This window comes from Bacillus sp. AFS018417, from assembly GCF_002560985.1.
In the GTDB taxonomy this organism is placed as follows: Bacteria; Bacillota; Bacilli; order Bacillales; family Bacillaceae_G; genus Bacillus_A; species Bacillus_A rhizoplanae.
The window spans coordinates 57,672-115,342 of record NZ_NTTM01000025.1; the positions used below are offsets into that span (position 1 = coordinate 57,672).

At 37.1% G+C, this 57,671-nt stretch carries 51 protein-coding genes and 1 riboswitch (2 of these 52 cut by a window edge); of the genes, 14 read left to right on the forward strand and 37 right to left on the reverse strand.

The genetic code is table 11. The features are described from left to right. From mtnA to CN326_RS11440, 5 genes are all read right to left on the reverse strand, one after another. Window positions 1-466, reverse strand: partial view of an S-methyl-5-thioribose-1-phosphate isomerase gene (mtnA, locus tag CN326_RS11420; protein WP_141525033.1) — the start only. It extends 581 nt beyond the left edge of the window; the window shows 466 of its 1,047 coding nt (coding positions 1-466); it begins with the start codon at window positions 464-466; the stop codon falls past the left edge of the window. Window positions 467-478: 12 nt separating this feature from the next. After that, window positions 479-1,711: an S-methyl-5-thioribose kinase gene (gene mtnK / locus CN326_RS11425; protein ID WP_098309151.1), complete on the reverse strand. Its 1,233-nt coding sequence runs from the start codon at window positions 1,709-1,711 to the stop codon at window positions 479-481. A gap of 367 nt (window positions 1,712-2,078) precedes the next feature. Continuing rightward, the gene (locus CN326_RS11430) at window positions 2,079-2,687 is read right to left on the reverse strand and encodes a class I SAM-dependent methyltransferase (RefSeq protein ID WP_098309152.1); all 609 of its coding nucleotides are present in this window, start codon (window positions 2,685-2,687) and stop codon (window positions 2,079-2,081) included. 336 nt (window positions 2,688-3,023) lie between these two features. Further along, the gene (locus tag CN326_RS11435) at window positions 3,024-4,130 is read right to left on the reverse strand and encodes a M20 peptidase aminoacylase family protein (RefSeq protein ID WP_098309153.1); all 1,107 of its coding nucleotides are present in this window, start codon (window positions 4,128-4,130) and stop codon (window positions 3,024-3,026) included. Window positions 4,131-4,407: 277 nt separating this feature from the next. After that, the gene (locus tag CN326_RS11440; RefSeq protein ID WP_098309154.1) at window positions 4,408-5,694 is read right to left on the reverse strand and encodes a transcriptional regulator; all 1,287 of its coding nucleotides are present in this window, start codon (window positions 5,692-5,694) and stop codon (window positions 4,408-4,410) included. A 91-nt stretch (window positions 5,695-5,785) separates the two neighbouring features. On the opposite strand from CN326_RS11440, the gene CN326_RS11445 reads away from it, so the two are divergent. Next, window positions 5,786-6,895: a mandelate racemase/muconate lactonizing enzyme family protein gene (locus CN326_RS11445; RefSeq protein WP_098309155.1), complete on the forward strand. Its 1,110-nt coding sequence runs from the start codon at window positions 5,786-5,788 to the stop codon at window positions 6,893-6,895. Window positions 6,896-6,908: 13 nt separating this feature from the next. Then, a complete protein-coding gene (locus CN326_RS11450) occupies window positions 6,909-7,604 on the forward strand; it encodes a GNAT family N-acetyltransferase (protein ID WP_098309156.1) in 696 nt (231 codons plus the stop codon). A 173-nt stretch (window positions 7,605-7,777) separates the two neighbouring features. Here CN326_RS11450 and CN326_RS11455 read toward each other — a convergent pair whose 3' ends face one another. The 7 genes from CN326_RS11455 to rlmD form a co-directional block, all read right to left on the reverse strand. Then, window positions 7,778-8,647, reverse strand: coding sequence for an HD domain-containing protein (locus tag CN326_RS11455; RefSeq protein ID WP_098309157.1), 870 nt, complete (start codon window positions 8,645-8,647; stop codon window positions 7,778-7,780). Window positions 8,648-8,899: 252 nt separating this feature from the next. Beyond that, window positions 8,900-10,444 (reverse strand): DHA2 family efflux MFS transporter permease subunit, encoded by a 1,545-nt coding sequence (locus tag CN326_RS11460; protein WP_098309158.1) that lies wholly within the window; start codon window positions 10,442-10,444, stop codon window positions 8,900-8,902. Window positions 10,445-11,083: 639 nt separating this feature from the next. Then, the gene (locus CN326_RS11465; RefSeq protein ID WP_098309159.1) at window positions 11,084-12,184 is read right to left on the reverse strand and encodes a glycerophosphodiester phosphodiesterase; all 1,101 of its coding nucleotides are present in this window, start codon (window positions 12,182-12,184) and stop codon (window positions 11,084-11,086) included. Between the two features lie 394 nt (window positions 12,185-12,578). Then, window positions 12,579-13,286 carry a M48 family metallopeptidase gene (locus tag CN326_RS11470; RefSeq protein WP_098309160.1) on the reverse strand — a complete coding sequence of 236 codons (708 nt, stop codon included), beginning with the start codon at window positions 13,284-13,286 and terminating at the stop codon, window positions 12,579-12,581. A 121-nt stretch (window positions 13,287-13,407) separates the two neighbouring features. Next, window positions 13,408-13,938 (reverse strand): YehS family protein, encoded by a 531-nt coding sequence (locus CN326_RS11475; protein ID WP_098309161.1) that lies wholly within the window; start codon window positions 13,936-13,938, stop codon window positions 13,408-13,410. A 504-nt stretch (window positions 13,939-14,442) separates the two neighbouring features. Further along, window positions 14,443-15,432 (reverse strand): tRNA dihydrouridine synthase, encoded by a 990-nt coding sequence (locus tag CN326_RS11480; RefSeq protein WP_098309162.1) that lies wholly within the window; start codon window positions 15,430-15,432, stop codon window positions 14,443-14,445. A gap of 413 nt (window positions 15,433-15,845) precedes the next feature. Beyond that, complete coding sequence (rlmD, locus tag CN326_RS11485; protein WP_098309163.1) at window positions 15,846-17,222, reverse strand: 23S rRNA (uracil(1939)-C(5))-methyltransferase RlmD; 1,377 nt, start codon at window positions 17,220-17,222, stop codon at window positions 15,846-15,848. 122 nt (window positions 17,223-17,344) lie between these two features. Further along, a riboswitch (purine riboswitch) is annotated at window positions 17,345-17,446 on the forward strand. A 181-nt stretch (window positions 17,447-17,627) separates the two neighbouring features. Here rlmD and CN326_RS11490 point away from each other — a divergent pair. The 4 genes from CN326_RS11490 to CN326_RS11505 all read left to right on the forward strand — a co-directional run bounded on the left by CN326_RS11490 (window position 17,628) and on the right by CN326_RS11505 (window position 22,745). Then, window positions 17,628-18,824, forward strand: a complete 1,197-nt coding sequence (locus tag CN326_RS11490; RefSeq protein WP_098309164.1) for a NupC/NupG family nucleoside CNT transporter — start codon at window positions 17,628-17,630, stop codon at window positions 18,822-18,824. A gap of 188 nt (window positions 18,825-19,012) precedes the next feature. Continuing rightward, complete coding sequence (locus tag CN326_RS11495; protein ID WP_098309165.1) at window positions 19,013-20,131, forward strand: polysaccharide deacetylase family protein; 1,119 nt, start codon at window positions 19,013-19,015, stop codon at window positions 20,129-20,131. Window positions 20,132-20,328: 197 nt separating this feature from the next. Beyond that, complete coding sequence (locus CN326_RS11500) at window positions 20,329-21,420, forward strand: polysaccharide deacetylase family protein (RefSeq protein ID WP_098309166.1); 1,092 nt, start codon at window positions 20,329-20,331, stop codon at window positions 21,418-21,420. A 95-nt stretch (window positions 21,421-21,515) separates the two neighbouring features. Further along, window positions 21,516-22,745 (forward strand): aminopeptidase, encoded by a 1,230-nt coding sequence (locus CN326_RS11505; RefSeq protein ID WP_098309167.1) that lies wholly within the window; start codon window positions 21,516-21,518, stop codon window positions 22,743-22,745. 52 nt (window positions 22,746-22,797) lie between these two features. Here CN326_RS11505 and CN326_RS11510 read toward each other — a convergent pair whose 3' ends face one another. The 8 genes from CN326_RS11510 to CN326_RS11545 form a co-directional block, all read right to left on the reverse strand. Beyond that, a complete protein-coding gene (locus CN326_RS11510; protein WP_483295645.1) occupies window positions 22,798-24,207 on the reverse strand; it encodes an NAD-dependent succinate-semialdehyde dehydrogenase in 1,410 nt (469 codons plus the stop codon). A 91-nt stretch (window positions 24,208-24,298) separates the two neighbouring features. Further along, window positions 24,299-25,681, reverse strand: coding sequence for a sigma-54 interaction domain-containing protein (locus CN326_RS11515; protein ID WP_098309169.1), 1,383 nt, complete (start codon window positions 25,679-25,681; stop codon window positions 24,299-24,301). A 229-nt stretch (window positions 25,682-25,910) separates the two neighbouring features. After that, a complete protein-coding gene (gene gabT, locus CN326_RS11520) occupies window positions 25,911-27,272 on the reverse strand; it encodes a 4-aminobutyrate--2-oxoglutarate transaminase (RefSeq protein WP_098309170.1) in 1,362 nt (453 codons plus the stop codon). A gap of 277 nt (window positions 27,273-27,549) precedes the next feature. Beyond that, the gene (locus tag CN326_RS11525) at window positions 27,550-28,452 is read right to left on the reverse strand and encodes a diacylglycerol kinase (protein WP_098309171.1); all 903 of its coding nucleotides are present in this window, start codon (window positions 28,450-28,452) and stop codon (window positions 27,550-27,552) included. Window positions 28,453-28,879: 427 nt separating this feature from the next. Then, complete coding sequence (gene gatB, locus CN326_RS11530) at window positions 28,880-30,310, reverse strand: Asp-tRNA(Asn)/Glu-tRNA(Gln) amidotransferase subunit GatB (RefSeq protein ID WP_098309172.1); 1,431 nt, start codon at window positions 30,308-30,310, stop codon at window positions 28,880-28,882. 14 nt (window positions 30,311-30,324) lie between these two features. Next, complete coding sequence (gene gatA / locus CN326_RS11535; RefSeq protein WP_098309173.1) at window positions 30,325-31,782, reverse strand: Asp-tRNA(Asn)/Glu-tRNA(Gln) amidotransferase subunit GatA; 1,458 nt, start codon at window positions 31,780-31,782, stop codon at window positions 30,325-30,327. 15 nt (window positions 31,783-31,797) lie between these two features. After that, a complete protein-coding gene (gene gatC, locus CN326_RS11540) occupies window positions 31,798-32,088 on the reverse strand; it encodes an Asp-tRNA(Asn)/Glu-tRNA(Gln) amidotransferase subunit GatC (protein WP_020062440.1) in 291 nt (96 codons plus the stop codon). Between the two features lie 296 nt (window positions 32,089-32,384). Continuing rightward, window positions 32,385-32,618 (reverse strand): YiaA/YiaB family inner membrane protein, encoded by a 234-nt coding sequence (locus tag CN326_RS11545; protein WP_098309174.1) that lies wholly within the window; start codon window positions 32,616-32,618, stop codon window positions 32,385-32,387. A gap of 241 nt (window positions 32,619-32,859) precedes the next feature. On the opposite strand from CN326_RS11545, the gene CN326_RS11550 reads away from it, so the two are divergent. The 4 genes from CN326_RS11550 (at window position 32,860) to CN326_RS11565 (ending at window position 35,514) form a co-directional block, all read left to right on the forward strand. Continuing rightward, a complete protein-coding gene (locus CN326_RS11550) occupies window positions 32,860-33,342 on the forward strand; it encodes a MarR family winged helix-turn-helix transcriptional regulator (RefSeq protein ID WP_098309175.1) in 483 nt (160 codons plus the stop codon). 76 nt (window positions 33,343-33,418) lie between these two features. Next, window positions 33,419-34,600 (forward strand): ArsA family ATPase, encoded by a 1,182-nt coding sequence (locus CN326_RS11555; protein ID WP_098309176.1) that lies wholly within the window; start codon window positions 33,419-33,421, stop codon window positions 34,598-34,600. After that, window positions 34,593-34,787, forward strand: coding sequence for a DUF3926 domain-containing protein (locus CN326_RS11560; RefSeq protein WP_098309177.1), 195 nt, complete (start codon window positions 34,593-34,595; stop codon window positions 34,785-34,787). The genes CN326_RS11555 and CN326_RS11560 overlap by 8 nt, the downstream gene beginning before the upstream one ends. 163 nt (window positions 34,788-34,950) lie before the next feature. Beyond that, window positions 34,951-35,514 (forward strand): cysteine hydrolase family protein, encoded by a 564-nt coding sequence (locus CN326_RS11565; RefSeq protein ID WP_098309178.1) that lies wholly within the window; start codon window positions 34,951-34,953, stop codon window positions 35,512-35,514. A gap of 522 nt (window positions 35,515-36,036) precedes the next feature. Here the strand turns inward: CN326_RS11565 and CN326_RS11570 are convergent. From CN326_RS11570 to CN326_RS11600, 7 genes are read right to left on the reverse strand one after another with little or no spacing between them, the layout of a single operon-like run. Continuing rightward, complete coding sequence (locus tag CN326_RS11570; protein ID WP_098309179.1) at window positions 36,037-37,035, reverse strand: histidinol phosphate phosphatase domain-containing protein; 999 nt, start codon at window positions 37,033-37,035, stop codon at window positions 36,037-36,039. Further along, complete coding sequence (locus CN326_RS11575) at window positions 37,025-37,828, reverse strand: DeoR/GlpR family DNA-binding transcription regulator (RefSeq protein ID WP_098309180.1); 804 nt, start codon at window positions 37,826-37,828, stop codon at window positions 37,025-37,027. The genes CN326_RS11570 and CN326_RS11575 overlap by 11 nt, the downstream gene beginning before the upstream one ends. After that, window positions 37,825-38,829: an ABC transporter ATP-binding protein gene (locus CN326_RS11580; protein ID WP_098309181.1), complete on the reverse strand. Its 1,005-nt coding sequence runs from the start codon at window positions 38,827-38,829 to the stop codon at window positions 37,825-37,827. Before CN326_RS11580 ends, CN326_RS11575 begins: the two co-directional genes overlap by 4 nt. A 1-nt stretch (window position 38,830) precedes the next feature. Then, window positions 38,831-39,610, reverse strand: a complete 780-nt coding sequence (locus CN326_RS11585; protein WP_098309182.1) for an ABC transporter permease — start codon at window positions 39,608-39,610, stop codon at window positions 38,831-38,833. Further along, a complete protein-coding gene (locus CN326_RS11590; protein ID WP_483295644.1) occupies window positions 39,607-40,452 on the reverse strand; it encodes an ABC transporter permease in 846 nt (281 codons plus the stop codon). Before CN326_RS11590 ends, CN326_RS11585 begins: the two co-directional genes overlap by 4 nt. Before the next feature lie 36 nt (window positions 40,453-40,488). Then, on the reverse strand, window positions 40,489-41,322 hold the full coding sequence (locus CN326_RS11595; RefSeq protein WP_098309183.1) for an alkaline phosphatase family protein: 834 nt from the start codon (window positions 41,320-41,322) through the stop codon (window positions 40,489-40,491). After that, entirely contained in the window at window positions 41,312-42,409 is a 1,098-nt protein-coding gene (locus CN326_RS11600) for an ABC transporter substrate-binding protein (RefSeq protein ID WP_098309184.1), read from the reverse strand. Before CN326_RS11600 ends, CN326_RS11595 begins: the two co-directional genes overlap by 11 nt. A 360-nt stretch (window positions 42,410-42,769) precedes the next feature. Here CN326_RS11600 and CN326_RS11605 point away from each other — a divergent pair, with 360 nt between their 5' ends. Further along, a complete protein-coding gene (locus CN326_RS11605) occupies window positions 42,770-43,186 on the forward strand; it encodes a PH domain-containing protein (RefSeq protein ID WP_098309185.1) in 417 nt (138 codons plus the stop codon). Window positions 43,187-43,328: 142 nt separating this feature from the next. Here the strand turns inward: CN326_RS11605 and pruA are convergent, their stop codons facing one another. The 6 genes from pruA to pcrB form a co-directional block, all read right to left on the reverse strand. Next, window positions 43,329-44,876 carry an L-glutamate gamma-semialdehyde dehydrogenase gene (gene pruA / locus CN326_RS11610; protein ID WP_098309186.1) on the reverse strand — a complete coding sequence of 516 codons (1,548 nt, stop codon included), beginning with the start codon at window positions 44,874-44,876 and terminating at the stop codon, window positions 43,329-43,331. A gap of 158 nt (window positions 44,877-45,034) precedes the next feature. Then, window positions 45,035-45,805: a TSUP family transporter gene (locus tag CN326_RS11615; RefSeq protein WP_098309187.1), complete on the reverse strand. Its 771-nt coding sequence runs from the start codon at window positions 45,803-45,805 to the stop codon at window positions 45,035-45,037. A gap of 275 nt (window positions 45,806-46,080) precedes the next feature. Then, complete coding sequence (locus CN326_RS11620) at window positions 46,081-47,262, reverse strand: CamS family sex pheromone protein (RefSeq protein WP_098309188.1); 1,182 nt, start codon at window positions 47,260-47,262, stop codon at window positions 46,081-46,083. 16 nt (window positions 47,263-47,278) lie between these two features. Continuing rightward, entirely contained in the window at window positions 47,279-49,288 is a 2,010-nt protein-coding gene (gene ligA, locus CN326_RS11625) for an NAD-dependent DNA ligase LigA (protein WP_098309189.1), read from the reverse strand. A gap of 15 nt (window positions 49,289-49,303) precedes the next feature. Then, a complete protein-coding gene (gene pcrA, locus CN326_RS11630) occupies window positions 49,304-51,544 on the reverse strand; it encodes a DNA helicase PcrA (protein WP_098309190.1) in 2,241 nt (746 codons plus the stop codon). Then, complete coding sequence (pcrB, locus tag CN326_RS11635) at window positions 51,545-52,234, reverse strand: heptaprenylglyceryl phosphate synthase (protein WP_098309191.1); 690 nt, start codon at window positions 52,232-52,234, stop codon at window positions 51,545-51,547. A 197-nt stretch (window positions 52,235-52,431) separates the two neighbouring features. On the opposite strand from pcrB, the gene CN326_RS11640 reads away from it, so the two are divergent. The 3 genes from CN326_RS11640 (at window position 52,432) to CN326_RS11650 (ending at window position 54,042) form a co-directional block, all read left to right on the forward strand. Next, window positions 52,432-52,815 carry a YgaP family membrane protein gene (locus CN326_RS11640; RefSeq protein ID WP_098309192.1) on the forward strand — a complete coding sequence of 128 codons (384 nt, stop codon included), beginning with the start codon at window positions 52,432-52,434 and terminating at the stop codon, window positions 52,813-52,815. Window positions 52,816-53,016: 201 nt separating this feature from the next. Then, the gene (locus CN326_RS11645) at window positions 53,017-53,862 is read left to right on the forward strand and encodes an SPFH domain-containing protein (RefSeq protein WP_098309193.1); all 846 of its coding nucleotides are present in this window, start codon (window positions 53,017-53,019) and stop codon (window positions 53,860-53,862) included. Window positions 53,863-53,877: 15 nt separating this feature from the next. Then, on the forward strand, window positions 53,878-54,042 hold the full coding sequence (locus CN326_RS11650; RefSeq protein WP_098309194.1) for a type II toxin-antitoxin system antitoxin: 165 nt from the start codon (window positions 53,878-53,880) through the stop codon (window positions 54,040-54,042). Between the two features lie 139 nt (window positions 54,043-54,181). Here CN326_RS11650 and CN326_RS11655 read toward each other — a convergent pair whose 3' ends face one another. From CN326_RS11655 to purH, 4 genes are all read right to left on the reverse strand, one after another. Next, entirely contained in the window at window positions 54,182-54,604 is a 423-nt protein-coding gene (locus tag CN326_RS11655; protein WP_098309195.1) for a DUF1801 domain-containing protein, read from the reverse strand. A 239-nt stretch (window positions 54,605-54,843) separates the two neighbouring features. Continuing rightward, window positions 54,844-55,449: an outer membrane protein assembly factor BamD gene (locus tag CN326_RS11660; protein WP_098309196.1), complete on the reverse strand. Its 606-nt coding sequence runs from the start codon at window positions 55,447-55,449 to the stop codon at window positions 54,844-54,846. A gap of 314 nt (window positions 55,450-55,763) precedes the next feature. Beyond that, complete coding sequence (purD, locus tag CN326_RS11665; protein WP_098309197.1) at window positions 55,764-57,029, reverse strand: phosphoribosylamine--glycine ligase; 1,266 nt, start codon at window positions 57,027-57,029, stop codon at window positions 55,764-55,766. 248 nt (window positions 57,030-57,277) lie between these two features. Beyond that, window positions 57,278-57,671: the final stretch of a bifunctional phosphoribosylaminoimidazolecarboxamide formyltransferase/IMP cyclohydrolase gene (gene purH / locus CN326_RS11670; protein WP_098309198.1), read on the reverse strand. 1,142 nt of this gene lie beyond the right edge of the window; only the last 394 of its 1,536 coding nucleotides appear in the window; its start codon lies off the right edge, out of view — the gene reads right to left on this strand; it ends in the stop codon at window positions 57,278-57,280.

Below are 57,671 nucleotides of genomic sequence, written 5' to 3' on the forward strand. Positions count from 1 at the left end.
ACACACCCATACCATCTTGAAATAACGTAAGCGCATGTTCACCAATTTGACGGTTAATTTCCTCGTCTTCCTTATGAATCATCTTTGCTTCTTCTAACAATCTATTTTTCAAATCTTTAATAGATAAATGAACATTTTCTTTTGCGACGTTCTCTATTCTCTCAAGCGCCCAAAATAAATTTACAGCTGTCGGTCTTGAAGTCGCTAAATAAGCACATACTTTTTCAACTTCATTTATAAACAGCTCTATTGAATTTTCCGGTACTTCTTTTACTCCTAAATACACACCGTAAGCTGCTGAAACCCCAATCGCTGGTGCACCGCGTACCTTCATCACTTGAATCGCATCCCATACGCTCTCTGCTGTTGTAAAAGATTCATAGACAACCTCATTTGGTAATAAAGTTTGGTCTAATAAAACTAAAGCTTCATCTTTCCATTGAATCGGTATTAATTGCTCAGACATAATCTTCTCTCCTTATTTTGTGTTAAGTGACAGTGCTTGTGTTTTTAACGTTTGTAAAAAATCATTGCCTGTTTTGTGCGTACTTGCCTGTAAAATAAACAACTTCGCAGCTTGCAAACAAATGCGTTCTGCTCTAGTACGAGCTTCTTCATCTGCAATAGATATGATATCCTTTACTTTTGCTAAACCAACAATGCGGCGAATTAATTCAAGACCAGTAATAGCCGCTGTATCTTCTAGCACAGACTGTAAATACCAACGACTAAATCCTTCTTCTTTTGCCATAATGTCTGTAACATGTGCATTCCAAGTTTCTAAGAATTTTACTGAAAACAGATCAATTACATCCGTAATCGTAGACTCCAACCAGTCCATATAAGCATCTTTTTCTATCCCAGAAACCATTGTCGCATCCGCATTTGCCCATGCAAATATTAAGTTTGCCACAACATTCCCGATGTCATATCCCATCGGTCCATAAAACGCGAATTCCGGATCAATCACCTTTGTAGAATCTTTTCTTACAAATACAGAACCAGTATGCAAATCTCCATGCAGCAAAGCTTGTGCATTTGTCATAAACGAAAACTTCAGCTTCGCCACTTCCATGCGAAGTGCGTCATCACTATATATATGCTCTCGAATCCAGCCTTCATTTAAAGAAAACAGCTCATTTCTTTTGTTATGATCTGTAAACGGCTCAGAGTACACAAGATCTTCTGTAATCTCACATAACTCCGGATTTATATAGTTCTTCACTAACTCCTTTTTCTCTTTATGATTCATTACCACATCTGATGTTAATAGCAATGTGTTGACCATAAAGGTCGTTAAATCATCTGCAAGCTTTGGAAAGATTTGATGATTCATAAGCGCAGTACGAAGAATCGTATGATCTGACAAATCTTCCATCACACAGCAATTCATTACATCATCATACAAATACACATTCGGCACGAGCTTTGGTGCCAGCTTCCCCTCTAGCTGGAGCACATCTGACTCAATGCGAATACGATTCGTAGATAATTTAAACTCATCAGAAATACGCGCCGTATCTCCTGCTTGCTTCACAATAACAGAAGTTCCCTTCTCTTCACCCCAAACACGGAACACATAATTTAAATTGCCATCCCCAATTTCCTTACACTGCAAACGCTGTGCGTCCTCGAACATCGATAACTTCTCCATCACATACGGTATTACATCACTAGATTCCATTAAAAAATACTTCGTGAACTTAGACATGGTTTCTCCCTCCACACTAAATGTAAGCGTTTTCTAAAAGCCGTAAAAATAATAGATTGATAGTATTTTATTCAACCTATGTTATAAATTGTTCTTTTTGGATCATATTTTGTTCGAAACGAACATCTATTTTTTATTATAGCTTGTTAAGGAGGGGAGTCAATAATTTCCTATATGAAACAAAAAGCTCTTTATGTATCCAAAAGCTTCTTGTTCATTTTTTTATAGAACCCCTGACGCTAACAGCATCATTTTACAGTGCTAAATACTTCCCCTAAATTCTTCAGGAATCTTGTTTTGTATAAAGTGAAACTTTCATCAGTGGGGACTGAAGAAAGTTTCACTTTATCGATTTAACATTGGCTTTCTAATACGCTAATCGATATATCAAAAACCTCTCATTAGAATTTCGTTCATACAATCCTGGCAATATAACTTCCTCTTTCAATTCAAAAGAAGTTTGATTATCTAAAAAATAAATATAATCTTCTGATGGATAATATAAAACTAGTTCTATTTCCCGTTCTACTTCTTCCACTGAAAGTAGTATGTTGTTTATCACATTCATAAACACTTGCACCGAAAACGGATTAAAAAAGTAAAACTTATTATCAAGTGGATCAATCTCGTACTCTTGTGCCAAGCAACAATGAAAATGAATTTTATCTTTACTTTTTTTAGCCTTCTTCAAATAACTATCTCTATTGTCCATTGCTTCTTGATAGAAAGTCTCGTTCATTTCTATCCCTATTACAGAGGCATGATAGAAATGGTGGATATAAAAATTTAATCGTCCTTTTCCGCATCCAAAGTCAACAATTTGGTCACTGCTTTTCAATTCATACTTACTAAATAATTGCTCTAGTGCATAATACGGCGTTGGTTCATAACGATGATAATGCAAAGACTCGTAGAACCCCTTTTGCTCTCCTACTGTTTTTATGTTTAATACTGCGTCATAATATTGTTCGTTCATGGATTCACTCCTAATTAACAGATTATAAATTCCATTATAAAAAGACCCCCGATAAAGTCAGCGGTCTACTCGTCACGCTTCGTCATCTCATCCACACATTCTAGTATGCAAAGATGTTAGTAAGAATTGAAGAACCTTCATAATTTGTTAGCATTTTTTATTTGCTTCAGAAAATTTTTCAATGACATATAATCCAATTTTATCATATACAAAAGTTTCGAACCTGTACCATATGAAAAAGCTACCCTAAAAGGACAATCATTTTTGACCTTTTCAGGGTAGCTTTCGTATCTGAATTTAAGGACGAAAAACCTCAAATTTCAAATAGAAATAATATTATTTCAACACTTCCAATACCGTTTGCTTCAATATTTGCACGCCATCTACTATACAAGCGTGATCAAACGTCATGTGAGGATGATGTAACCCTGGCTTTAGATTTGCACCTAATCCTAGCATAGCAGCTTTTAAGTGCGGCTTTTTGACCGTATAATAATGAAAATCATCACTTCCTGCTGTAGGAAGCGGTGCGGTGCAGCCACCTTCGCCATATGTTTGGAGAATTCCCTTACGAAGGAACTGCTCCGCCTCAGCTGATACTTGTGCTCCAGGTGCGAAATCAACCCATTCGTAAGAAATCTTTACACCCATCGATTCAGCTGATTGAATAACCTGTTCTATTTTTTTCTTTAACTCTTCTAACAGCGGATTGCTTTCTGCCCTTACATCTAAGGCAAAATGGCCGTTTCCTGGAATGATATTTAAACTTTCACCGCCCGCTTGGCATCTCGTCATTTTAACGGAATAAGAATGTTGTGGTGAAAGCCATATATTTTTTAATCCAATATTAATCATCGAGATCACATCAATTGCGTTCACACCTTGATGCGGCCGCGCGCCGTGAGCGTCAGTTCCATATATATGAGCTTCTAAAAAATCTGCCGCTCCATGCCGAATGGATGGTGCCGCTTGCTTCAATGGTAATTCCTCTATTGGTCGTAAGTGAATACCAAATAAGAAATCAACATCATCCACAACACCTTTCTCCACCATCTTCAAAGCCCCGCCTCCTTTTTCTTCTGCGGGCTGAAAAATAAAGCGAACCGTCCCCGTTTGCCACTCCTCATTTTTTAACTGTAAAATAAGCCCCATCACAATTGTCATATGACCATCATGGCCACATGAATGATTTGCTTTGAACTCCCCATCTACTTCTTGCCACAATGCATCCATATCAGCTCGAATGGCGACAACTGGTTTCCCGCTTCCCATTTCTGCTATCACTCCGGGACAATCATCAAATGTTTTATAAGAAATTCCTTCTGCCTCTAAAAATTTTGTAATATAGGTAGTCGTATTATGTTCATGCCAACTCACTTCAGGATGCTCATGTAAATATTGAAAAATTTTATTTAAACGATTCTGCAAATCTTCTCTTTTCAACTTGATGCTCTCCCTTCTATACGCAAAACAATTCTCTTAAGGCTGTTTTGAAATGACATTCATTCGATACAAAACAACTTTTTATTTTTCATTTATAACATTCATGTTTTTCAAAAACATATTGAATATTCATTCAAATGTCAAGTGATTGCTCTCTCGGTATGTTTTCACCATATGCTGGACTGAATTTTACTGTATCCATCCTCTCCATTCTTTATGCGATAACCAGTTTTAATATCACTAAACTTTCCAAGACAGAAAGAATGGCATTAAGAAACTACATCAGAGACGTAGTATGAATAGAATAAATAGGAAGCTTTAATTCATAAAGAGCACGAGGGCGTCCTTGTTGATAGGGCATCTCCTCACCACAAATATTTGCATATCCTTGATCGACCAATTTCTTCAAAATACGCTCTGTTGTGCGTCTTGTTACTTGTAAATACTCCGAAAGATCGGCTGCTGTAAATTGAAGTGATGAACGAGACTGACTAAATTGAATAATTTTCGATAAATTTGCTGGACTCAGTTTTGTTTCTTTCGCTATCTTTAGTAGTTCTTGACTATTATTTTTAAGGCTCTGCACTTTCTTTTCTTTTGGAAAAGGTCCAAACAGTTCTTTTTCATCCGTTAATATATAACAACAGCTTTCCATTTGATTGTTTGTCGCAAAGTTTTGAGCAATTTTAGCGTTTTGTTCCGCTTCTTTTACTGTTCCCCCGTAGCCAAATCCAAGTGCTACAAGATCTTTCGAATTGCTTAAAAAGTTTTGAAGAGAACTTGTTTTTATAAATGCCTCAATATCACCACGCGTCGTATACAGAATGTATGAGGTTTCATCTACTTGACGAAATGAACCATGAATTTCACGAGCAAACGTATCAAGATGCTCCATTGAAATATGGTTTGATGACGGAAATGCTATCACACATACTGCAACAGTCGCTGAATAACTTTTCGCTAATTGTGCTTTTGCTTTTGCATCTTTTAATCCTTGTATAAGAGCTTTTGTCGGATCAAGCATTCGCTGTGAAGGTACACCAAGTTCGATAAGTTGGTCATAAACAGCATGAACACTCGTTAGTGCTAAATCAACTAATCCTGATTGATACCGAGAATAATGAAAATCCACAATCTCTTTTATTTCAAACATATTCGGTAACATATCTTGATAATCCATAACTTTGGGAACCCCCGTAATCCCGATATCACTGAAAACATTTGTAACGAAAGAAGAATTCACTAAATCAATTGAAATTCGTTCCGGTTGAATGTTTTTATGATGTAAAATGAAAAGTAAAGAAGACGCAAGCGCCATTTCGTTTTGCTGCAAATAAATACTTGGAATTCGTAATTGTTCTCGCATTTCTTTTGAAATATAATAAGGTATAACACCGGAGAAGAAGATCACATCACACAGCTTTAAATGCCGGATAATTTCTGAAGATTCTTTCGGATGAGAATAAACATAAGGTTCAATCTCTATATCTTCGACTTGGTGGGCAACAGCCACAAGGTTCTGAATAGACTCTTGTGTACCAATAACCGCAATCTTTATCATCATTTGTTCAAACTCCTTATCACCATTTAACGACTATTTAACGACAACTATATCAAATAAAAAAGAACATTGTAAACAGAAAGGGGTCTTTTCAATGAAAATCACAGCAATTCATCTTTATGCAATTCGTTTACCGCTTCGCAATCCATTTATCGTAAGCTATGGTACTTATCCTGATATGCCTTCCATTATTGTAAAACTCGAAACTGATGAAGGCATTATTGGTTACGGAGAAGGCGTAGCTGACGAGCATGTTACATGTGAAACATGGGAGAGCACTTTTCATATTTTAAAACATACATTAGCTCCTGCCTTGCTAGGTAAAAATCCAATGAATATCGAGAAAACACATGACATCATGAATCAAACTATTTACGGGGTACCTACTGCTAAAGCTGCGATTGATATCGCTTGCTTTGATGTAACGGGGAAAAAACTCGGACAGCCTGTGTATCAATTAATTGGCGGACGCTATCATGAAGAATTTCCAATTACCCATGTTTTAAGCATCGACTCCCCAGAAAACATGGCGGAAGAAGCTGCTTCCATGATAAATAAAGGTTACCAATCTTTTAAAATGAAAGTCGGAACAGATGTTAAAAAAGATGTTGAAAGAATTGAAGCTGTACGTGAACGAGTCGGAAACGATGTCGCAATTCGCGTTGATGTGAACCAAGGCTGGAAAAACAGTGCGACGACGTTAACCGCATTACGTTCACTTAAGCATTTGGACATTGATTGGATTGAACAGCCTGTTATAGCCGATGATATCGACGCAATGGCTTATATTCGCTCAAAAACAGACCTTTCTCTTATGATTGACGAGGGATTAAAAGGCCCACGTGAAATGCGCCAAATTATTCAAAAGCAAGCTGCCGATAAAGTGAACATTAAATTAATGAAGTGCGGTGGAATCTATCCAGCCGTCAAACTAGCCCATCAAGCAGAAATGGCTGGAATCGAATGTCAAATTGGTTCAATGATCGAATCATCCGTTGCCTCTTCCGCAGGATTCCATGTCGCTTTTTCTAAAAAAATCATTACAAGTGTTGAACTGACCGGGCCATTAAAATTCACAAAAGATATCGGGAATCTCTCCTATGATGTCCCTTTTATTCGCCTAACAGAAAAGCCTGGATTAGGCGTTGATGTCAATGAAGATATACTCAATGAGTTAACTGTTTTTCAAGATATTATTTGCTAAAGGAGACCCAAGCATGAACATTCTGTATGAAGGAACGTTAAAACAAAACGAGCAATCATTCAAAGTTGCACCATTATCTTTGCATCACATCGAGCAAATTTTATCCGTACAAGATGATGTAATTGAAGCACTAGAAAACAAACAAAACTTGCAGCCTCTTACATTAGAAGAATTTCAAAATATATTAACAGGAAATGGCTTCATGATCGGTGCATTCATAGATGAACAACTCATTGCATTCCGTGCACTCTTAGTTCCACCGATTGATGAAGAACATTTAGGCTTTGATATTGGCTTACAAGGTGAAGAATTAGAACGTGTCATCTATCAAGAAGTCTCAAACGTTCATCCAACTTATCAGGGAAACGGACTGCAAAAAATATTAGCGAAAGTCATTATGGAGCAATTAAAACAGGTAAATAACAAATACGATTACGTTTGCTGCACCGTTGCGCCGTTTAACATTCCTAGCTTAAAAGACAAATTTGCTCAAGGGATGGAAGTTGCTGCGCTGAAAGAAAAATATAGCGACCGATTGCGATATGTATTTGTGAAAGAGTTACAGAGTGAGAGAACAAAAGAATGGACGAATATAGAAAAACTCCTAATGAGTGATATTGCTGGGCAGAAAAAGTTGTTAGCGGAAGGGTATCGTGGGTATGAGATGGAGTTTCGTGGTGGGGAGTATTGGGTGCGGTTTTGGAAGTAGGTAGGTAGCTATTACTTCCTGATATTATTGGATTTATTATGGAAAGAAAGAAAAAGGTGAGGTACTACTATCTGTAGTGTGTCACCTTTTTTCAATGAAACATCCTTCTTAGAAAATGGTAGGAAGAACTTGATAATTTTCTCCTTCCACTTTTAAGTGTATACTCGCCCTCTCTATAATTTCGAACAGTTCCTTAAGTAATACTGATAAAATAATTCATCAGACCACCCCATTCGATGTCTTAGCTCAGTTAAATACGCTAATAGAATAAAGGGACCATCTGAATTGAACTCAAAAGAAACCCCTCTTTCTTGCAGATTATTTGCTAACGGGGTGATCATTTCAATATTTCCACTATGATAAATCGCCTCACTAGAAGTAGAAACTTCCTTCGCAAATTTTAATACACCTCTTTCATACAATTTCGCTTTTTGTGACTCATAAATGCCATACGCACAACTGAATAATACATCGATGTCCTCCAACGTAAGTGTTTCTTTTCCAATAAATAAATTTTGTGTTTCTTTTTCGAACACCCGAATAATTGGAATGTCCCGCTTTTTTTCTTTCAAAGCATGCAAAATACTCATGTAATACCATGATTGGTCACGTTTTCCACGCTTAAAACGCGACCATACTTGATCGTCTTCTCTTTCTACGTCCTCTTGAATGGACCGTAAGTTATGTAATTTATCTGCGATGATTAAAGTAATCTCTTCATTCGAACGGTGTGGAAGAGATAGAATAGTATGATTCTTTCGTTCTTCCCATGACAATGATTTATCTGGTTCTGAAGCCGCCTGAACCAGCTTCAACACTTCTTCGCCAAAATGCTCGTACAACTCAGCCTCGGTTGTATTTGTATCTTCTAAAGTATCATGCAATAATCCTGCGGCAATCACTTCATCACGCTGCTTTGCTTTCTGTAAAATGAGCGCTACTCCAAATGGATGTATAATGTACGGAATGTTCGTGCCTTTGCGCATTTGGCCTTCATGCTTAATAGCAGCAAACTGCATCGCTTTCTCAATTAATCTGCTCATGTCACTCATCTCCTTTCCATTTATTTATATTCATAACATAAACACCGCTCAGAATAAAATCTTCCGAGCGGTGTTTACTTCTCTAACCACTTAAGTCATTTGATTTTACGAAATCCTTCTTTTACAGTTAGCGTTTCGTTAAATTGTACACGACCTTCGTCCCCCGTCTTCTTCCATAATTATTATCAGATGAAGTGTTCGCCAAAATTAAAAGCGCCCCCCTTTGTAAAGGAGGCACTTTTGATTTATTTATTAACCTCTAACAAATTCCCCTGCTCCAGCTTTTTCCTTATTGTCCTTTTGCTCAACCTTATAACGAGCTCCACCTACAAATAAGGAAACAAGCAATCCGATGATACCAGCTATCATTGCCAATATAAAGCCATGGTGCAACGCGTTTTCTAATGCTCCTCTCATGAATTCTACTAGCTGAGGAGGAAGCTGTGTATGATTTTGCATCAAGATTTCTGGTTTTGCTAATTTTTCAATTTGATTAGCCGGCATTTGAGAAGATGACGCAAAACCTATCATCTTTTCTTTTAAATCATTGTTCACAATGGTTGCTGTAATTGCAGCCCCCATCACACCACCAATACTTCTCCAGAACCCAACAACTGATGAAGCAATCCCCATGTATTTCATATCGACGGATTGGGCTACAGCATTTTGCGCGACACTCATAAGCGGCCCCAGAACAATCAATCCCATTGTGATCATAACAAGGGTTACTGTCAATTTCGCAGTATCATGTGTAATGTTACTAAGCATATAAGCCTCAAATATTCCAACCGCCATCGAAATGACCATGATAGTACGGAAAGGAACTTTCGTACAAAGGAAACCTCCTAAAATCGCACCAATCATAATCGGAAACATCATCGGTGTTAATACACCATTTGAATTTTCATTCCCAATAATAGCTACTGAAAGAATGGGAAGATAAGTAATCGCAGAGAACATGATTGCTCCCTGACAAAATACAACAATACTTGTACCTAGCACCATTTTATTTTTAAATATGGAAAGAGGTAAAATTGGTTCACTAGCCTTTCTTTCCACTAATATGAACAACACAATTGATATCGCAGCTGCACTAAACATTCCAATAATTTGAGCGGAATCCCAAGCATAATCCTTCCCGCCCCATTCTAAACCGAGAAGAAGGAGAACAGTTGAAGCAATTAATAAAACCGTTCCAAGATAATCAACTTTTGGTTTATGTTCTGATTTAGATTCTTTTAAAGAAAACAATAAAGTAATAATCGATAAAATGCCAAAAGGAACATTTACATAAAAGCACCATCTCCACCCTAACCAAGAGGCTTCAGAAATCCAAGTTCCTATTTGTGGTCCAAGAACTGAGGATATACCAAATATCCCAGCAAACACACCAGACATTTTTGCTGCTTGTTTAGGATCTGTAGAAATTGAATAAATGATTGTGAATGAAATCGGAAAAATAGCTCCTGAACCTATCCCTTGAATAACACGATACGCAATCAACTGATCTATATTTTGAGCAGTTCCGCATAATGCCGAGCCAATTAGAAATAAACTGATCCCGAGTAAATAAAACAGTTTTCTTCCAAATAAATCGCTCATTTTCCCAAACACAAGCATCGTACTTGTTGCCGCAAGCATATAAGCCGTAAAAACCCAGCTCATTTTATCAAATCCACCAATATCCTTAATGACTTGACTAATACTCGCAGAAACAATGGTGTTATCCAAAGATGACATAAACAGTCCCAATGCCATAGCTATGATTACAAAGGGCATTCTTTTGTTCTTTTCCATTGCGCTCTCTCCCCATTTCTTCAATCCTATCCACTCAAATAGAATAACATTTTTCCATTAAATAACAATAAAATTCAGAAGTGGTTTTTTGACAAAAATCTACTTCGTTTGTAACAACAAAGCTACTGACTATAATTATGCTTTGAAATTTAGACTATGTGGATTAATTGTCGCGAAAGTTACTTTAAATGTATTGAGTCTATATTTCTTCTTATTGAAGTACTAATGTTGCCACATACACTCTCCACATGTGCAGAGTGTATGTGGCAACACATGGGGTGTTGGTGAGTTTTACTAAATCTGTAAATAGCATGTGGTCAATACCTCGTCTTTTGCTTCTCATTTTACCTTTCGTTTCACATTTACCTTAAATCTTAGAAATGTATATCTTAGTGCTTTCTAGAATGGCAAAAGCACCTATCTAAGTTTGAAATAAAGGATAGGTGCATCACAATGAAACTTTAATAATATAAGAATAGCCATTTCATCCCTGGTATGGGTGGAAAATCGTTATTACGATTTTTTAAAAATTTGAGAGATTAATAGATAAATATTGACAGCCATAATCTAAAGTAGTTGAAGATGTAAGTATATTGTATAATTTTTTCTTCAAAAGTATTAGCACTACTTTATAAGTACTCACTTCTTGTGAGCAGAGTAGCTCTTGGGTAGTTTCAGACTATTCTGTTCCATGACCACACGCAGGCGGTCCGGGTAGTCAGTGATCATTCCGTCGACGCCATCATTGATAAGCTTTTGCATAGTAGGCTGGTCATCAACCGTCCAGGGAATGACCTTCATTCCGTACTTGTGCGCTTCCTGAACCATGCTTTTCGTCACATAGGGCACGTAATTCTCATCAGTAACTTTGCCGTTCTGCGGGAAACCGTGCACTGGAGAGATGGCGTCTATTCCTAACGAGTGGGCAGCCGCAACGGGGTCTCCGCCAAAGTCGTCGATATCAATTCCACCTAACCATGGAGAGGAACCCGGCTGACCAGGCTGCAGGAACTCTGGACCGTTGGTCAGTGCAACGAGAGGTAAACGAGGCTCAACCTCGTGCATTCGTTTGAGCGCTCCCCAGTCGAAGCTTTGAATCGACACTCGGTTGAGCATACCGGCTTCGCGAACTTCTTTGGCAACAATCTGTACGAATTCTTCACGTGGAGCAGTTTGCTCAGGTGCACCGGCCTCCACCTTCGTCTCGATATTCATCCACACATCGTTGGCGTTATAGAGCTTGATAAGGTCAAAAATCTCGGTTAGCAGTGGTATTTGAGCACCAGGGCTCGGGTGCTGACCTGGGAATTGCGGCAACGTCTTTGAGCCACAATCCAGCGTTCGTACTTGGGCAAGGGTTAGATCTTTTATGTACTTACCGACGTAGGGGTACTCAGGGTCACCAACGAATGCAGGACTCGTGTCCATGCACTTGGAACCCGAAATCTTTCGGTCGTGCGAAATAACAGCTTGATGGTCTTTGGTGATCTGCACGTCAAGCTCAAGTGTGCTCACACCGACTTCGAGGGCATGGGAAAACGAGGCAATCGTTGACTCAACGGTTAGCCCAAGTCCGCCTCGGTGTGCCTGCAGGTCGAACCCTTTAGGACCAAAACTCTTTGAGTTGCCTGACCAGGACGGATTCTCAGTGGCTGAGGCTGATTGTGCTGAAACTTGGCTAGCTCCTGAATACACCATAAGGGCTGCCATTGTTGCTAATATAAATTTTTTCCTCTTCATTTCTACTCATCTCCTTATAAAATCTATTACTCTTATAAGTTTAGATGACTGATGTAATATCCCTATTAATAATATGATAAGAAATAGTAAAGGGAAATAAAGCGCTTACACACGGGAATTGAAGAAAATAAAATTGAATATCGAATTGATGGTAGTATTGAAATACACTACAATTTTGCAAATCCGTTAAAAGAAGTGTAAAGGCAACGTACCAATAAAGGGACGTTGCCTTCTTTATATTATTTAGTTTTTAAAATAAGTTGCGCCACGCACTCCACATGCGCGGAGTGTATATGGCACTACAATGGGATGTTTGTGAGTTCAGTTATTAAGAGAAGAAGCAATTATAAACTAAAACTGTAGTGCAATAGTAATCGCTCCAACGATGTCACTGCTAAACCGTCATTTTCCAGCTTGATAATGCTAACCAGTCTTCCATTTCCTTATAATCAGGCATTATCTTCCCAACAAGGCGCCAAAAGGATCGATCATGATTTAGGTGGACCATATGACACATTTCGTGAACGACTACATAGTCGATCACCTGCTGAGGTGCCATTGCCAGCTTCCAATTAAATGTTAACTGTAGATTTGAATCACAAGTGCCCCACGTACGATTACTATCTGTAATACGAATGGACCGTGGTTTTGTTTTAAAGTTACTTTGATACGATTTAATACTCTTCTCTACTAATGCCTTACACTGCTTATAGTAAAATCGTTTTAAAGCTTGTTGTATTTTCTCATTCTTAAGCTCTTTCACATAAATATGTAGCTTATCTCCCTCAAACACTGCGTTATCTTGCTCAATACTTGCATCTTGAGAAATCTGTATCGGATATGTGTTCCCTAAATATAGAAAGCCCTCTCCTTGATCATAATCCTTTTCCTGTGGTCCAAGCACTCGCTCCTGCATTTCCTTACGTGTTTTCTGAATCCAATCCCATTTCTCCTCTAACAATTGGACTAAGTATTCAACAGGCGTTCCTTTCGGAGCTTGTACTTCAACATTTCCGTACGAATCTACATAAATACGTACAGATTTTTTCTTTTTATAATTTATATGAAAATTAATTGTCTCACCTAAATATGTATGTATCATTTCATCACCTAAAGTATTCGTTCATGTTATTTTTACAAATAAAAAAGAGTAGGCTACAAACGTCCTACTCTATCTATTATATCATTTACTGTTTCAACATAAATGTTACAACGCTTATTCCTTATCCTCTATACTTTACAGCTAATCCCTTTACGAAATTCCTTGCGTATCTATCGCCGCACTCTTTGTAATTCTTATGACCTTTCTTTCTTAATAGAGCGCCTAACTCTCCTTTTGTCACCTTAACTCCTACGCTGTCTAATATATCAAGCACATCTTCACTCGTTAATGAAAGTGCTATTTTCATTTTCTTTAGAAGAAGGTTATTGGCATTCTCATTACTCTGTAAAGGCATCGCTTGTCCAGCTGGTTGCCCTGGTTTCGGATCTTGCTTTCCTCTTTTTAAAGTAATAAATCCATTTAAAAATGACTCTAACATCATCATATCGCATGTTAATACGTAATCATCTTCGACTACATCAGCACTTTCAGCTTCATGCTGGGGACTTTTCTTTACTTTTGTAAGCATATCAACTACTTCTTCTTTCGTTACTTCAATGCCACCAAGTTTAAATATCTCTACCATATCTATATCTTTTATATCCATAGCATATCTTACTCTTTTTAATATATCATTATTGCTCATTGCCATTGTTAGTCCTCCTAAAATGTTGATTATTTATACGGCTGTTAAAGTTTATCCTCTAACATGCTTTAAACTATCATGTTTAATATAACCTTTTAGTTAATGTCCGCTAAATTAATACTTTAACATTTTAAAGATAGGTTTTATAGTCTTACCCGAACTTTTCTCCATCATTGTATCTATAGATCTCTTACGTGTTTTTTGCATGCTTATAAAAAGATTTCCCTCATAACATTAACTAAAAGAAAAAACAGTGCTTTGATTTCTCAAATACACTGTTCTCTTCCAGCTCTACGCTTATTTTGAACTCAACCAAGCCACACACTCCACATGTGCAGAGTGTATGTGGCAACACAAGAATGCTGGTAGATTTATTACATTCTTAAGACCTTCTTCTTTCAGAAAACAGACCTTACCAAAACAAAAGTTGCCGTCTGCAAAGGAACTCGAAACTGAACAAAATAAATACACATAAGTTGATGTAATTCATTTCCCTCTAACTTTTGAGAGTTACATCATTTCACTGTCCCCTGCCTCATCAACACTCTTTTCAAATTTATCAAGCAATGCACGCACTTCATCTGTTGATTTCGTGCTCATCAATTGATTTCTTAATTCAGCAGCTCCATGGAATCCTTTTACATAAATTTTGAAAAAGCGATGAAGCCCTGTGATTGAACGTGGCAGTACTTCCGCATATTGATCTTGAAGATCAAGCTGTAGTCTTAAAAGATCAAGGTGTTCTTTACTGGTATGCTCTTTTGGCTCTTTTTCAAAAGCAAAAGGATTTTTAAAAATACCTCGCCCGATCATAACGCCATCAATACCATATTTTTCAGCAAGCTGCAGCCCGATTTGACGGTCAGGAATGTCTCCATTGATTGTTAGTAGCGTATTTGGTGCAATACGGTCACGTAATTTTTTGATTTCCGGAATTAGCTCCCAATGCGCATCTACTTGGCTCATTTCTTCTCTTGTACGTAAATGAATAGAAAGGTTCGCAATATCCTGTTTTAAAATATGCGTTAACCACTCCTCCCACTCATTTAACTCCTTAAAGCCAAGTCGTGTTTTCACGCTGACAGGCAGTCCGCCCGCTTTTGCTGCTTGAATAAGTTCTGCCGCAACGTCTGGACGCAGAATAAGGCCACTACCTTTTCCTCTCGATGCCACATTCGGCACAGGGCAGCCCATATTAATATCGATACCTTTAAATCCTAGCTCTGCCATGCCAATACTCATTTGACGGAAATATTCGGGATTATCCCCCCAAATATGTGCCACCATTGGCTGTTCATCTTCTGTAAAAATCAAACGGCCACGCACACTTTTCATACCCTCTGGATGACAATAGCTATCCGAGTTTGTAAACTCTGTGAAAAATACATCCGGTCGACCGGCTTCACTTACTACGTGACGAAAAACAACATCTGTCACATCTTCCATTGGTGCAAGTACAAAAAATGGTCGTGGTAAATCACGCCAAAAATTATCTATCATTTCAAACTCAAATCCTCTCACTATGGATACAACTGCAAACTCTCGGTCAAAAAATATAAAGTGAAACTTTAATCAGTGGGGGTTTTCTTCATCCCCCACTGATTATTAGTTGAACCAATCGGGCTTTTACGGGCAGTTTATCTCCCACCTAACTTCTTTGCTTTCACCGAATTTTGAGGTGGGGGTATTACTGCCCGTTAATGCGGGATAAAGCCAAATGTTCCACTTCTTTTACACTTATATCATGCTTAATAACTTATTATCAAACACAAGTACATTTGGACATTTATAATTTGTGGAAAACTATTGTGAAAATCGGCAATGTTTATTTTAACTAAAATCGGTCCTGAATGGTATTCTTATAAACAAAAAAGCAGATGGTATAGATTTTTTCTATATCAACTGCTTTTCTATTATACCAACTCCAACCAAGCAACACACTCCACATGCGTAGTATGCGGGAACATATCCACAGGCTGAACCTCCTGCGTTTTATATCCGCCTTCTTCAAGAACTTTCAAATCGCGTGCAAGTGTTGCTGGGTTACAGGATACGTATACAACGCGCTTTGGTTTCATATCAATAATTGTATTTAGTAGTGCTTCATCACAGCCTTTACGCGGTGGGTCGACTACGATTGTGTCAGCGATGATACCTTGTTTGTACCAGTTCGGAATGACTACTTCTGCTTCTCCTACGCCAAATTCAACGTTTGTCATGTTGTTTAGTTCTGCGTTTCGGTTTGCGTCTTCGATTGCTTCTGGGACGATTTCAACGCCGTATACTTTTTTCGCTTTTTGCGCTAGGAATAAGGAGATTGTTCCGATGCCGCAATAAGCGTCGATAACTGTTTCGTTTCCATCTAATTTTGCGTACTCAAGCGCTTTGTCGTACAGTACTTTCGTTTGCGTTGGGTTTACTTGATAGAATGAACGCGCTGAAATAGCAAATTTAATATCGCCGATGAAATCATAGATATATTCTGATCCATACAGGACTGTCGTTGTGTCGCCAAAAATGACGTTCGTGCGTTTGTTGTTTACGTTTTGAACGATAGATTTTACGTTTGGAAACTTCGCTGTAATTTCTTCGATGATTGCATTTTTGTTTGAAAGTTCTGCCGTACGTGTAATAAAGACAAGCATGATTTCGCCTGTTACTTGTCCGTAGCGAGCCATTACATGACGAAGTGTTCCTTTATGACGTTCTTCATTGTAAGCCGTTATGCCGTGCTTCTCACAAATGCGTTTTACTTCTTGAATTAATGTATCGTTTTCTTCTGCTTGGATTAAGCATGTTTCCATATTAATGATGTCATGCGTTCCTTGGCGGTAGAAACCAGCGACAAGTCCGCCTTCACGTTCTCCAATTGGCACTTGTGCTTTGTTTCGATATACCCATGGATTTTCCATGCCAAGGACAGGGTGAACAGGTACATCATGCAGTCCACCGATGCGCTGCATAACGTCACGCACTTGTTTTTCTTTTGCTTGCAGCTGTCCTTCATATGTTAAGTGCTGAAGCTGACAACCGCCGCACTGGTTATATACTGGACATTCTGCCTCTTTGCGATATGGACTTTCTTTATGAAGCTTCATTAAACGACCAAAAGCAAAGTTCTTTTTCACTTTAATAATTTTAATTTGTGCTTCTTCACCTGGTAATCCGTTTTTCACGAAAATAGGATAGCCATCTACTTTCGCAACACCGGCACCGTCATGTGTTAAATCTTCAAACACTACATCTATAAACTCGTTTTTTTCAACTGGTGGCGTCATTTTATTACTCATTTTCCGACCTCTCTTTTTTCATCACACTGCGTTACATTTTACCATACTCCCCTGTCCTTTAGCCATTGGAAGAAAAAAAGCTATTGACGATTTTTGTCGATTAATGTTACGCTACTACTAATTCAATACGGATGGTGTTACCTCATATATACTTGATGATATGGATCGAGAGTCTCTACCCGGCAACCTGAAATTGCTGGACTATGGGGAAAACTAATGAATATTAGCTTTTTTGTGTATATAAGGACTCATATTGATTAGCTTTCTCGCATAGAAGGAAGTGGATCTGTATGGGTCTTTTTTTATTTTCATTTTAAAGGTCAGACATCATACGTATAACTTAAAACCTCGAGATTAACTTCTCTATTTATTACAAAGTAACAACATCTGAAAGGAGCAAATTTTGTGCAATATGTGATGAGTATCATCGGCATTCTTGCCGTATTGGGAATTTGTTTTGCTTTTTCCAACAACAGAGCAAAAGTTAATTTCCGCGCTATTATTATTATGCTTGCTTTCCAAATTTTAATTGGTTGGTTTGTATTTGGAACAAAAATTGGTCAGCAAATTATTGTTTGGATTGGTAAAGTCTTTAATAAATTGATTCAACTTGGTACTACAGGTGTAGACTTTTTATTTAACGGAATTCATAAAGATTTTGTCTTTTTCTTCAATGTATTATTAATTATCATCTTTTTCTCCGCACTACTTTCTGTTTTTAGTTATCTTGGTGTTTTACCTTTCATCGTGCGCGTTGCTGGCGGTGCAATTTCGAAAATTACAGGCTTGCCGCGTGTGGAATCGTTCCACGCTGTGAACTCTGTCTTCTTTGGATCAAGTGAAGCGTTACTTGTTATTAAAAATGATCTGCAGCATTTTAATGCAAATCGTATGTTTATCATTTGCTGTTCAGCAATGAGTTCGGTATCTGCTTCTGTCACAGCATCTTATGTAATGATGTTAGATACAAAATACGTATTAGTGGCCCTGCCGCTGAACTTATTCTCTAGTCTAATCGTTTGTTCACTATTAACACCAGTTGATACGGCGCAAGAAGATGAAAAACTGCAAAAGTTCGATAAAAATCTTTTTGGCAGTAGCTTAATCGACGCGTTGATTAACGGTGCATTAGACGGTTTAAAAGTAGCCGGAATTGTTGCGGCATTAATGATTGCTTTTATCGGTGTAATGGAAGTTGTAAACTTCGTGATTTCTTATGCATCAGGCGCACTTGGTCATAAAATTACACTACAACAAATTTTCGGTTACATTCTTTCACCGTTTGCATTCTTAATGGGAATTCCAGCACACGATGTTATTTCTGCCGGTGGTATTATGGGGACAAAAATTGCATTAAACGAATTCGTTGCTATTCTAGATTTAAAGAAAATCATGACTACATTATCCCCGCGTACAGTTGGGATTGTTACAGTATTCTTAATCAGCTTTGCAAGCATTAGTCAAATCGGCGCAATTGTCGGTACAATTCGTGCCCTATCTGAAAAACAAGGGCGCATTGTATCACGCTTTGGATGGAAGCTCCTTTGTGCTTCGACGCTAGCTTCTATTTTATCTGCAACAATTGCAGGGTTATTCATTTAACTATGCAGGCAGCTCCCTATTTAAAATAGGGAGCTGCTTTTTGTTTTCTTCACAAAAATTTTACATATTGCTCATAGGCTAATAAAATATAGTATTTTTGCCTTAATTAACCAAAAATGATATTTCCCTCTATATATGAGAGTGATATGATTAACAAGGGTATAATACACAATAGAAGGATGGATATAATGAAAAAATACGCACTAATGGCTTTACTTTCTTCTACCATTCTCACAGGTTGCAACACTAGTGTAACTAGTGATAAACAGAAAAAAGATGCAGCCGCTGAGAAACAAGTGGAACCGAAAAAAGTTGAAGCGAAAACAGTTGATGTTCCCTTAACACAAGGGAATATAACATGGGAGCCTTTTGCACCTGATGCAAAAAGCACTGTGCTCTATATGAACCATTTAAAAGATGCGTTTACAGAAATACAATACCACGTTTGGCGCACTGCTGATGGCCCTGAAAGCAAACAAACATTTTCATCAAAGGAAAAAGAACGTAATTTTGCTTTCCCATTCCACTTAAAGGCTTTCAATTTGAAACGCGGGGAATATCAAATTGAAACAACAGGATTAAAAGAAGATGGCACACAAGTACCTCTTGCTAAATCTACAATTACCTTTCAACAATCTGTACCAATTCTAATGTATCATGCAATTGAAAAATACTCTGGACCAGGTGACGGCGAGTTAGGTTTGTATGTACCGCCAGCACAGTTCGAATCACATATGAAATATTTAAAAGATAACGGGTATACAATGCTGACATTTGAACGTTGGAACGATATAAATCGAGTCAATAAACCTATCTTTATAACGTTAGATGACGGACGAAAAAATAATATGAATGCCCTTCATATTTTACAAAGTTTAAAAGATGACAAATTCCAGCCAGCAGCGACAGAGTTTGTCGTTGCCAATGATATTGATGCACCAAATCGTCTTTCAAAAGATGAGATTAAACAGATGGTAGATTCTGGTATTTTCTCTATACAATCGCACACATCTACTCATGCGATGATGGCTTATTCAAACAATTACGATGAAGAATTACGCGTTTCAAAAGAGAAAATTGAAAGTCTTACTGGTCAGAAAATAATTGCTCTCGCGTATCCAGTAGGCTCTTATAACGATCAAGCTGTTGCAGAAACAAAAAAATATTACGAATTTGCAGTAACAACAGATCATGGCAATCATATGACAAAAGGTTTACCGAACGAACAATATTTAATTAAACGCCATTTTGTCGGACCTAACACATCAATGGCGCAATTTACAGCATTGGTAAGAGAGCGCAATTAATTATATAAATGCAAATTGGAAAACCGACATAAAAACCCCTTTCTTTTTGAGTGGGCGAGAGCAAGTGCAAATTATGTTTTGCTGTGCATAGCAGCGACTTATATGCGGAAAAATTAAAATGGATTTACATATTTTAAGGCTGTTTTATTAACAAAGCAGCCTCTTCTTATACAATTTGACTAAAGGATGCTTATTATATGAAAAAATACATTTCTACCATACTACTCTCTACTCTGTTCATCTCTGGTTGTAGTCATGTAACTCAACTAGATCCCAAAAAAGAAGTACACGCTGCTGAGCAGCAAACAGATAAGAAAACAGAAGAGAAAGTGCAGCCACAAGGAACTATTTCATGGAATCCGATTACATACGAATCAAAAAATACAGTTGTATACACGAAAGATGTAAAAGCGCCAATTACAGAAGTACAATATAAAATTTGGCGCACTGCTGACGGAAAAGAGAGTGCAAAAACATTCTCTTCTAAAGAAAAAGAGAACCATTTTTCTTTACCATTTGATGTAAAAGAATTTGAAGGAAAGCGCGGCGAATATCAAATTGAAGCAATCGGTATAAAAGAAGATGGGAAAACCGTTCCACTTGCAACATCAGCAATTGTATTCCAGCAATATGCACCAATTCTAATGTATCATGCGATTGATGATTATAAAGAGGGCAATGGTCTGAAAGATTTGTTTGTATCTCCTGCCAACTTTGAAGCACAAATGCAATATTTGAAAGACAACGGCTATACATTGTTAACCTTTGAACGCTGGAGTGACATTAACAAAGTCAACAAACCAATTTTTGTTACATTTGATGATGGTATGAAAAATAATATGAATGCCTTTCATATTTTACAAAAGCTTAAAGATGATAAGTTCAAGCCAACCGCGACAGAATATATAATTGTCAATTCCATCGATACAGAAGGCTCAATATCTACAGCAGATATAAAAGAGATGATTGATTCCGGCATTTTTTCTGTTCAATCTCATACAACAACACATGCCGATTTGCCGAAAATTACAAACTATGAAGAAGAACTAAAGGGTTCGAAGGAAAAACTCGAAAAGATTACTGGCAAACCCGTTATCGCTATTGCTTATCCATTTGGCCATGTAAATGACCATGTTGTTGCTGAAACAAAAAAATATTACCAATTTGCGACAACAACAAAACCTGGTCAATTTATTGAAAAAGGCGAGCCAGATGAATTGTTACGTATAAAACGTGTCCGTATTCATAACTCAACAACTGTGGAACAGTTTGGGCTGGCAATCAAATAAGAAAATAGAACTCGATTCCAATCGGGTTCTATTTATATTTTCAGAATCTTCATGTATTATGTACATAAGAACTATTTACGCAAAGGAGAATATATATGTCATTTGAACAAACGTTAGAAAAGTATGCTGCTCTAGCAGTAAATGTCGGAGTAAATATTCAACCGGGACAAACATTAAATATTGGTGCACCGATTGAAGCTGCTCCATTTGTTCGTCTTGTTACAAAGAAAGCTTATGAGTCAGGTGCAAAGCATGTGTATGTCGATTGGGTTGATGAAAATTTAACACGTTTAAAATTCGACTTAGCACCAGAGGAAGCATTTTCTGAATTCCCTGCTTGGAAAGCGCATGCACGTGAAGAACTAGCAAAAGAAGGAGCAGCATTTTTATCCATTTACGCAGAGAACCCTGATTTATTAAAAGGTGTAGATCCAAAGCGTATTGCTAGCGCAAATAGAGCAGCTGGAGAAGCAATGAAAACAGTTCGCGAATATATGATGACTGATAAAGTAAGCTGGTGCGTTATTTCTGTTCCAACAACAGAATGGGCAGCAAAAGTGTTCCCTGATGTACCTGAAGAAGAACAAGTAGCAAAATTATGGGATGCAATTTTCCAAGCAACTCGTGCTGATTTAGAAAATCCTGTTCAAGCTTGGAACGAACATAATAGTAACTTACATACGAAAGTAGGCAATTTAAACGACAAACACTATAAAGCACTATACTATAAAGGACCAGGAACAGATTTAACAATCGAACTTCCTGAAAAACATTTATGGGTGGGTGCTGGCAGCATTAACGAAAAGAATGTACCATTCATGGCAAACATTCCAACAGAAGAAGTATTTACAATGCCGTTAAAAACAGGCGTAAACGGCTATGTAACAAGTAAAAAACCATTAGTTTATGCAGGAAATGTTATCGATAACTTTACGCTTACATTTGAAAATGGTCGCATTGTGGACTTCAAAGCTGAAGTTGGTGAAGAAACATTAAAACATTTAATCGAATCAGATGAAGGCTCTCATTTCTTAGGAGAAGTTGCATTAGTACCGCACGACTCACCTATTTCTAATACAAATATTTTGTTCTACAATACATTATTTGATGAAAATGCATCTTGCCATTTAGCAATTGGTAATGCCTATGCTTTTAACTTAGACGGCGGTAAAACGATGTCAAAAGAAGAGCTAGCAGAAAATGGTGCAAACTCTAGTATTACACACGTAGACTTTATGATCGGTTCTGCTGAACTAGATATTGACGGTATTACAGCAGATGGTACACATGAACCAATCTTCCGTAAAGGAAACTGGGCGTTTTAATAAAGTGAATAAAGAAGAATCGCATCAACGGTTTCGTTGATGCGATTCTCTTTTATAGACCTAATGAAATATATTTAATTTCTAAGTACTCTTCAATTCCAAAGTAACCACCTTCACGGCCGATACCACTTTCTTTAAATCCACCGAATGGAGCTTGTGCAACAGATGGAAGACCGTCATTTAAACCAATAATTCCGTATTCTAATGCTTCGCTAATTTGAAATGCTTGGCTAATATTTGTTGTAAAGACATATGCCGCTAAGCCGTATGGTGTGTTATTTGCACGCTCAATTACCTCTTCAGCTGTTTTAAATTTCGCAACAGGGGCAACCGGTCCAAATGTTTCTTCTGTCATACATAGCATATCATCATGTGCTTCGCCAATTACAGTTGGTTGAACAAAATGGCCATTTAATTCTGCAATCTTTTGTCCGCCATTCAGTACCTTTCCACCCTTTTGAATCGCATCTTCTATATGTTCTTGTACTTTTTCAACAGCTGACTGATCAATAAGTGGTCCAACAGTTGTACCTGCTGCAAAACCGTCCCCTACCTTTAGTTCTCCTACAGCTACTTGGAATTTCTCTACGAAGTTTTCATACACATCTTCTTGAACAAACACTCTATTCGTACAAATGCACGTTTGACCAGCATTACGGAATTTCGAACCGATTACTGCTTCTACAGCTTTATCTAAATCTGCATCATTCATTACAATAAACGGTGCATGACCACCTAATTCTAATGAAACTTTTTTCACTGTTTCAGCTGCACCGCGCATCAATTCTTTTCCAATTTCTGTTGACCCAGTAAAGGATACTTTTCTTACGCGTCCATCATTCATCCACGTATCAGCAATTGCTTTCGCACTTCCTGTTACGATATTTATGACACCTTTTGGAATTTCTGCTTCATGTGCAAGTTCAGCTAATTTTAATGCTGTTAATGGTGTTTGGCTTGCTGGTTTTACGACCGCCGTACATCCTGCTGCTAATGCAGGTGCCACTTTTCTTGTAATCATCGCTGCTGGAAAGTTCCATGGCGTAATTGCTGCAATTACACCAACAGGCTGTTTCGATACAAGGATACGTTTATTCGGATGAGAAGCAGGAATCATGTCTCCATATACACGCTTCCCTTCTTCTGCATACCATTCTACAAAGCTATTCGCATAGTTTACTTCACCAAGCGCTTCTGCGAATGGTTTTCCTTGTTCCTTTGTCATAATAGCTGCAATTTCTTCTTTATGATCATCAATTAACGTGAACCACTTTTTCAATTTGTTCGCACGCTCAGCTGCCGTTAACTTTGACCAAGTCTTAAACGCTTCATGTGCAGCATCTACCGCTTGCTTTGCTTCAGTTACTCCACCTTTTGGAACAGTAGCAAATACTTCTTGTGTAGCCGGATTGTTAATTTCAATTTGTTCATGCAAATGAACAAATTCCCCATTAATATACATTGCTTTCTTATCTAAATTAATAGCCATTGTTTTTTTATCCAACCTTTTCATCCTCCTTTATATTTACTGTACCAAATGCAATGGTACTTTTTTAAATTCCTTCTTCTCCTCCAACGAGAAGCTCTTCTCCAATAAACTTTTTGATTTTTCTAGTTGCTGCAGACTGACTAATTTTTAAAGTCTCTGCTACTTTATAGCTTGATTGATGTGCTTTATACGCTTTCAAAATAATATTGCGCTCTACTTCCTCTAACATTTCATACAAACTTTTTCCGGATTGTTCGATTGTAGAATTTTGCATAGATAATGGTAAGTCTTCCAATGTAACAAGCTCATCTGCAGTAATAACAACACGTTCCATCACATTTTCTATTTCTCGGTTATTTCCTTCCCAAGGATATTCTAAAAATGCTTGTAGTACATGCGGAGATAGCTTCACATTACGCCCATACTTCTCATTAAAATGCTGCAGGTAATAATAGACTAGTGGTAAAATATCTTCTTGTCTCTCACGTAAAGGAGGGATATAAATCGGAATCACATTAAGGCGGTAATATAAATCCTTGCGAAACGTCCCTTGTTTCACCATTTCTTTCAAATTTCTATTCGTTGCGGCTACAATGCGCACATCTACTTTCTTTAATTCTCTGCCTCCTACTGGGCGGAATGTTTTTTCCTGTAATACTTGTAAAAGTTTCGCTTGAATTTCAAGAGGCATTTCTCCAATTTCATCTAAAAAGAGTGTCCCTTTATGAGCCAGTTCTAAAATGCCTTTTTTCCCTTCACGATGCGCACCTGTAAAAGAACCACTTGCATATCCAAACAGTTCAGATTCAATTAAATTTGTTGGCAAAGCGGCGCAATTGATTTCATAAAACATTTCATTTTTACGATGGCTCAATTCATGTAAATGGCGTACTAATCTACTTTTTCCAACCCCTGTTTCTCCTAAAACAAGAACCGTGCTATCTACTACAGATACTTTTTTTATCGTTTCAACTATCCTCTGCATAGCTGCACTTTTAAAAATAAGCCCTTCATGCTCATATGTTTCTCGTAATTCTTTTTTATACGTTTTTAATTGATCCGTCATTGCCTCTACCTTTTTTCGCAATTGATAGAGCTCTGTTAAATCACGTGAGTAGCTAATGACCCTTCTTAAATTACCGTGATCATCGAAAACTGGCCGTGTTCGAACATGTAAATATTCTCCTGACTTTGTTGTCTGCACTAATTCAATTGGCTTCTCTTTTTCGATGACTTCAAGTGTTGCAGACGGATAAAAAATCCCTTCCTTTTGTAACTCTTTTACACTCTTACCAACCAATTTCTCCGCCGGTAACTGGTAATGTCTTTCGCACATGCTGTTGACACGAACAACAATACCTTTCTCATCTGTTACAAAAATCTCATCAAATGCATGTTCAAATACATCTTTTAAATCCATAAATACTCGTTCCTTTTCCGCCACCATTCCAGTCACTCCCTGAAGTTTAAATATTTTCAAAGTTTTATAACCCTGCTATGATAAAGAGCATTTGAAATATCACAGATTGACGGTTCATCTTAGAGAATAAATGATATTCAAACACGTCCAATTTATATATAATACTTTGTCATTATTATATAACAGGGAGAACCGGAACAGTTGCAAACAAGTTTTTAAAATGAATATTTTACAGGAAACTCAATACGCTTTTAGCTTATACGTGTGCTTTATCTACTTTTCCATAACAAGCTTGAAGCGATTCTTCAAGAATGTTAAGCCCTTCTTCAAGTTGCTCATCTGTAATAACAAGCGGCATTAAAACGCGAACGACATTTCCATATGCGCCTGCCGTTAATAGCAATAAACCTCTCTTATTTGTTTCTGCAGTAAGATTTGCAGCTAACGTTTTATCTGGCTCTTTCGTTACTTTATCTTTCACTAATTCGAAGGCACACATTGCTCCTAACCCACGAACATCACCAATGCATTCATATTTTTCAGCCATTTGTTGAAAACGATCCATTACTTCTTTTCCAATATGCACAGCACGTTCATTTAAATTTTCTTTCTCCATTACTTCAAGAACAGCTAATGCAGCGCTGCATCCTAATGGACTTCCAGCATACGTTCCGCCTAATTCACCAGGTGCAGCCTCATTCATTACTTCTTTTCGGCCAATTACACCACTGATTGGTACACCCGCTCCTAGCGATTTAGATACAGTAATTAAATCTGGTACTACATCGTAATGGTCAATAGCAAAATATTTACCCGTACGGCCAAATCCTGTTTGAATTTCATCAGCAACAAACAAAATGCCATGTTCAGCACATAAACGATGTACTTCTTTTACAAACTTTTTACCAGGAACGATAAAGCCACCTTCTCCTTGTACAGGCTCCATCACAACAGCTGCAATACTTTCTGGTGCAACCTCTGTGATTAAAAAGTTTTTAAACTCTTCAATGATAAAATCTTCATATTGTTCTTCTGTTAATCCAGCTGGACGACGATATTCGTAAGGGAATGGAGCTTTATAAACCTCTGGTGCAAACGGACCAAATCCATGCTTATACGGCTTTACTTTACTTGTCATTGTCATCGTCATTAATGTACGGCCGTGGAACCCTTTTGTAAATGCAATAATCCCTGTTCGTTTCGTATACTTACGAGCAATTTTCACTGCATTTTCAACAGCTTCAGCTCCGCTGTTTAAAAACAATACTTGTTTATCGAAAGCACCTGGCGCTAACGCAGCTAGTTTTTCTGCCAATTCAATATACGATTCATACATCATTACGTTAAAACCTGTATGGATATATTGATCGATTTGCTTATGAAGAGCCTCTGTAACAGTCGGGTGACAATGTCCGACGTTGATTGTACCAATTGCCCCAGCAAAGTCGATAAATTGATTTCCATCCACATCTGTAACAAGCGCTCCATGAGCCGATTGTACAAATGTTTGAATTCCATTACTTACTCCTCTTGGTACGATATTTTGGCGGCGTTCAAATAATGAAGCTGCTTTTGAACCCGGAATATTTTGATTAACCTTAGCAAAATTTGTTTTCATTGTATATTCCACCTCTTTTAATGATTTGCTTTTTATATTGCAAAATGTGTGCCAATTTTCAAACACACTGTACTCCTATATTTTTATAAATTTTGACTCAAAAAATAAGTCCTTAAAGACTCTCTTTGAGTCTTTAAGGACTTATTCAAAAGATTTCTATCCATTCTCGTATTTCAGTCGCAGGAATGGATGGGACATGCTGATAAAAAATATATGCAAAAATACAACAAAAGTACAACGAACTATCAATTTACATTCTTTACAAAAAAACTACCTTTTACAAGGTAGTTTCTTTTTGCTCTGGAACAAATAATTCTAAACAGTGATATATATTTTCAAACTCCATCGGTGCATCGCCGCCGTACTCACCGTCTAAATTAATCATTAACTTTTCTGTTGAATGTACTTTAATTCGATTTGCCTGTGTATATAATACTTTCGGATTATTTATATGCTCACCGCGCTGCGCTTGTGTCGCTGCCTTAATTAGGTCTGCAATAGAACCCTTTTTTAATATTAACAAATCAAACAAACCATCATTAATAGATGCATACGGAGCTACTTTTTCAAAGCCGCCGACAGATCGTGTATTCGTAATTAAAAACATTGTAATTTCTTCTTGCAGCATTTTTCCATCATATTCAATTTCTACATATGTCGGATGCAAAGATGGTAACATTTCAATACCTTTTAAATAATATGCAAGTTGCCCAAGTACTGTTTTTAATTTACTTGGCACTTCATATGTTAATTCTGTAATACGGCCACCGCCAGCAATATTAATAAAATATGTATCATTTGCTCTTCCAAGATCAAGAGGTACCGTTTGACCAGCACAAATGATATCAGCAGCTTCTTCGATTGAACGAGGTACACCAATCGCTCGAGCGAAGTCATTTGTCGTTCCAACTGGGATAATCCCAAACTTCGGAAGATGCTCATTTCCAACTAACCCATTCACAACTTCATTTAACGTACCATCGCCGCCTGCTGCAATAACAACATCAAACTTACGCTCTGCCGCTTGCCTCGCTGCCACAGTCGCATCTCCAGGGCCTGTCGTCGCATGACATGACGCTTCATACCCTGCTTTCTCTAATTTTTGTAGTACTTCTGGCAAGCTCTTCTTAAATAATTCGCGACCAGAAGTTGGATTATAAATAATTCTTGCACGTTTCATATAACATTAGCACAGGAAAACCCTCATTCATCAAAAAGGGAAAGGAATAGCCGCCAAGCATTTGCTTAGCACTCCTATGCGTACCCTCCTCTCAATTCTACATGTATTTCCTTCAACCTAACAAAGCAATATAATTTCATTGTTAACACTAAATTAACATTTATTTCATACCATATTATGAAAAAATTCTCTCTAGATTTAGATTTATCATTATTACAACCTTTTTGCAACTATCATACCATACTTAACTGAAGGTATTTTTCTTATATTTGTCAGTTAATCAAACGTTTGTTTNNAAACAAACGTTTGATTAACTCAGAAAAACACCCATATTTGGGTGTTTTTCTGTTTAATCTTCGTTGTTGCATTCTCGCTTCAGCGGCTTCGCAATTTCTCATCCTAAGCGAAACGCCTCCACTTCTCGTGCTTATCGCTTGTTAATCTCTTCAAGTAAGATTTTATTAACAAGCGGCGGATTTGCTTGTCCTTTTGTTGCTTTCATAATTTGACCAACTAAGAAACCAATTGCACGGTCTTTACCGTTTTTGAAGTCTTCAATAGACTGTTCGTTATTATCAAGAATTTCTGTTACGACCTTACGAAGTGCTCCTTCGTCAGAAATTTGAACAAGACCTTTTGCTTTTACGATTTCTTCTGGGTCTCCACCTTTTTCAATTAACTCGTTAAATACTTTTTTCGCAATTTTAGACGAAATTGTACCTTTTTCAATTAATTGAATCATTTTAGATAAACCAGCTGGTGTTAGTGCTACATCTTGTAATTCTTTTTGTTGTTTGTTTAAGTATGCTAGTACTTCACCCATTAACCAGTTTGATGTTAATTTCGCGTCTGCACCATCTGCAACTGTTGCTTCGAAGAAATCAGACATCTCTTTCGTTAATGTTAATACGTGTGCATCATAAGCTGGTAAGCCAAGCTCTTCAACATAACGTACTTTACGAGCATCTGGAAGTTCAGGAATAGAAGCACGCACTCGTTCTTTCCACTCATCATCGATGTAAAGTTCAACTAAATCTGGCTCTGGGAAGTAACGGTAATCGTCAGATCCTTCTTTCACACGCATTAAGATTGTTTTCTTCGTTGCTTCATCATAACGACGTGTTTCTTGTTGGATGATCCCACCAGATAATAGTTCTTTTTCTTGACGTGTCTGTTCAAACTCAAGACCTTTTTGTACGTAAGTGAAAGAGTTTAAGTTTTTCAGTTCTGCTTTTGTACCGAATTTTTCTTGTCCAACTGGACGAAGAGAAATGTTCGCATCACAGCGAAGAGAACCCTCTTCCATCTTACAATCAGATACGCCTGTATATTGAATGATTGATTTTAGCTTTTCTAAGTAAGCATACGCTTCTTCTGGTGTACGCATATCTGGTTCAGATACGATTTCAATTAATGGCATACCTTGGCGGTTGTAGTCTACTAATGAATAACCTTCGCTTGTATGCGTTGATTTCCCTGCATCTTCTTCTAAATGCAGACGTGTAATACCGATGCGTTTCTTTTTGCCGTCTACTTCGATTTCGATCCAACCATTTTCCCCAATTGGTTTATCATATTGAGAGATTTGGTACGCTTTCGGGTTATCTGGATAGAAATAGTTTTTACGGTCAAATTTTGTTTCTGTTGCGATTTCACAGTTTAATGCCATTGCAGCTTTCATTGCAAAGTTAACTGCTTCTTTATTTAGAGTTGGAAGCACCCCAGGATATCCTAAGTCAATTACACTTGTTTGTGTATTTGGATCCGCTCCGAATTCTGTCGGACTCGCAGAGAAAATTTTCGAATTTGTTTTTAACTCAACGTGAACCTCTAAACCGATAATTGTTTCAAAATTCATCTATGCTCGCCTCCTTACAGACTTGCTTTTTTTGTATGATAATCTGTTGCTTGCTCGAACGCATGTGCAACGCGATAAATTGTTGCTTCATCGAAGTGTTTACCAATAATTTGCAGTCCAAGTGGCATGTTGTTTGCGCCGAATCCACATGGAACAGAAATTGCTGGAACACCTGCTAAGTTTACTGGAATTGTTAAAATGTCGTTTGCATACATTGTCATTGGATCATCGATTTTTTCGCCTACTTTAAACGCTGGAGTTGGCGTTGTTGGTCCGATAATAACATCATAGTTTACAAATACATTTTCAAAGTCATTTTTAATTAATGTACGTACTTGTTGTGCTTTTTTGTAATATGCATCATAATAACCCGAGCTAAGTGCGAATGTACCAAGCATAATACGACGTTTTACTTCGTCACCAAAGCCTTCGCTACGTGTATTCTTATACAGGTCCATTAAGTTATTCACATTATCAGAACGAACGCCGTAACGTACGCCATCAAAACGTGAAAGGTTAGCAGACGCTTCAGAAGAAGAAATTAAGTAGTATGTTGCTAGTGCATATTTAGAGTGTGGAAGCGATACTTCTTCCCAAGTCGCGCCCATACCTTCTAACACTTTTAAAGCAGCTAATACTGACTCACGAGCCTCTTCGCCAACACCTTCACCTAAGTATTCTTTGGGCACAGCGATGCGTAAACCTTTTACGTCGCCTGTTAAACCAGCTAAGTAATTGCCAACTTCAATGTTTGCAGAAGTTGTATCCATACGGTCAACACCTGAAATAGCTTGCAGTAAGTATGCATTGTCTTCTACTGTACGTGTAATCGGTCCAATTTGGTCAAGTGAAGATGCAAACGCAACTAAACCGAAGCGAGATACACGACCATATGTTGGTTTTAAACCAACAACACCGCAATATGCAGCTGGTTGACGGATAGATCCACCTGTATCAGATCCTAAAGAGAATAATACTTCGCCTGCAGCTACAGCCGCTGCTGAACCACCGCTAGATCCGCCTGGTACGTAATCTAAGTTCCAAGGGTTTTTTGTAGCGTAGAATCCAGAGTTCTCGTTAGAAGATCCCATCGCAAACTCGTCCATGTTTAATTTACCGATTGTAATTGTGTCAGCAGCGTTTAGCTTTTGCACAACTGTTGCATCGTAAATTGGGTCAAAGTTTGCTAAGATTTTACTCGCACACGTTGTGCGAAGACCTTTTGTTACGATGTTATCTTTCACACCGATTGGCATACCAAATAGTAACCCATTATCTTCAGCGCCTAATTTCGCATCCAATTCTTTCGCTTTTGCACGTGCATTTTCTTCATCTAATGTAAGAAACGCTTGTACATTATTTTCAACATCCGCAATACGTTTGTAAGATTCATCTACTAAATCCGTAACGGAAATTTCTTTGCTTTGTAATTTCTTATGTAACTCTGATACAGAATGATCAAATAATGACATCGAAATTCCCCTCCTCTATTCTAATACTGCTGGAACACGGATTTGATTCTCTTTGTGATCCGGTGCATTTTTTAATACTTCTTCAACTGGTAAACCTTTTTCAGGTACATCTTCACGCATAATATTCTTCATATCTAGTACGTGTGTTGTTGGTTTTACGTTTGTTGTATCTAATTCATTTAACTGCTCAGCAAATGTAACAATTGCATCGAGTTGTTTTTGAAATTTTTCTGCTTCTTGATCTGTAATTGCAAGACGCGCTAAATGTGCAACGTGCTTTACATTCTCAACGGAAATTCTTGACACGGCTAGGCCACCTCCATAATATATCGTACAATCTACAATACTATTGATGATACCAAATTTTCAGTAGTTCAAGCAAGTGAACACATGGGACTTACAGCATTTTTGCATAAAAAAAGAAAGGCTTTTGCCTTCCATGTCATTTTACCCCGAATTAACGGGCAGTAAGACCCCCACCTCAAGATTTAGAGAGAAGCGAGGAAGATAGGTGAAGGATCACTGCCCGTAAAAGTCCGATTGGTTCAACTAACCATCAGCGGGAGATGAAAAAACTCTCCACTGATGGAAGTTTCACTTTATCACTTTTCAATCGGTTCTTTTTTAGGAAGATGTTCATTATCTTCTTCATTATCACGAATTGTTTTTTGCAGTACAAAACATGACATTGTTAGAAATAATGTACCTATTAAGTAGTATCCTTTTACACTGAGTGGTTCATCTAATGTGTAAATCCCTATGAGCATTCCAGAAAGCGCACAAACAAAAGAAGTCCATGCTAAAAATGTGAAAGCCTGTGTGTTTCTCCTTTTCATTGTTCTTCTCCCCCTTATCATTACTTAATCTATTATTAGATGGGTATACCATCATTCATACTATGAAATCTCATGTAAAATACCCTATCTTTTGTATTACTCTAGCATACATATAATTCTTTATAAAGAAAAAAATGGATATAGCCTGAAAAGTTAAAAATAATCATTTGACATTTATTGAAGTTAAACATAGAATGAAAATAAATATTACGAACCTCGAAATATACGGGAGTGGAAATAATTGCTGCAATACGAACATTTTTTAGATTTACTGCTTGATAACGCCAAGAAGCTTTTCTATCCAGAAGAATGGGTAAGCATTGATTTATCACTTTCAAAAACAGAAGTATTCTGTCTGCTATGGATGGAGCGAAATACAGACATTACGATGAGTAAAATTACGGAACTTCTCGATATTCCAATGAGTACAACGACAGGTGTAGTCAATCGTCTCGTAAAAAAAGGGTATATTGAGCGCTACCGCAATGAAAGTGATCGTCGTATTGTATTGATTCGCTTAACAGAAGCTGGCATACAACTTGTAGAAGAAGTAAAACAAAATGCTGCTCATTATTTTAACCTTGTAACGGAAGCACTATCAGAAGAAGAAAAAGCATTTTTACTGCAAATCTTCCAAAAAATCATGAACCATATTGCTACATCACAACAAAAAACAGAAGAAAAGCTTACTTCACCTAAGATCAAAAACATTCCGATTGAATAGACCCCTCTGCGGGTTTTTATTCAAAGATATATTTCGACTCTCGTAATATTCGACTACCGAAACAAAGGGGATATGAATGATGAGAATTATTTTATACACAGGTAAGGGCGGCGTAGGGAAGACAAGTATTTCAGCAGCAACAGCAATGCAAAGTGCAAAACAAGGTTTAAAAACGTTAGTCATGAGTACAGATCCGGCTCATAGTTTAGGAGATTCATTTGGTATGAAGCTTTCCTCAGAGCCACAAGAAATTTGTGAAAATTTATGGGCACAAGAAATTAATACAATCTATGAAATGGAAAAGGGCTGGGGCAAACTGCAAAAATATATTACATTACTATTCACATCAAAAGCAGCTGACGATATTACTACAGAGGAACTTACTATGTTCCCAGGTATGGAAGATTTAATTAGCTTACTGCGTGTATTAGATTACTATAAACAAAAAACATACGATGTCATTATTATTGATTGTGCTCCAACCGGTGAAACATTAGCTATGCTAAGCTTCCCTGATATGCTCGGCTGGTGGATGGAAAAACTCTTTCCAATTAAACGTAAAGTATTAAAAGTTGTACGTCCTGTCGCACAGCCGCTTCTTAGATTCCCCCTTCCTACCGATGATGCCATGGACGAATTAACACATACTCTCGAACAGCTCGGTGAAATGAGAGATATTTTATCCAATCGAGAAGTAACAAGTATTCGTATTGTTGTGAATCCGGAAAAAATGGTTATTAAAGAAGCGCAGCGCAGCTTCACATATTTAAACTTATATGACTACAATGTTGATGCCATCATGATTAATCGCGTCATTCCTGACACTGTCACAGACTCTTATTTTCAGGCTTGGAAAGATACACAAAAGAAATATAAAGCATTGATTCAAGATAGTTTTCAGCCGCTTCCTATTTATGAAGCACCAATGTTTGAACAGGAAGTAGTTGGTTTATCTATGTTAGAGCGTGTTGGCGATGCTTTATTTAAAAATGATTCTGATCCAACTGCCGTGAAATTCAACGGACGGACGCAATATGTCACAAAAAACGGTGATGAATATATCTTTGTTCTTTCCATCCCATTCTCTGATAAAAGTGAACTCTCTTTAAATCAAAAAGGTGACGAACTCATTATTCGAGCCGGTTCCGTAAAACGAAACATTACCTTACCAAAAACATTAACGCATTTGTCCATTCAAGGAGCAAAATTTGAAGGTGATGTACTTAACATTCGATTTGGAGGTGTTGTTCATGCGTGAAGATTTGCTACGGAAAATCATTCGCACGAAGATAGAAGTTGGAGGGTATGTTATAAACGGATTACCTGCCCCACTTCAGCAGCGAGCAAACAAGATGCTGAACATGTTTCATGAAGAACTAACTTCTTATATAAAGGAACAGAAACAACCTGCGGAAACTTCTTTAAAACGTGTGACAATTGAATAACGGTATAGAAAAGACCAGGAAAATTCCTGGTCTTTTCTACTTAAACTTTTCAATTTTAATTTCATGTAAATTTCTTTATCTCACATTTTTCAAAAAGGAAAACTCCCTAAACTAATGGAATAATTAAACGAATACAAAATTGAAACTGGAGGCTGTAACTGAAATGAAAACTGCTCTTTTACTCGTCGACATCCAAAATGATTATTTTCCAAACGGAAAGATGGAACTGCGAAATGCTAGCGAAGCAAGTGAATATGCAAAACGCATACTTCACTATTTCCGTGAAACAAATCAGCCTATTTTTCATATCCAACATGTTTCCACTCGCGAAAATGCAACATTTTTTCTTCCAAATACAGAAGGTGTACACATTCATAAGAATGTTCGTCCTTTGCAGCAAGAAACGGTCATATTGAAGCATTATCCAAATAGTTTTCGAGAAACTTCATTATTACAAGAATTACAAGATTTACAAATCAAACACGTTGTTATATGCGGCATGATGACACATATGTGCATTGATGCTACAGTACGAGCTGCCTTTGATTTTGGCTTTACATGTACAGTAATACATGATGCGTGTGCAACGAAAGACTTAATCTTTAAAAACGTTTCCATTCCAGCTGTATATATTCACAATACAATTCTAGCTTCCTTAAACGAAGTGTATGCTGAGATAATCAGCACTGAAGAGTTTCTACAGCGCGAAAAATCCCTTTGGACTTAACCAAAGGGATTTTCTTTATCCCGCATTAACGGGCAGTAAAACCCCCACCTCAAGATTCAGAAAAATGGAAGAAGATAGGTGGGGGATAACTGCCCGTAAAAGCCCGATTGGTTCAACTAACCATCAGTAGGGGATGAAGCGCCCCCACTGATGGAAGTTTCACTTTATATCGTTTCATTTCTCTTACACTTCCATCAGTAACTCTATATTCCTATCAAGATGTATGAAAAAGAAACACCGCCTTCAGCGAGCAAACTGAAAGCGGTGTCTTCTTGTCTAATCATAGATTTTCCTTCAAATTGTATTATACAGGAAATTTGTGAAATTTATACAGAGAAATACTACAAAATACAATATATTTTCTACAAATATAACGTATTTTTAATAAAAATGTTAAAAACTAAGCAGATTCAATATATATTCACTCTTTTTATTGTAATTCCTAATTAAAACAGTTTTAGACTAAAGATACTAAGTAAAGTTTCCATGGTACAAACGAAGATAAAACCTTTTTCATGTTTCTTATCCTAAAGGTCTCATAATTCTTTTGCGCTGTTCAAATGTAGCAATTTCCCTTATTCCTTTTCCCAAAAGCATTTCCGTATTTTTCTCTACATATGCCCCTAAATCATCGGGAAAATGAGAATCTGAGGATGTAGTAAATGCTACTCCTTCTTGAACTAAAATATCTAAAAAAGTTGGACTTGGACACATTTCTTTCACAGGATAACGATAATATAATCCGGCATTAATCTCAGTTGCTGTATTTGTTTCGATTAACGCTCTCGCAATTTCTTTATAATGGGAAAGGAGAAGATTCTCGTCCGGCCGGAATTTAAATACTTTTAAATTATCAAGGTGAGCAACAAAATCAAATAGCTCACTTCGAATTGCCTTTTCTACTACATGAAAGAAATCCTTATATAATTCTACTAAATTATAATTATAAAAATGCTCTTGAGTATCAGGGTTATCAAATCCCCATCCATATATATAATGAACAGAACCAATTACATAATCCCAATCGTATGCTCCAAGCAACTCTTTCAGTTCTTTCTCTCCGCCAGGAAAATAATCTGCCTCCATTCCAAGGCGCAGCTTTATTCCTTCTTTTTCCCAGACTGCTTTTGCGTCTGTAATAACTTGTACAAATTCGTCCATAGATTGTGTCATAACTTGATCTAGCCATAATCGTTGCTTTCTGCCAATTTCCGTATCACTCAAGTCCAAATACCGCTCAAAATACGAACGAGTTTCTTTAAAACGATATAAATGATCTACAATTCCAACTTCGCTTAACCCTTTTCTCTTCGCCTCTTGTAAATATAAATCGAGCCAAGTTGCATCATATGCACCTTTTTGAAGACGATGTCCCAATCGTTCCATACTTTTATTTAACCATTCTAGCGTATGATACTTCTCCTCAATTGGACTAAAATGATTTAAAGCAATATTTGTACGATTAAGCCAGCGCAATGAATAAGGCCCTTCTTCTAAATGTAAATGATAATCAACTTTCATACTGTTCTCCACCTTTGACTATAATCCATTGTAGCATCGTATCTAGCTGGTTTTTTCTCCATGCATGCGGCATATCTTGATCACAAATGATATAATCAACCGCCGCCAATGGGCAAATGCGATAAAATGATTTTGTATCCACCTTAGAAGAATCAGCCAATACAAATATTTGGCTCGCTTGCTTTACCGTTGCAGCAGAAACAATAGCCTCTTCCAAATCATAGTCACTCACATCTGTCTGTGTAATTCCTCCGCATGAAAGAAATACTTTATCAAATTGAAACTCCTGTAGAATTTTACATGTTAAAGCACCGGTAATTGATTTTTGCTCTGGGTTTAATACTCCCCCAAGAATAATAACCTTCCCATCGAAATATTTCTCTTCTAATCGTTGATTTAAAATATCGGCTACCGCTAATGAGTTTGTAACAATAGTAACTCGCTGTACATCTTGTATGAAATGAGCTAAATGGATGGTTGTTGTTCCTATATCAATCATTACAGTATCTCCATCTTGAATAAACTGTGCAGCCCTTTTTCCGATTTCCTGTTTCAAATCGTAAAATACATTCATTTTCTGACTAAAATGAGGTTCATTATTTGTTTGATGATAGTTAACAGCACCGCCATGTACTCTTTTCAGCTTTTTCTCTTTTTCTAAAATATCTAAGTCTCTTCTAATTGTTTCCGGTGTTACTCCTAAATCTCTAGCAAGAGAAGCGACAATAATCTTTTTTTCTTGTTCTAACTGATCTAAAATATATTGGTGACGCTCAAGTAATGATAAATTCATGTCAGCGGAATCACATCCTCTTTACTAATGTATAATTTTTTTAGTTCATTTTCTTGTAAATTCTCTCTCGTGCTATGAAGATGCTCAGCTGTTATCGTTACATTATTAGAACACAATTCGTAGCGTGTAACATTCCCAAGCATCATAACCTTATGAACTTTTCCAGAAATCGTATAGGTATTTGATTGGCAGACAGGGCTAAACGCTTCCGGACGTATAGCATATAAGTCACGTGTAAACTCTTCTGTATCTCCTATTAACAACTTCATTTCATCTCTCTTTAATACATTATAATTCCCGATAAATCTAGCCACAAATTCATTAGTAGGATGAGTATAAATTTCATGTGGTGTACCACTTTGGGCAATATGTCCTGCGTTTAAAATGTAAATTTTATCACTAACAGCCATTGCCTCTTCTTGGTCATGCGTAACTAGTACAGTTGTCATATTTAATTCCTGTTGAATAGATTTTAACAACTTCTGTAAGCTTTTACGAATTTGTGCATCTAATGCGCTCAACGGTTCGTCTAAAAGCAACACTTTCGGTTCTGTTACAAGAGAACGAGCTAATGCAACCCTTTGTTGTTGTCCCCCAGATAATTCCCTTGGATAAGATTGCTCTTTTCCTTGTAATCCAACAAGGGTAATCATACGAGATACTTTTTGGCGAATCGTCTCTTTGTCCATTTTTTTCATCTTTAATCCGAACGCTACATTTTCTTCTACAGTCATATTTGGAAATAATGCATATGCTTGAAATACCATTCCCACTTGGCGGTCTTTCGGTTTTGCATTTGTCACATCTTTTCCGTCAATTTGAATTGTACCGCTATCCATTTCTGTTAACCCTGCTAAAGTACGAAGCAACGTACTTTTTCCGCAACCGCTTGGTCCTAATAACGTTACAAATTCCCCCTCTTTAAAAGAAAGAGATATATCATGCAGAACTGTTTGATTATTAAAGGACTTCATAAGGTTTTTTATTGTGACATAACTCATATTACACTGTCTCCTTTTTTATACGTGTCATTTTTACAAGAATTGTCGAAAGAATACACATTAAAAAGAAATAGCAAACTACAATAGCACTCGCAATGTGCCCACTTTTGCTTAAATTTTGATACAAATACGTTTGAATCGTTTCGAAACGTCCTCCGACAAGCAAATTAATTAATACAAATTCGCCAAACAACATAGAGAATGACAAGAGAGACGATACTAAAAGCCCAGATAAAATGTTAGGTACAATAATTTTCATAAATGCCGTAAAGCGACTGGCTCCCAACATTTCTGCTGCTTCCATCAATGATTTTGCATGTATTGTACGTAAACTATTTCGTGTTCCTTGATACATATAAGGAAGAATTGTAACAAAGTAAGCTCCAACAACTACTAATACCATCGAAATTCCGCTGCTTGAATAAGAACGGATTAAACCTACGCCAATGATGACACCGGGCATTGCATACGTCATGATAATAAGCGCTTGTACAAACTTTTCTAATCGAGGTGCATATACAACAATTGAAAATATTGCAGGCACCATAATGATAATTGCTAATACAGTGGACCCTAATGATAATGATAAAGATCGCCCAAAAGCTTCTATAAAACGCATATCGCTAAATAAATTACTATACCACTGCAATGTCAGCCCTTCTGGCAATATTGTTCTATTCCAATTTGTCGCAAAAGAATATAGAATTGTTGCAAGCAACGGAATAAACAAATACAAAAAAACGATTCCTATTGTAACGTAATGATAAAACGGTCGTTTCAAGATAAATCCCTCCGAATTTTACGAGTTAACCATTCATTAATTAACATCGCTACTACTAGCACTAGGCCTAAAAGAACCGCTAATGCACTACCTAGTTCAGGACGGGCGAATATATCTCCTGATACTAAAGCTCCTACTCGAATTGTTACAAGATTATACGTACTTCCAGTTAGCGCGTAAGCTGAAGCATATGCTCCCATTGCATTAGCAAACAAAATGCTAAATGTCCCTGCGATACTTGGCAATATAACCGGAAAGCCAATTCGTAGCCAAAATTGATAAGAAGATGCCCCAAGTAATGCAGCTGCTTCTTTCCATTGTTTTTGAATTCCGGCATAAACTGGGTAAAGAAGCATGATTCCTAACGGTAATTGAAAATAAATATAAATTAATACAAGCCCTGACCAAGAATATAAATGGAAGGAGCTTAACGTATCCCATCCCAATTGTTGAAACAATAATATAAACAATCCACTATTCCCTAATAAAACAATGAAAGCGAAGGCTAAAGGCACACCTGCAAAGTTAGATGTCAAGTTCGCAAAAATTAAAATTCGATCTTGTATTTTTTTAGGGAAAAGAGTAATCGAGTACGTAGCAAACACAGAAATTACAATCGCAATAAAACTTGAAACAATCGAAATCAAAATACTGTTTTTGAATGCTTGATGATAATAAGAATTCTTAAACACTTCTATATAGTTAGAAACAGTGAAACCATTTCCTCCTGTTTGTTGAAAGCTTCCAAAAATCATAGAAATGAGGGGAACAAATAAAAATAATACAATCAATAAAAAGAACGGAATAAGACTTGCTATAAGCATTCCATTAATACGTTTCAAATTTAAAACTCCTCTCTTAAAAGAAAAGGCGTCTTCTTAAATGAAAGACGCCTTTTTTACACCAGGAATAACTAAATTTTGCATAAGGTGTGACGGCTGAATTCCAAGTAAATTACAAACTAAAGGAGCAATTTGTAATTGAGGAATTTCCTCCTCATATATTCCTGTTGTCACTTTATCACTAATGATAAACAACGGAACATCACGATCAGCTGCTGTTGTTCCCCCATGATTACCGTCATCATTCATTCCATGATCTGCAGTGATAATCACTTGATATCCAGCTTCTATCCAAGCTGGTAAGATATTTGCTAAAATAACATCTACAGTAATAACTCGATTACGGTACTTATCTGAATCTGCTGTAAATTTATGTCCGTCATCATCTACATTCATAGAGTGAACATATAAAAAATCCGGTTGATATGTTCGCAGTAAATAATTAGCATCTGCAAACAAATGTGTATCTGGATAATGATCTTCCCAATAGAAAATACCTTTTTCAATTGGACGAGAATCGTCCAATTGAATACGATCTGTTTCAGGATGAAATGGCGCTTTATTATACAACTCACTTACCCAGTAATACGAAGCCGTTGCATTTGTTAAACCATGTTTTTTCGTTAAATGAAACAAACTTTCTTGATTTGATAAACGAACTACATTATTTGTTGTAATACCATTTTCATAAGCAGGAGTACCTGTCAACAACACCTCATATAAAGGACGAGACATCGATGGCAATTCTGATTTCACTTTATATCTTGCTGCTTTTCCCTTTTCAACAAGGTGATGCAAGTATCCCATTTGCATCACCGCAGTGTCATAACGTAAACCATCAATCATAATAAATGCAAGTTTATTTGACATACGTTAACACCTTCTCTTGCCATAATTGCGGTAATTGTTTTGTTACATCTTCCCAAGCTTTTTCATCTGCTACATGTCGTACATTTTTGTACATTGTATCTGGCAGAAGCTTTGCCTTTACGTCTGCAGGAAGCTGTACATTTTCACGAATTGGACGAGCATATCCATTAGCTAAATTGGTTTGTCCTTTATCTGATAAAATATACTCACGCGCTAACATAGCTGAGTATGGATGTTTTGCATACTTATTGATAATCGTAGTATAACCAGACATAACGGACGTTTCTTCTGGAATAACTACGTCAAAACGATTTGGATCAATTTTATCGCGATATCCTAGTGCATTAAAATCCCAGACGATTGCAACATCAACTTCTCCTTTTTCTAAAGCAGCTAAGTTAGGCTCGGCTGTACCTAAGCGTCCTTGTTTAGCCAATTTTTGAAAGAAATCAATACCTGGCTCGATATTCTTTTCATCCCCACCATTTGCATAAGCTGCGGCTAATACCCCAAATTGTGCTTGATTTGCTTTTTGCACATCACCGATTGTTACCTTGTAATCTCCTTTTTCGAGATCCTTCCATGATTTTGGTGGATTTTTCACTTTATTCTTATCTGTAATGAAAGCGAGCGTTCCTGTATAACCTACTACCCAATGGCCATCCTTATCTTTCGCCCATTCTGGTATATCATTCCAATAGGATGTTTTATACGGTAATGTTAATCCTTTTTCTTTTGCCAATGGACCAAAAGCAATACCAACATCACCGATATCTCCCGTTGCATCATTCTTTTCCGATTCGAACTTCGCTAACTCTTCAGCGCTCGACATATCTGTATCTGTATGTTTGAGACCGTACTCTTTATTCAAGTCATCCCAAGTCCCTTTCCAGTTTGCCCATGCATCAGGCATCCCTACTGAATTGACCTCTCCCTCTTTTTTCGCCTTTTCTACAACTTCTTGAAGCGAGAGCTTATTATAATCAATTGCTTTTGCTTCTTTTTCTTCTTTACTTGAACATCCTGCAAACATAGAAACTGCTAAAGCACCTGCTGTTACGACCTTCCAAATCAATTTTTTGTTCATATAAAAGTCAGTCTCCCTTTTTGTTTTATTGTTTGTTTGCTTTTGTTTATACTCCAAATAATAATAAACAAATATAAAGCAAAGATTAAAAAGTTGTAAATGTTTAGTTTTTAATCGTTAAGAAATTGTAAATTTATAAAATTATTCGTACCTTTTAAAGGTTGGATGTAACAATTCAAATGTGTCTCACTAATATACCTTGAATACTTTTTGAATAATTTTGAACCTTCTGATATTACAGGTCATAGTAACAACAAAGCATCTATAACTAAAATGGTTGTAGAAATTTGCATATTGCTAATTAATGAAACTTATAGATCAGTAGGAATATATAGCTATTAGAGACAGGAGAGGATGTAATTGTATTTTCCATCAAAAAAAGATTTATGGTTATATCCCATTTATTTTGGGTGTATAATTGCTTGTTTTGTTCCATTCTTTATAAGAAGAGACTACGAGGTTCTTTTTTTTACAACACCTTTTGCAATCTTGTTAGTTTGGAGTTGGTTTACAACAGGATATAAAATAAATAACGAACTACTAATCATCCAAAATGGTCCGATAAAAAAGAGAATTCGAATAAAAGATATAAAAAAAATTACACAAACAAAAAATCCGTTAGCATCTTCTGCCCTTTCAATTGATAGGCTTGAAATAATTTATGACTCTAATTTTGGAATGGCACTTGTGTCTCCAAAGGATAAACAAAAATTTGCATCTTTGTTGAAAAGCATGAATCCACAAATTAAGGTGGATAGCGGGATAAAAATAGAGTGANNTCACTCTATTTTTATCCCGCATTAACAACACTATTATTTAACTCATACTCTATTAAGCTAACATATCTGTTCATTGCAACTTTCAAAATAACACGAACAAAAAGACCTTCCCACTAAGGAGAAGGTCTTTCCTATACTTCTTATAGAGTTTCAGAAGTAGTTTTTGCTTGCATGTGTAATGCAATATAGTCAGGTCCACCAGCTTTAGAGTCTGTACCAGACATGTTAAAGCCGCCGAATGGTTGGTAACCTACGATTGCACCAGTACATCCACGGTTGAAGTATAAGTTACCAACGTGGAAGTCTTCACGTGCTTTTTCAATGTGTTCACGGTTATTAGAAACAACAGCTCCTGTTAAACCGTATTCTGTATTGTTCGCAATTGCAAGTGCGTGATCAAAGTCTTTTGCTTTGCAGAATGCTACAACTGGTCCGAAGATTTCTTCTTTCATAAGACGAGCATCTTCTGCAATGTCAGCAATGATTGTTGGTTTAATGAACCAACCTTTAGAATCATCACCTTCGCCACCTGCTACAAGTTTACCTTCTTCTTTACCAATAGCAACATAGCTCATTACTTTATCGAATGCAGCTTGGTCGTTAACTGGTCCCATGTTTATACCTTTTTCTTCTGGGTTACCTACTGTTAATTCATTTGTTAATTCAATTGCACGGTTTAATACGTGATCGTATACATCTTCATGGATTACTGCGCGAGAACATGCAGAACATTTTTGTCCTGAGAAACCAAATGCAGATGCAACGATAGATTTTGCTGCTAATTCAAGATCTGCTTCTTTATCAACAACGATTGTATCTTTACCGCCCATTTCAGCGATAACACGTTTTAACCAAATTTGTCCTGGATTTACTTTTGCTGCGCGTTCGTAAATACGAATACCAACATCGCGTGATCCAGTGAAGCTGATGAAGCGTGTACGAGGATGATCAACTAAGTAATCTCCAACTTCAGATCCGCTACCAGGAATGAAGTTTACTACGCCTGCTGGTAAGCCAGCTTCTTCTAATACTTCCATAAACTTCGCTGCTACTACAGGTGTTGTACTAGCTGGTTTTAATAACACAGTGTTACCAGATACTAATGCAGCTGTTGTCATACCTGCCATGATTGCAAATGGGAAGTTCCAAGGAGAAATGATAACACCTACTCCTAATGGAATGTAAGAGAAACGGTTATATTCAATTGCACGGCTTTCTACTGGAATGCCGTCTTTTAATTTCAACATCTGACGACCATAATACTCCATGAAGTCGATTGCTTCTGCTGTATCAGCATCTGCCTCATTCCATGGTTTACCTGCTTCTTTCACAAGAATTGCGGAAAACTCATGTTTTCTGCGGCGAACGATTGCAGCTGCACGGAATAAAATATCTGCGCGCATTTCTGGTTTCGTTTTTCTCCAAGTTTGGAATGTTTCATCCGCTACTTGCATTGCTTTTTCTGCTAATTCACGACTTGCTTTTGAAACGCGGCCAACGACTTCTTCTTTATTTGCAGGATTCACAGAAACGATTTTATCGTCTGTAGTGACCTTTTCTCCCCCAATAATTAATGGATAGTCTTGTCCAAGATAAGATTCTACTTTCTTTAAACCTTCTTCAAATGCTACTTTATTTGCCTCTACTGTAAAATCTGTAAATGGCTCATGTTTGTATGCTACTACCATTATTTTAGCCTCCCCTTAGAAAAAAGCGTTTACATAATACAACATTATTCTACACGATAATTTCGATTTGTTCAAATATTCTTAGACTTATATTTAAAAAATTATTTAATTTTTTAAATATAATAAATAAAAAAACAACATGATGCATATGCATCATGTTATAAAATATGAACGTATTCCCAAAAGTTTTTCCCAATTAACAAAATCGTTACTGTCAAAAATAAAATTCGTATATATCCTACGCCCTTTCGAACAGCAAATCTTGAACCGAGATATGCCCCTGCAATCATTGATAAACCCATAATTAAACCATATTTAAACTGAATTGCACCTAAAAATAAAAATGTAATCAATGATACAATATTGCTAACAAAATTTAACACTCGACCAGATGCCGCTGCACCGATAAAATCCATCCCAATTAATAAAAATGCAAAAATTAAAAATGAACCTGTGCCCGGTCCAAAAAAACCGTCATAAAATCCAAGCATTAAAATAACGAAATAAAATAAAAATGTTTTTCCTTTCGTCATTTTCTTATGGGTAGCTACACTACCCCAATCTTTTTTTAGAATAATATAAATCGCAATTAACACAAGCATAACTAACACAAGAGGTCGCAAAACATCCGGTGGGATGTACTTTACAACAAATGCCCCTGCAACTGCCCCAACAATTGTGAACGGAATTAGTTTTCCTACAATGCGAAAATCTACTTTTTTAGAACGAATAAAATAAAGCGTACTCGTAAATGATCCCATTGTTGCTGCTAATTTATTTGTAGCGATAGCCGAAGCCGGCGGCAACCCAATAAACATAAGTGCTGGAAGCGAGATTAAACCTCCTCCTCCAACCACAGAGTCGATAAATGCTGCTAAAAATCCAAAAGCAATAAGTAGTATAATGACTTGCAAACTTAAATCTTCCATCTGTCCTTTCCCTCGATCCCCTTTTTTATTAACAACATTAAAAATTATAACAAAATTTCTAATATAAAGTGAAACTTTAATCAGTGGGGGGGCTTTATTCCCCACTGATTATTAGTTGAACCACTCAGGCTTTTACGGGCAGTTTAGCTCCCACCTATCTTCTTCGCTTCTCTCACTCTTGAGATGGGGGGTCTTACTGCCCGCGAATAGCGGGCTAAATGCTCGCAAATAATGCAATAAAAAAAGCCGTTCCTATAATAAGGAACGACTTTCTCTTAATCTAAAATTTGGACAAACGGTTTATCTTGCTTTACGTCACGAATAATAATTGCTTCTGGGCGTTCTACCGACTTAATCGTTACTTGCACTTTAACATAGTTAGGAAAATATTCCATAACAGCCCCAGCTACAAATTGTGTAAATCCAATGACTTCCGCTTTTCCATTAAACTGAACTGGAATCTCAAGCTTCATTTCTTTTAATTGACCATCTTTATAGAATCCTCTGCCAACAACCGCAGTATAGTTTCCGTCAAAATAAGTCGCTAGTTTAGCATTAAAGTTCTTTACAATTGTTGCATCGTCACGATAATTCGTGTCTGCTTCATTCGAAGGGAACAAATAATATTTTTCATCTATTGCTTTCCAATCTTCTACTTTGTCACTGCCTTTATCAACTGTTGTATATGATAAATATGATCCTGGTACAAGTGAAGATTTAGATTCTTGTCGATAAATCGCAAATGTAATTGGGACATTTTTCAATTCATCTTTCTGTTTCAAAATCGGTAAAATTTCTTGGGCCATTTCCTTACCCTGTTTTAGCAATTCTTCGTCAGAGATTTTATTTTCACGCGGATAACCATGTTCTTCTGTATAATAATTAACAGAATTCATCGCAAGACCAATTACAACTCCACTTAACTCTGCTTCGTTGTTACTTTTTGTTTTTAAATAATCTTGTTCTAAAATTTGCGCTAAATAAATTGGACTCTTTTCATTTTTTGCTTGTAATGTTTCCGATTCTCCTGCCGATAACGCTGGATTCAATCCATTTGGCAGCTTCTTCTTCGATACTTTTTCTAAATTAGCTTGTTGCTCTGGTGTACGTTTCCTGCCCAATAGCGCTTGTATCGTATCTTTATCTAAATACTTTCCTTCCTGATAGAAATAATCTTTCGTATCATATGATTCTTTCGCAATGCGCATTAATCCTGTTTCAAATTCATCAACATCTAAACGGCTATTTAATCCTTGTACAGCTAACCCATGTGCTGAACCTGATTTAAACGGAACTGCTGTTTTATAAAAATCATCTGAAATAGAGTATTTCGGAAGAATCGCTTTATCTTTCGAATCCCCAGATTTTTCTACAACTTTATCTTCTTTTTTCAAATCAGTGCTACATCCACTGAGAAGTAACCCAAGGCTTAACACTGCTAATATAACTTTTTTCATGGTAACTTTGCACCTCTTAATTATTGAGCTCTTGTAAGAACCTCGCTTCATCCCAAATCTCAACGTTATGTTTTTGTGCTTGTGCTAGCTTAGAGCCAGCAGCTTCTCCTGCAATGACTAAATCTGTACTTTTGCTCACACTACCTGTGACTTTCCCGCCAAGTTCTTCAATTTTCTTTTTCGCTTCACTGCGTCCCATCACTTCTAGTTTACCAGTTAAAACAACTATTTTCCCTGCAAAATAAGATTCAATGTTTTCTAAATCTGTTCGTTTTATCCCTTTATAAGTCATATTTACGCCATATGACTTAAATTGTTGTAATAACTCTTGTACATCTTCATTATCAAAATACGTAACGATAGATTGCGCCATTTTTTCACCAATCTCATTAATGGTCGTCAGCTCTTCTTCTGTCGCCTTCGCTATGTGGTCCATCGTTTCATAATGTTCCGCTAATGTGCGAGCAGCTTTGGCTCCAACGTGGCGAATACCAAGGCCGAACAGTAATCGCTCTAATGAATTGTCTTTTGACGTTTCAATTGCTTGTACTAGATTTGAAGCAGATTTTTCTCCAAAACGTTCTAGTTGTAATAGCTGTTCTTTCGTTAATGTATACAAATCTGCAAACGTACGAATATAATTTGCGTCAAATAACTGGGTAATTACACGTTCACCTAACCCATCGATATTCATCGCATTACGTGATACGAAGTGAATTAATCCTTCCCGAATTTGTGCTGGGCATGCTGGATTAATACAACGAAGCGCAACCTCTTCCTCTAAACGAACAAGTTCACTCTCACATGCTGGGCAATGCGTTGGCATATGAAACTCTTCTTCTTCACCTGTGCGGCGGTCTACAATCACATTTACAACTTCAGGAATAATGTCTCCAGCTTTCTTTACAACAACATAGTCGCCAATGCGAATATCTTTTTCACGAATTAAATCTTCGTTGTGTAAAGAAGCCCTACGGACAATCGTTCCTGCAACGCGAACTGGTTCTAATTCAGCAGTTGGGGTTACCACACCTGTACGTCCAACACTTAGTTCAATGCCCGTCAGCCTCGTAACAACTTCTTCCGCCGGGAATTTATATGCAATTGCCCATCTTGGACTTTTTGCTGTTGTTCCTAAACTTTCTTGAAGTGACACATCGTCTACTTTAATAACGATACCATCAATTTCATAATCAAGATGTGGACGTTTTTCTTGCCAATCTTGTACATAATGAATGACCTCATCGATTGTTTCGCAAACTTGGCGATTAGGGTTTGTTTTAAAACCCAGCTCCCCTAAAAGGTTTAACGATTCACTATGCGATGTAATTGTCTTTCCTTCTAAATCAGTAAGTCCATATACAAATAAAGATAAATTACGCTTTGCTGCAATTTTTGGATCAAGCTGACGCAATGAACCCGCTGCTGCATTACGTGGATTCGCAAAGACAGCTTCTCCGTTCTGTTCTTTTTCTTCATTTAACTTAACAAATGAACGTTTCGGCATGTATGCTTCACCGCGCGCTTCTAGCGTCACTTCTTCTGTTAAACGCAGAGGAATTGCTTTAATTGTTTTTAAATTTTGTGTAATATCCTCACCCGTTATACCATCACCACGAGTTGCCCCTTGAATGAAGCGCCCTTTTTCATAATGAAGGGAAACGGCAAGTCCGTCAATTTTTAATTCACACACATATCTTACATTTTGTCCGTCAATTCCTTGACGTACCTTGCGATCAAAATCACGTAAATCTCCTTCATTAAAAGCATTTCCTAAACTTAACATCGGTGATTTATGCGTTACTTTCTCAAAAATATCAAGAACCTCTCCGCCAACGCGAACAGACGGAGAATCTTCTGTAAATAATTCTGGATGCTCTGTTTCTAATTTTATAAGTTCTTGCATATGACGATCATACTCTGCATCAGATACAGATGGATTATCTAGCACATGATATTCATAATTAAACTTATTTAAAATGTCACGCAGCTCTTCAATGCGCTTTTGTGCTGCTTCTTTCGGCATAACCTCATTCCTTTCTTACACTTTCGTAACTGGTGCAAATTTAGCCAATAATCGTTTAATACCAATTGGACTTGGAAACGCAATGTCTAATTCTTTTGCATCTCCATCCCCTTTTACACTCACAACCGTACCAATGCCCCATTTTTGATGTGACGCTTTATCACCAACTGACCAGCCAATTTGCTCACCGCCTGTTGTTTTCGCGGCAGGACGAACAAAGGCTGAGCGTGAACGAGTTGTCGTTGTAGTCGTAGGTTTTGACTTTGTACTAAAACTTTCACGCTTTGGTTTCACTTCATGAAGCGTTTCAATGAGATCCTCAGGAATCTCAGAGATGAAACGTGACTCTTTATTCATACTTGTTCTACCAAATATCGTTCGCATTTGAGCATTCGTTACGTACAGTTCTTCTTCTGCACGTGTAATACCAACGTATGCTAAGCGGCGTTCTTCTTGCATTTCATCTTCTTCCATTAAAGAGCGCGTATGCGGGAAAATTCCTTCCTCTAGTCCTAAAATGAAGACGACAGGGAATTCTAATCCTTTTGCAGAGTGCATTGTCATTAAAATCACTTCTTCACCAGCCATTGGATCTTCATCTACACGGTCAATATCAGCAACAAGCGCTAAATCAGTTAAGAAAGCAACAAGGCTCTTATCTTCGCTTTGAGATTCAAACGTTTGTGTAACAGATAAGAATTCTTCTAAGTTTTCTAAGCGTCCTTCTGATTCTAATGTACGTTCATTCTTCAGTGCATCACGGTAACCTGTTTTCTCTAACACTTCCTCAACAAGCTCTGTTACTGATAAATACTCTTGCATGTTCACCCAATTATGAAGCTGCTTTGCAAATTCTGCTACTGTCTTCGTAATTTTTGCACTTAGTCCAACGTGTTCAATTTCATCTAACACAGCCGTCAGCGAAAGACCATTTTGCACGCCATAATTAATAATTTTATCAATTGATGTTGCTCCAACACCGCGTTTTGGTACATTAATAATACGAGCGAAACTAATTTCATCATCAGGATTCGCAATTAAACGTAAGTATGCCAATATATCTTTAATTTCTTTACGATCGTAGAACTTAATGCCACCGACAATTTTATATGGAATATTGGACTTCAGGAAAATCTCCTCGACCATACGAGACTGAGCATTTGTACGATATAGTACCGCAAAGTCTGTGTACTTTCGATTGCCTATTTGCACTTCATCACGAATCTTTTTCGCGACAAAGTAAGCCTCATCCTTTTCAGTTGCAGCACGGTAATACGAAATTTTACTCCCTACTTGATTATCCGTCCATAACTTCTTCGGTTTACGGTTCATATTATTTTCAATAACAGCATTCGCTGCGTTTAAAATACTTTGCGTCGAACGATAGTTTTGCTCCAGTAAAATGACCTGTGCATTTTCATAATCTTTTTCAAACGACAAGATATTAGCAATATCTGCCCCACGCCAACGATAAATCGATTGATCTGAGTCACCGACTACGCAAAGGTTTTTAAAACGCGTAGCCAATTTATTAACGAGAATGTACTGAGCACGGTTCGTATCTTGATACTCATCAACGTGAATATATTGGAATTTACGTTGATAAAACTCCAGTACTTCGGGTATACGCTCAAATAATTGAATAGTCGTCATAATTAAATCATCAAAATCAAGCGCATTATTTTTGAGAAGACGCTTTTGATACTCTGTATACACATCGCTTGTCATCTTTTCGTATGGATCTGCAATTGAGATTTTCTTCGCATATTTTTCTGCAGATAACAATTCATTTTTCGCATTACTAATTGTCGCAAGAACAGAACGAGGTTCAAACTTCTTTGGATCAATATTGCGCTCTTTCATAATTTTTTTCACAACTGTTAATTGGTCGCTTGCATCTAAAATCGTAAAGTTACGATTAATGCCGATGCGATCAATATCGCGTCGTAAAATGCGAACACACATGGAGTGGAATGTTGAAATCCAAATATCCTCTGCTTCTGGACCAACAAGCTTGTCAATACGCTCACGCATTTCACGTGCAGCTTTATTTGTAAACGTAATCGCTAATACATTCCACGGTGCAACACCTTTTTCACCAAGTAAATACGCAATTCGGTGCGTTAACACACGCGTCTTACCACTGCCTGCACCTGCCATAAGTAAAAGCGGTCCCGCCGTTGTTTGCACAGCTTTTTGCTGCTGCGGATTTAATCCTGTTAATAATTTTTCTGTTATACTCATGTATTCGGTCACCTACTCTCCTTTTACAGCTTTTACTGTTGCTAAAGCTTTCTTTATATCGTCATAAATTAAATTTCCAACGACAACTGTATCCGCATACTGTGCCATTTTCTTCGCTTGGTCTGCACTTGCAATTCCGCCGCCGTAATATAATGTTGCATTTTGCAGCTCAGCTTTCACTTTTCTTACGAGTTCCACATCTCCATATGTGCCGCTGTATTCTAAATAGAAAATTGGTAAATGAAGAAGTTTGTCAGCCATACGTGCATATGCAATCACATCTTCTTCTGATAACTCACAGTTTGCTTCTGTTAACTTTGCCACTTTCGCTTCTGGATTTAATACACAGTATCCCTGCATAAAAATTTCATCCCAGTTCATAATATCCCCAAACTCTTTCAATGCCGCATGGTGAAGGCCCGTTATCCATTCGATCTTTCGGCTATTTAATACGCTCGGGATGTAATAAAAATCGAAACCTGGTGTAACAGAATCCATCGTTGAAACTTCTAATACACAAGGAACCGCATATCTACGAATGCTTACTAGCATGTGTAATACATTATCAATTGTAATTCCGTCACTTCCGCCTACAATAACAGCGTCCGTTCCTGACTCACAAATAAGCTCTAAATGTTCGTCGCTTAACTCCTTATTCGGGTCAAGCTTAAATACATGTTTCCACTGTGAAATATCGTACATGAAAACACCCTTTCTTTTTATCTAATCGCCTTTACACATTCTTTCATTATAACAAAAAATAATGTGCTGACACACATTCCACACAACATCTTTTTCTACGTCAAATGTTGGATTGTATATAGAGAAAGCATGAAAGGAACAATAACTCTTGAAATAGATATATCTATTTTAAAGCTGATGAAGAGGGAGTGAATGTCTTGTTCAAGCAAAACATCGGCACAATGAATGCCTTTATTCGTATTACCATTGGTCTTGTTCTGCTTAGCTGCAATACAGCAAAGCTTGCAAGAAGACCATGGTGTATTTGGCCCAAAATTATGCTTTGGGTTGGAGCAATGAGAATTGCAGAAGGAATCGTTCGTTTCTGTCCTATTGTGGCAGCATGTAAACTCGGTAAATTTATGAATATCCCGGATTTAAAAATGCCTGGCATGGATCTTATGAAGAATGGACAATCTAATAAACAAGAAGCACATCATACTTCTCATGACGAAGAAAAAACAAGCTCTGGAAGTTATGATGCTTCTGATAAGGAAATTGAGTCTGCACTTGAAAAGGCTCTTATGTCCAAACCGCTTTGAATCATTTGTCACTATGCAAGATGCTCTAAAAGAAACTTAGCTGCTGCAGTGGGCGGCTAAGTTTCTTTTATTTTACCACAAACAGGAACTAATGTTCGTTCTTGGTGATTTTTTTATTTTTTTGAAAAAATTAGGATATAATCCTATTGTCAATCTTGATATAAAAGTGATATCATTTTTATATCAAGGGGGGGCGAAAATATGAAGGAAAAACAAGTATTTCATGTAAATGGTTTTTTAGGAATAGTTGTCATTCTAGTTTTAATTGGTATCGGTGTATTCAGCCTTATTAATGAATTATTCGCTATTGCCGTTATCTCGTTTTTATTAGCAGCAATCCTTGCAAGTGGCATTGGCATCGTCCAGCCAAACCAAGCAAAAGTAATTACATTTTTCGGTAACTATTTAGGAACAATTCGTGAAAATGGCCTGTTTTTAACAGTTCCGTTCGCATTTCGCCAAACCGTTTCACTACGCGTGGAAAACTTTAATAGTAAGAAATTAAAGGTCAATGATGTAGAGGGGAATCCAATTGAAATCGCAGCTGTTGTTGTATACAAAGTCGTTGATTCCGCAAAAGCAATCTTTGGTGTCGAACATTATGATGCCTTCGTGGAAATTCAAAGCGAAACAGCAATTCGCCACGTGGCAACGAAATATGCATATGATAATTTCCAAGATGAAAACAGCATTACACTGCGTGGAAACTCAGAAGAAATCTCCGAAGAGTTAAAACGAGAATTAGAAGCACGCTTAGAAATTGCAGGAGTAGAAGTAATCGAAACGCGTTTAACGCACTTAGCTTATGCAACAGAAATTGCACACGCAATGCTTCAACGTCAACAAGCAAAGGCAGTATTAGCTGCAAGAAAAGAAATTGTCGAAGGTGCCGTACAAATGGCGAAAGATTCTATTCAAAAACTAGATGAAGAAGGTATACTTGATTTAGATGACGAACGAAAAGCAAATATGGTTAATAACTTATTAGTTGCCATTGTTTCAGATAAAGGAGCACAGCCTGTCATTAATGCAGGAAGTCTATATTAGAGGTTGTCGGTAATCATGGCTAAAAAGAAAAGCTTTCCATTACGAATCGATCCCGAATTGTACGCAGTTATTGAAAAATGGGCAAACGACGAATTCCGAAGCGTGAATGCTCATATTGAATATTTACTTCGCGAAATGGCAAAACAAAAGGGTAAGATAAAAAAAGAAAACGAGTCCTAACTTTTTAACAAGTAGGACTCGTTTTCCTTTTAGGGGTATCGCCGTCAGGCTAAGCTTAAGTAAGAATTAATTCAACTAGATTTTTTTCTGCTTTCTAAAGAATGAATATGAACTATTTAAAAATCTGCATAAAATTTCATTAATCATTTGGATACGTCTCTTTCAAAAAACTTACAGATTGTTTGATTAGTGCTTTTAGAACATTAATATCAATGTCTGCTACTTTATTAATATATACACATGATTTTCCAGACGTGTATTTTCCAAAGTTTTTTAATAGTTCTTCTCGCCCAGGGTCACCAGTTGCAAAATATAAACTAATTTTAGCTTTTCGGGGGGAAAAGCCTACTAATGGGGCATCTCCTTCATGACCAGATGCATATTTATAATGATATGTTCCAAATCCGATAATGCTCGGTCCCCACATCTTTGCTGTATAGCCTGTTGTTTCAGTAAATATATCTAATAATTGATATGCATTTTCTCGTTTTTTAAGACTTTCAACACTTTCAATAAACCCAATTACACTATTGTCGGTTTCTGTTGTTTTGAGTTTGTACATATTAGAGGCACCCCTTTTTAGATATAAGTTTCATCACATACATAATTATAATATAGGGGTCACCATACATATCCATCAAGTTAAGATGAATTTGTATCTATATAACGAAAATAAGGCTATTCTTTTTGTAGAAATATGCAGAAAGGGTGGCATTTTTACACTTGGGGGTAATGAGCATGAGTCAAATCCCAATACCTAAAAAACAGCCTNNAGGCTGTTTTTTAGGTATTGTATTGTAATTATTTATTGCCAAACATTTTATCTATTGATTTTGAATTTGCAAACAATGCTTCCTCTAAATTTTCATCAGAAACAATTTTATAGTTACCATCTTTGTCTTTCTTTAAGTTCAGCGTAACTACACGAGTCGTCATTGTCGCATCTTTATCAGACAAGTTCTTAACAAGAGTTGTCGTCATCATTTGCTCCATTGCCTTATCAGATTGTTCTTTGTCTTCACTAAACGCACTTGCAAAAGCCATAGGCATGATCTCTCCGATTGTCTTTGTAGTTGCAACAGCCATATCAACAGAAGTAATTTTTACTTTAACCTTTGCCTTATCATCTTTCTTAGATACTTGTTCTGGTTCTTCAAATTTATAGTTCTTTACGATTGCATCGAGTACTGCCTTCCCCTCAATGCCGTCTTCCGCTTTATTTAGTTTGCTAAAATCGTAGCCCTTATCACCTTTATAAACAAAAGTACTTGCTTTTTCATAATTTCCTTTTTTTATAGCTGTCAAAAATTCTTGTACAGTATCATCGGGATTCGAGCATCCTGCCAATACACTCATTAATAATCCTATCATCATGACAAATGTCAATGATTTAAACATCTTTTTCATAATTATTCCCCCTGCTATTTATTAGAAATATTTAATGACATCTATATATTACTTTATAAAAAAATAACAAACAATAAAAAGTAATATTCAGATTAATTGAATGCAATCGCTTGGTAAATTTTCGTGATTATATAATCCATCAGTGGGAGTCTTACTGCCCGCGCATAGCGGGATAAAATAAAGGATCCAAAGCGAAATGTACTTTCACTTTGGATCCTTATTTCGTCGTTTTAAGAAGTGCGCAGCAAAAAACCCGCTCGATTATCAACATTATCGTTTAACAGAGCCAGTATTTAAAAGGGGGGAACCCCCCTCTAGCAATCCACTTTCGCAATTGCGCGGTACCCTATATCACTTCGATAAAATAAACCATCACTCTCAATTTTCGTGATTTCTCCATACACCTTATTCTTTGCCTCTTGTAAGTCTTTTCCTTTACAAGCAACAAACAACACACGGCCGCCGTTAGTTACAAATTCTCCATCTTTAACATCTGTTCCGGCATGAAATACGATAACATCTTCCAATGTTTCTAGTCCTCGAATTACAGCACCTTTTTCGTAAGCTTCTGGATATCCCTTAGAAGCTAATACAACACCAATTACTGCTTCTTCAGACCACTCTAAAGTAAATTCTGTTCCATCTAATACATGATTACATACATCAACTAAATCGCTTTCTAACCGAGGTAAGATTACTTCTGTTTCTGGATCACCAAAGCGAGCATTGAATTCAATTACTTTCGGCCCTTCACTTGTTAAAATAAGCCCTGCATATAAAATACCTGTAAAAGAACGTCCTTCTTGTATCATTGCTTGAGCTGTTGGATGTAGAACAGTTTCAATCGCTTGTTCTACTGCTGATTGCGGAATTTGTGGTACCGGAGAATAAGCACCCATTCCGCCTGTATTTGGTCCTTTATCACCATCAAAAGCACGTTTATGATCTTGTGCAATTACCATTGGATATACAGTTGCTCCGTTTACAAATGCCATAAGTGAAAATTCTTGGCCGTCTAAAAATTCTTCAATGACAACCTTTTTGCTTGCTTCTCCAAACTTTACATCTTGCAGCATTTCTTTTACAGCCTGCAGTGCTTCTTCTAATGTCATGGCAACTGTTACGCCTTTACCAGCTGCTAGGCCATCTGCTTTAATTACAATTGGTGCACCAACTTTTTCAATGTATTGCACAGCTGCTTCATACTCTGTAAATGTTTCATATGCCGCTGTTGGAATATCATACTTTTTCATAAGCTCTTTTGTAAAAGCTTTACTTCCTTCAATAACAGCTGCTGCTTTGTTCGGACCAAAAACGCGAAGCCCTTCCTCTTCAAAGCGATCAACAATACCGTTCATAAGTGGAATTTCCGGGCCAACAAACGTTAAACCAATGTTACTTTCTTTTGCAAAAGCAATAAGCGCATCAAAATCATTTTCGTCGATAGCTACGGGCGTTGCTACATCTTTCATTCCTTCATTTCCTGGCGCTACATATACAGTCTCTACTTGCTCTGATTGTGCAAATTTCCATGCTAACGCATGCTCACGTCCACCACGGCCAATTACTAAAACATTCATGTTCCATCCTCCATTATTCAAGTAAAGTGAAAGCTTACTGCTCATTAAACGTGTCCAGCGATATATCGGCGGAAGTGGTGCATTTATCGGCGCTTTTCACAATATATCGACCGTTCTTTACAATATATCGGCGCTTCGACACGGGATAAAGACCCTTCGACGATGTTCGACACGTGAGCTGGATTATATTCAAAAGTAGAAGAAGATGACCCAAAAGTGGACTTTTGGTCATCTCCTTTGTTTCTAAATTAATGTTTGAAATGACGTACGCCAGTGAACACCATTGCAATGCCATACTCGTCCGCTTTTTTAATTGAATCTTCGTCACGAATAGATCCGCCTGGCTGAATGATTGCTGTAATACCTGCTTTAGCCGCTTCTTCTACTGTATCTGGCATTGGGAAGTATGCATCAGATGCAAGTGCACTTCCTTGCGATTTTTCACCCGCTTGTGTAATTGCAATTTTTGCTGAGCCGACGCGGTTCATTTGCCCTGCACCAACACCAATTGTCATATTATCTTTTGCTAGAACAATCGCATTAGATTTTACATGTTTCACAACTTTCCATGCTAATTTCAAATCATTCCACTCTTGCTCAGTTGGTTCACGTTTTGTTGGAATTGTAATCGTCGCATCTTCT

Excerpts from the sequence above, each read along its gene's own strand:
- mtnK (WP_098309151.1), bottom strand. The coding sequence starts at position 1,711 with ATGTCTAAGTTCACGAAGTATTTTTTAATGGAATCTAGTGATGTAATA.
- CN326_RS11430 (WP_098309152.1), bottom strand. The coding sequence starts at position 2,687 with ATGAACGAACAATATTATGACGCAGTATTAAACATAAAAACAGTAGGA.
- CN326_RS11440 (WP_098309154.1), bottom strand. The coding sequence starts at position 5,694 with ATGATGATAAAGATTGCGGTTATTGGTACACAAGAGTCTATTCAGAAC.
- CN326_RS11445 (WP_098309155.1), top strand. The coding sequence starts at position 5,786 with ATGAAAATCACAGCAATTCATCTTTATGCAATTCGTTTACCGCTTCGC.
- CN326_RS11450 (WP_098309156.1), top strand. The coding sequence starts at position 6,909 with ATGAACATTCTGTATGAAGGAACGTTAAAACAAAACGAGCAATCATTC.
- CN326_RS11455 (WP_098309157.1), bottom strand. The coding sequence starts at position 8,647 with ATGAGCAGATTAATTGAGAAAGCGATGCAGTTTGCTGCTATTAAGCAT.
- CN326_RS11460 (WP_098309158.1), bottom strand. The coding sequence starts at position 10,444 with ATGGAAAAGAACAAAAGAATGCCCTTTGTAATCATAGCTATGGCATTG.
- CN326_RS11465 (WP_098309159.1), bottom strand. The coding sequence starts at position 12,184 with ATGAAGAGGAAAAAATTTATATTAGCAACAATGGCAGCCCTTATGGTG.
- CN326_RS11470 (WP_098309160.1), bottom strand. The coding sequence starts at position 13,286 with ATGATACATACATATTTAGGTGAGACAATTAATTTTCATATAAATTAT.
- CN326_RS11475 (WP_098309161.1), bottom strand. The coding sequence starts at position 13,938 with ATGGCAATGAGCAATAATGATATATTAAAAAGAGTAAGATATGCTATG.
- CN326_RS11480 (WP_098309162.1), bottom strand. The coding sequence starts at position 15,432 with ATGATAGATAATTTTTGGCGTGATTTACCACGACCATTTTTTGTACTT.
- rlmD (WP_098309163.1), bottom strand. The coding sequence starts at position 17,222 with ATGAGTAATAAAATGACGCCACCAGTTGAAAAAAACGAGTTTATAGAT.
- CN326_RS11495 (WP_098309165.1), top strand. The coding sequence starts at position 19,013 with ATGAAAAAATACGCACTAATGGCTTTACTTTCTTCTACCATTCTCACA.
- CN326_RS11500 (WP_098309166.1), top strand. The coding sequence starts at position 20,329 with ATGAAAAAATACATTTCTACCATACTACTCTCTACTCTGTTCATCTCT.
- CN326_RS11505 (WP_098309167.1), top strand. The coding sequence starts at position 21,516 with ATGTCATTTGAACAAACGTTAGAAAAGTATGCTGCTCTAGCAGTAAAT.
- CN326_RS11510 (WP_483295645.1), bottom strand. The coding sequence starts at position 24,207 with ATGTATATTAATGGGGAATTTGTTCATTTGCATGAACAAATTGAAATT.
- CN326_RS11515 (WP_098309169.1), bottom strand. The coding sequence starts at position 25,681 with ATGGTGGCGGAAAAGGAACGAGTATTTATGGATTTAAAAGATGTATTT.
- gabT (WP_098309170.1), bottom strand. The coding sequence starts at position 27,272 with ATGAAAACAAATTTTGCTAAGGTTAATCAAAATATTCCGGGTTCAAAA.
- CN326_RS11525 (WP_098309171.1), bottom strand. The coding sequence starts at position 28,452 with ATGAAACGTGCAAGAATTATTTATAATCCAACTTCTGGTCGCGAATTA.
- gatB (WP_098309172.1), bottom strand. The coding sequence starts at position 30,310 with ATGAATTTTGAAACAATTATCGGTTTAGAGGTTCACGTTGAGTTAAAA.
- gatA (WP_098309173.1), bottom strand. The coding sequence starts at position 31,782 with ATGTCATTATTTGATCATTCTGTATCAGAGTTACATAAGAAATTACAA.
- CN326_RS11545 (WP_098309174.1), bottom strand. The coding sequence starts at position 32,618 with ATGAAAAGGAGAAACACACAGGCTTTCACATTTTTAGCATGGACTTCT.
- CN326_RS11555 (WP_098309176.1), top strand. The coding sequence starts at position 33,419 with ATGATGAGAATTATTTTATACACAGGTAAGGGCGGCGTAGGGAAGACA.
- CN326_RS11560 (WP_098309177.1), top strand. The coding sequence starts at position 34,593 with ATGCGTGAAGATTTGCTACGGAAAATCATTCGCACGAAGATAGAAGTT.
- CN326_RS11565 (WP_098309178.1), top strand. The coding sequence starts at position 34,951 with ATGAAAACTGCTCTTTTACTCGTCGACATCCAAAATGATTATTTTCCA.
- CN326_RS11570 (WP_098309179.1), bottom strand. The coding sequence starts at position 37,035 with ATGAAAGTTGATTATCATTTACATTTAGAAGAAGGGCCTTATTCATTG.
- CN326_RS11575 (WP_098309180.1), bottom strand. The coding sequence starts at position 37,828 with ATGAATTTATCATTACTTGAGCGTCACCAATATATTTTAGATCAGTTA.
- CN326_RS11580 (WP_098309181.1), bottom strand. The coding sequence starts at position 38,829 with ATGAGTTATGTCACAATAAAAAACCTTATGAAGTCCTTTAATAATCAA.
- CN326_RS11595 (WP_098309183.1), bottom strand. The coding sequence starts at position 41,322 with ATGTCAAATAAACTTGCATTTATTATGATTGATGGTTTACGTTATGAC.
- CN326_RS11600 (WP_098309184.1), bottom strand. The coding sequence starts at position 42,409 with ATGAACAAAAAATTGATTTGGAAGGTCGTAACAGCAGGTGCTTTAGCA.
- pruA (WP_098309186.1), bottom strand. The coding sequence starts at position 44,876 with ATGGTAGTAGCATACAAACATGAGCCATTTACAGATTTTACAGTAGAG.
- CN326_RS11615 (WP_098309187.1), bottom strand. The coding sequence starts at position 45,805 with ATGGAAGATTTAAGTTTGCAAGTCATTATACTACTTATTGCTTTTGGA.
- CN326_RS11620 (WP_098309188.1), bottom strand. The coding sequence starts at position 47,262 with ATGAAAAAAGTTATATTAGCAGTGTTAAGCCTTGGGTTACTTCTCAGT.
- ligA (WP_098309189.1), bottom strand. The coding sequence starts at position 49,288 with ATGCCGAAAGAAGCAGCACAAAAGCGCATTGAAGAGCTGCGTGACATT.
- pcrB (WP_098309191.1), bottom strand. The coding sequence starts at position 52,234 with ATGTACGATATTTCACAGTGGAAACATGTATTTAAGCTTGACCCGAAT.
- CN326_RS11645 (WP_098309193.1), top strand. The coding sequence starts at position 53,017 with ATGAAGGAAAAACAAGTATTTCATGTAAATGGTTTTTTAGGAATAGTT.
- CN326_RS11650 (WP_098309194.1), top strand. The coding sequence starts at position 53,878 with ATGGCTAAAAAGAAAAGCTTTCCATTACGAATCGATCCCGAATTGTAC.
- CN326_RS11655 (WP_098309195.1), bottom strand. The coding sequence starts at position 54,604 with ATGTACAAACTCAAAACAACAGAAACCGACAATAGTGTAATTGGGTTT.
- CN326_RS11660 (WP_098309196.1), bottom strand. The coding sequence starts at position 55,449 with ATGAAAAAGATGTTTAAATCATTGACATTTGTCATGATGATAGGATTA.
- purD (WP_098309197.1), bottom strand. The coding sequence starts at position 57,029 with ATGAATGTTTTAGTAATTGGCCGTGGTGGACGTGAGCATGCGTTAGCA.